42 protein-coding genes and 1 pseudogene are annotated in these 47,124 nt (G+C 59.0%); 3 read left to right on the plus strand and 40 right to left on the minus strand.

Annotation, left to right across the window (positions count from 1 at the left end):
- Window positions 1–194 precede the first annotated feature (194 nt).
- The 9 genes from ACI7MX_RS21880 to ACI7MX_RS21920 all read right to left on the minus strand — a co-directional run bounded on the left by ACI7MX_RS21880 (window position 195) and on the right by ACI7MX_RS21920 (window position 8,547).
- Complete coding sequence (locus ACI7MX_RS21880) at window positions 195–344, minus strand: hypothetical protein (protein WP_405591697.1); 150 nt, start codon at window positions 342–344, stop codon at window positions 195–197.
- A 355-nt stretch (window positions 345–699) separates the two neighbouring features.
- Entirely contained in the window at window positions 700–1,623 is a 924-nt protein-coding gene (gene catA, locus ACI7MX_RS21885) for a catechol 1,2-dioxygenase (RefSeq protein ID WP_405591700.1), read from the minus strand.
- Window positions 1,624–1,665: 42 nt separating this feature from the next.
- Window positions 1,666–1,956, minus strand: coding sequence for a muconolactone Delta-isomerase (catC, locus tag ACI7MX_RS21890; protein WP_314485858.1), 291 nt, complete (start codon window positions 1,954–1,956; stop codon window positions 1,666–1,668).
- 33 nt (window positions 1,957–1,989) lie between these two features.
- The gene (locus tag ACI7MX_RS21895) at window positions 1,990–3,111 is read right to left on the minus strand and encodes a muconate cycloisomerase family protein (protein ID WP_405591704.1); all 1,122 of its coding nucleotides are present in this window, start codon (window positions 3,109–3,111) and stop codon (window positions 1,990–1,992) included.
- 29 nt (window positions 3,112–3,140) lie between these two features.
- On the minus strand, window positions 3,141–3,899 hold the full coding sequence (locus tag ACI7MX_RS21900) for a 1,6-dihydroxycyclohexa-2,4-diene-1-carboxylate dehydrogenase (RefSeq protein WP_314485854.1): 759 nt from the start codon (window positions 3,897–3,899) through the stop codon (window positions 3,141–3,143).
- A 22-nt stretch (window positions 3,900–3,921) separates the two neighbouring features.
- A complete protein-coding gene (gene benC, locus ACI7MX_RS21905; RefSeq protein WP_314485852.1) occupies window positions 3,922–4,935 on the minus strand; it encodes a benzoate 1,2-dioxygenase electron transfer component BenC in 1,014 nt (337 codons plus the stop codon).
- 69 nt (window positions 4,936–5,004) lie between these two features.
- Complete coding sequence (gene benB, locus ACI7MX_RS21910; protein WP_405591709.1) at window positions 5,005–5,493, minus strand: benzoate 1,2-dioxygenase small subunit; 489 nt, start codon at window positions 5,491–5,493, stop codon at window positions 5,005–5,007.
- Window positions 5,493–6,842: a benzoate 1,2-dioxygenase large subunit gene (gene benA, locus ACI7MX_RS21915; RefSeq protein ID WP_405591712.1), complete on the minus strand. Its 1,350-nt coding sequence runs from the start codon at window positions 6,840–6,842 to the stop codon at window positions 5,493–5,495. The genes benB and benA overlap by 1 nt, the downstream gene beginning before the upstream one ends.
- Before the next feature lie 265 nt (window positions 6,843–7,107).
- Complete coding sequence (locus ACI7MX_RS21920) at window positions 7,108–8,547, minus strand: FAD/NAD(P)-binding protein (protein WP_405591715.1); 1,440 nt, start codon at window positions 8,545–8,547, stop codon at window positions 7,108–7,110.
- Window positions 8,548–8,758: 211 nt separating this feature from the next.
- On the opposite strand from ACI7MX_RS21920, the gene tauA reads away from it, so the two are divergent.
- Together tauA and ACI7MX_RS21930 are read left to right on the plus strand one after the other, a co-directional pair.
- Window positions 8,759–9,733, plus strand: a complete 975-nt coding sequence (tauA, locus tag ACI7MX_RS21925) for a taurine ABC transporter substrate-binding protein (RefSeq protein ID WP_405591718.1) — start codon at window positions 8,759–8,761, stop codon at window positions 9,731–9,733.
- Window positions 9,734–9,855: 122 nt separating this feature from the next.
- Window positions 9,856–10,851, plus strand: coding sequence for a GlxA family transcriptional regulator (locus ACI7MX_RS21930; protein WP_314485843.1), 996 nt, complete (start codon window positions 9,856–9,858; stop codon window positions 10,849–10,851).
- A 468-nt stretch (window positions 10,852–11,319) separates the two neighbouring features.
- Here ACI7MX_RS21930 and ACI7MX_RS21935 read toward each other — a convergent pair whose 3' ends face one another.
- From ACI7MX_RS21935 to flgB, 30 genes are all read right to left on the minus strand, one after another.
- Window positions 11,320–12,660 (minus strand): MFS transporter, encoded by a 1,341-nt coding sequence (locus ACI7MX_RS21935; protein ID WP_405591721.1) that lies wholly within the window; start codon window positions 12,658–12,660, stop codon window positions 11,320–11,322.
- 200 nt (window positions 12,661–12,860) lie between these two features.
- Entirely contained in the window at window positions 12,861–14,072 is a 1,212-nt protein-coding gene (locus ACI7MX_RS21940) for a M24 family metallopeptidase (RefSeq protein ID WP_314485837.1), read from the minus strand.
- A gap of 129 nt (window positions 14,073–14,201) precedes the next feature.
- On the minus strand, window positions 14,202–14,858 hold the full coding sequence (locus ACI7MX_RS21945; RefSeq protein ID WP_233609184.1) for an MgtC/SapB family protein: 657 nt from the start codon (window positions 14,856–14,858) through the stop codon (window positions 14,202–14,204).
- 141 nt (window positions 14,859–14,999) lie between these two features.
- The gene (locus tag ACI7MX_RS21950; protein ID WP_405591726.1) at window positions 15,000–17,966 is read right to left on the minus strand and encodes an RHS repeat-associated core domain-containing protein; all 2,967 of its coding nucleotides are present in this window, start codon (window positions 17,964–17,966) and stop codon (window positions 15,000–15,002) included.
- 121 nt (window positions 17,967–18,087) lie between these two features.
- On the minus strand, window positions 18,088–19,194 hold the full coding sequence (locus tag ACI7MX_RS21955; protein ID WP_314485832.1) for a nitronate monooxygenase: 1,107 nt from the start codon (window positions 19,192–19,194) through the stop codon (window positions 18,088–18,090).
- Window positions 19,191–20,096, minus strand: a complete 906-nt coding sequence (locus tag ACI7MX_RS21960; protein WP_405591729.1) for an enoyl-CoA hydratase — start codon at window positions 20,094–20,096, stop codon at window positions 19,191–19,193. Before ACI7MX_RS21960 ends, ACI7MX_RS21955 begins: the two co-directional genes overlap by 4 nt.
- 18 nt (window positions 20,097–20,114) lie before the next feature.
- Window positions 20,115–20,912, minus strand: a complete 798-nt coding sequence (locus ACI7MX_RS21965) for a ketoacid CoA transferase (RefSeq protein WP_314485828.1) — start codon at window positions 20,910–20,912, stop codon at window positions 20,115–20,117.
- 11 nt (window positions 20,913–20,923) lie between these two features.
- Window positions 20,924–21,799 carry a CoA-transferase gene (locus ACI7MX_RS21970; protein ID WP_314485826.1) on the minus strand — a complete coding sequence of 292 codons (876 nt, stop codon included), beginning with the start codon at window positions 21,797–21,799 and terminating at the stop codon, window positions 20,924–20,926.
- Window positions 21,800–21,808: 9 nt separating this feature from the next.
- Window positions 21,809–22,702 (minus strand): VOC family protein, encoded by an 894-nt coding sequence (locus ACI7MX_RS21975; RefSeq protein WP_405596061.1) that lies wholly within the window; start codon window positions 22,700–22,702, stop codon window positions 21,809–21,811.
- Window positions 22,703–23,752: 1,050 nt separating this feature from the next.
- Window positions 23,753–24,691, minus strand: coding sequence for an OB-fold domain-containing protein (locus ACI7MX_RS21980; protein WP_314485822.1), 939 nt, complete (start codon window positions 24,689–24,691; stop codon window positions 23,753–23,755).
- A gap of 5 nt (window positions 24,692–24,696) precedes the next feature.
- The gene (locus ACI7MX_RS21985) at window positions 24,697–25,908 is read right to left on the minus strand and encodes a thiolase family protein (RefSeq protein ID WP_314485821.1); all 1,212 of its coding nucleotides are present in this window, start codon (window positions 25,906–25,908) and stop codon (window positions 24,697–24,699) included.
- Between the two features lie 123 nt (window positions 25,909–26,031).
- Window positions 26,032–27,681 carry a DUF1302 family protein gene (locus ACI7MX_RS21990; protein ID WP_314485819.1) on the minus strand — a complete coding sequence of 550 codons (1,650 nt, stop codon included), beginning with the start codon at window positions 27,679–27,681 and terminating at the stop codon, window positions 26,032–26,034.
- Between the two features lie 80 nt (window positions 27,682–27,761).
- Complete coding sequence (locus ACI7MX_RS21995; RefSeq protein ID WP_314485817.1) at window positions 27,762–28,847, minus strand: MBL fold metallo-hydrolase; 1,086 nt, start codon at window positions 28,845–28,847, stop codon at window positions 27,762–27,764.
- Entirely contained in the window at window positions 28,840–30,702 is a 1,863-nt protein-coding gene (locus ACI7MX_RS22000) for a long-chain-acyl-CoA synthetase (protein WP_405591824.1), read from the minus strand. Before ACI7MX_RS22000 ends, ACI7MX_RS21995 begins: the two co-directional genes overlap by 8 nt.
- Window positions 30,699–31,772 (minus strand): alkene reductase, encoded by a 1,074-nt coding sequence (locus ACI7MX_RS22005; RefSeq protein WP_405591821.1) that lies wholly within the window; start codon window positions 31,770–31,772, stop codon window positions 30,699–30,701. Before ACI7MX_RS22005 ends, ACI7MX_RS22000 begins: the two co-directional genes overlap by 4 nt.
- 9 nt (window positions 31,773–31,781) lie before the next feature.
- Window positions 31,782–32,411 carry a nuclear transport factor 2 family protein gene (locus ACI7MX_RS22010; protein ID WP_146387216.1) on the minus strand — a complete coding sequence of 210 codons (630 nt, stop codon included), beginning with the start codon at window positions 32,409–32,411 and terminating at the stop codon, window positions 31,782–31,784.
- 40 nt (window positions 32,412–32,451) lie between these two features.
- A complete protein-coding gene (locus ACI7MX_RS22015; RefSeq protein ID WP_405591817.1) occupies window positions 32,452–33,225 on the minus strand; it encodes an SDR family NAD(P)-dependent oxidoreductase in 774 nt (257 codons plus the stop codon).
- 27 nt (window positions 33,226–33,252) lie between these two features.
- A complete protein-coding gene (locus ACI7MX_RS22020; RefSeq protein ID WP_314485807.1) occupies window positions 33,253–33,987 on the minus strand; it encodes a 3-oxoacyl-ACP reductase family protein in 735 nt (244 codons plus the stop codon).
- Between the two features lie 247 nt (window positions 33,988–34,234).
- On the minus strand, window positions 34,235–35,290 hold the full coding sequence (locus tag ACI7MX_RS22025; RefSeq protein ID WP_405591813.1) for a hypothetical protein: 1,056 nt from the start codon (window positions 35,288–35,290) through the stop codon (window positions 34,235–34,237).
- A 15-nt stretch (window positions 35,291–35,305) separates the two neighbouring features.
- A complete protein-coding gene (gene flgL, locus ACI7MX_RS22030; RefSeq protein ID WP_405591810.1) occupies window positions 35,306–36,211 on the minus strand; it encodes a flagellar hook-associated protein FlgL in 906 nt (301 codons plus the stop codon).
- Window positions 36,212–36,234: 23 nt separating this feature from the next.
- Window positions 36,235–37,599: a flagellar hook-associated protein FlgK gene (gene flgK, locus ACI7MX_RS22035; protein WP_405591807.1), complete on the minus strand. Its 1,365-nt coding sequence runs from the start codon at window positions 37,597–37,599 to the stop codon at window positions 36,235–36,237.
- A complete protein-coding gene (locus tag ACI7MX_RS22040; protein ID WP_405591804.1) occupies window positions 37,496–38,641 on the minus strand; it encodes a transglycosylase SLT domain-containing protein in 1,146 nt (381 codons plus the stop codon). Before ACI7MX_RS22040 ends, flgK begins: the two co-directional genes overlap by 104 nt.
- A 12-nt stretch (window positions 38,642–38,653) precedes the next feature.
- Window positions 38,654–39,730 (minus strand): flagellar basal body P-ring protein FlgI, encoded by a 1,077-nt coding sequence (locus ACI7MX_RS22045; RefSeq protein ID WP_405591829.1) that lies wholly within the window; start codon window positions 39,728–39,730, stop codon window positions 38,654–38,656.
- 42 nt (window positions 39,731–39,772) lie between these two features.
- On the minus strand, window positions 39,773–40,435 hold the full coding sequence (flgH, locus tag ACI7MX_RS22050; RefSeq protein ID WP_405591801.1) for a flagellar basal body L-ring protein FlgH: 663 nt from the start codon (window positions 40,433–40,435) through the stop codon (window positions 39,773–39,775).
- A gap of 8 nt (window positions 40,436–40,443) precedes the next feature.
- A complete protein-coding gene (gene flgG, locus ACI7MX_RS22055) occupies window positions 40,444–41,229 on the minus strand; it encodes a flagellar basal-body rod protein FlgG (RefSeq protein ID WP_314485793.1) in 786 nt (261 codons plus the stop codon).
- Window positions 41,230–41,248: 19 nt separating this feature from the next.
- Complete coding sequence (locus tag ACI7MX_RS22060; RefSeq protein ID WP_314485791.1) at window positions 41,249–41,974, minus strand: flagellar basal body rod protein FlgF; 726 nt, start codon at window positions 41,972–41,974, stop codon at window positions 41,249–41,251.
- Window positions 41,975–41,983: 9 nt separating this feature from the next.
- Window positions 41,984–43,171: a flagellar hook protein FlgE gene (gene flgE / locus ACI7MX_RS22065; protein ID WP_405591797.1), complete on the minus strand. Its 1,188-nt coding sequence runs from the start codon at window positions 43,169–43,171 to the stop codon at window positions 41,984–41,986.
- Complete coding sequence (locus ACI7MX_RS22070) at window positions 43,161–43,892, minus strand: flagellar hook capping FlgD N-terminal domain-containing protein (RefSeq protein WP_314485787.1); 732 nt, start codon at window positions 43,890–43,892, stop codon at window positions 43,161–43,163. Before ACI7MX_RS22070 ends, flgE begins: the two co-directional genes overlap by 11 nt.
- Complete coding sequence (flgC, locus tag ACI7MX_RS22075) at window positions 43,892–44,320, minus strand: flagellar basal body rod protein FlgC (RefSeq protein ID WP_405591792.1); 429 nt, start codon at window positions 44,318–44,320, stop codon at window positions 43,892–43,894. Before flgC ends, ACI7MX_RS22070 begins: the two co-directional genes overlap by 1 nt.
- Before the next feature lie 5 nt (window positions 44,321–44,325).
- Window positions 44,326–44,682, minus strand: a complete 357-nt coding sequence (gene flgB, locus ACI7MX_RS22080) for a flagellar basal body rod protein FlgB (protein ID WP_405591789.1) — start codon at window positions 44,680–44,682, stop codon at window positions 44,326–44,328.
- A 229-nt stretch (window positions 44,683–44,911) separates the two neighbouring features.
- Between flgB and flgA the strand changes: the two genes are divergently transcribed.
- On the plus strand, window positions 44,912–45,577 hold the full coding sequence (gene flgA / locus ACI7MX_RS22085; RefSeq protein ID WP_405591787.1) for a flagellar basal body P-ring formation chaperone FlgA: 666 nt from the start codon (window positions 44,912–44,914) through the stop codon (window positions 45,575–45,577).
- Between the two features lie 230 nt (window positions 45,578–45,807).
- Here the strand turns inward: flgA and ACI7MX_RS22090 are convergent.
- A pseudogene (locus ACI7MX_RS22090) lies at window positions 45,808–47,037 on the minus strand (hypothetical protein); the annotation flags it as partial.
- Between the last annotated feature and the right edge of the window lie 87 nt (window positions 47,038–47,124).

Consider the following 47,124-nt stretch of genomic DNA (forward strand, 5'->3'; position numbering starts at 1 on the left):
CCTATTTAATTTTCCTCCAGCGCAATTATAGGGCTCGAAAACGGCAGCGTCACTTGAATATCCCAAAGCCAGAAAACCAAAAAAAATAGAGGCGCTCTTGTTACTCAATAAACTCCCAAGCTAAAACTCACGCGTTCTTTAACAAAGAAGCTGTCAGCTGTTTCAGAAATAAATTTCTCATCTGAGCTACGCTTTCAGAAGATCTCCTGATCGGCATCACCCTGCCCGACGGCAGCGACGTCGCCTACCGCTACGACGCCTTCGGCCGACGCATCGCCAAAGACATCGACGGCAAAACCACCCAATTTCTCTGGCAAGGCGACAAGAAAACGACCCTCGTTCAAAGATCCACTCGTCGTAAGTTCAATAACTGCGATTCATATGGAGCTCAACCCCCCCGGCCATTGTGATCGGCCTGATGCACCGCCATGAATGGTTTTACGACGGCTGCGCCGCCGATCGCAGCCTCGCGGAGCTCGGCAGCGGCTACAGGGATTTTTGCCGCCCGTAGCAGTTGACGAGTGGCGCGAGGCTACGTTCGAGGATGCAATGAACGCTCAAGCACGATAATGAGGGAGTGCCTGGTGCATCGGGTTGACCGGTGTACGGCGGCTTTGCCGCCGATCGCAGCCTTCGTTCCTCGGCAGCGGCTACATGAGTTGTGTAATCGGCATGGTCGCGAATTTCAGTTTCTTGCGATTACACCTGCATCGCCCGCGGCCGGTCGCTTCTGTTCTCTGCCGTACTGTCCACCGCTTGTTGCAGTTGAAAGTCGAATTTCATTTCGGCATAGCGCCCTTCTATTCCTCGTGCACCGTCTACGCGGAAGATGACTTCGCCCACCAAGCCATCGCGGGTGGCGTAGGCGAAGTCGTCCCACAGGTATTTCTCGCCCGACAGGTTGATTTGGGTCGTGAGGTGACGCTGCCCCGGCGCGCTGATAAAGAAGTGTACGTGGGCCGGGCGCTGGCCGTGGCGGCCGAGTTGGTCCAGGCATTCCTGGGTCGGGCCTTGTGGGTCACAGCCATAGCCGGAGGGCACGATGCTGCGCGCACGGTATCGACCCTGCGCGTCAGTGATGATGCGGCGGCGCAGGTTGTATTCGCTCTGGCTTGGGTCAAAGAAGGAGTAAGTGCCTCGGGTGTTGGCTTGCCACAGGTCGACGGTGGCCCCTGGCAGGGGTTGGCCATGGCTGTCGAACACTTGCCCCTCTAGGAACATGACCGTTCCGACGCCGTCTTCGCTGCCGTCGTCCATGCGCGCTTCGCCTGCGCTCAGCGGTGCGCCAGCTACGTACAGCGGGCCTTCGATGGTGCGCGGGGTGCCGCCGGTCAAGCCGATCTGCTGGTCTTTGGCGTCCTGCAAGAGGTCGAGGAAGTGTTCGATGCCCAGTCCCGCCACCAGTAATCCCGCTTCTGATCTATTGCCCAGACGGTTGAGGTAGTCCACCGTTTTCCAGAACTCGTTTTCACTGATGTCGAGGTCTTCGATGATTTTAGCGGTGTCTTGCAGCACGCGCAGCACGATGGTTTTCAGGCGCGTACTGCCGCTGTCATTGGCAAAGCCGGCGGCTTCTTTGAAGAAGCTCTGGATGGCATCGGTGTGGGAAATTTTCACGGTCATGCTGTTCACCTCATCTTGTTTTTATGCAAGGAACTGTTCGTTTTACCGGTCGTCGCTGTGGACCGAGGATGGGTGACGGCACAGCCCGTTGATCTCGATGTCCATGTAGGGGAATAACGGCAGTTGCATCAGGGTGTCGTGCAGGGCTTCAACGCTGGCGACGTCGAACACGCTGTAGTTGGCGTAATGCCCGGCGATACGCCACAGGTGGCGCCAGATGCCTTCGCGTTGCAGGCGCTGGGCCAGTTCTTTTTCGTCGGCCTTGAGGGCCGCGGCTTTGGTCGGGTCCATGTCAATCGGCAGGTTGACGGTCATTTTTACGTGGAAGAGCATGCGGGTCTCCTTGAAGGTCAATGGCGAGTGGGATCAGTGGCGGCGATAGTGCGTCAGGCGTTCTTCGTCGATGCTCAGGCCAAGGCCCGGTGTGCGCGGGATGTGCAGTTCAAAATCACGGTACTGCGGCGCCTCAGTGATGATGTCGGCGGTCAACAGCAACGGGCCGAACAGCTCGGTGCCCCAGGTCAGTTGCTTAAGGGTCAGAAAGGCATGGGCCGACGCCAAAGTGCCGACCGAACCTTCAAGCATGGTGCCGCCGTACAGGGCGATGCCCGCTGCTTCGGCGATGTGTGCGGTGCGCAGTACGGCACGCGGGCCGCCGTTTTTGGCGATTTTGAGGGCAAATACACTGGCTGCGCCTTCGGTGGCCAAACTGAACGCGTCTTCAACGCTTTCGATGGATTCGTCGGCCATGATCGGCGCCGGGCTGCGTTGGTTCAGGCGCACTTGCCCCGAGCGGTTAACCCGTGAGATCGGTTGCTCAATGAGGTCGATGCCGTTGTCGCCCAAGACCTGACAGCCACGGATGGCCTGGGACTCGTCCCAATACTGGTTGACGTCAACGCGCACGCTGGCACGGTCACCCAGGGCCTTTTTGATCGCGATCACATGCTTGAGGTCTTGCTCCAGCGGGTTGGCACCAATTTTCAGTTTGAAGATACGGTGACGGCGAACGTCGAGCATCTGTTCGGCTTCGGCGATGTCGCGGGCGGTGTCACCGCTGGCCAGGGTCCAGGCCACCTCCAGGCTGTCACGCACGCGCCCGCCCAACAGTTCGCTGACCGGCAAGCCGAGACGTTTGCCTTGGGCGTCGAGCAGTGCGCTTTCTATGCCGGATTTGGCGAAGGTATTGCCCTTGGCGATTTTGTCGAGTGTCTGCATGGCCGCGTTGATGTTGTCCGCAGCCATGCCCATCAGCATCGGCGCCAGGTGCGCGTCGATGTTGGCCTTGATGCTTTCCGGGCTTTCATAGCCGTAGGCCAGCCCGCCAATGGTGGTGGCTTCACCGATGCCTTCGATGCCGTCGCTGCAGCGCAGGCGCAGAATGACCAAGGTCTGTTTTTGCATCGTGTGCATCGCCAGCTTGTGCGGGCGGATGGTGGGCAAGTCGACGATGATCGTGGTCAGGCTTTCAATCAGGGCGTGGGTCATGGCGTGTTCTCCAGTGATTTATGTACGGCTCAGCCGAGGTCGCCGCCGCCCACAGGCAGGGTCACGCCGGTGATATAGGAAGCGTCGTCGCTGGCCAGAAACAGGATCGCACCGACTTGTTCGTCCAGAGTGCCGTAGCGTTTCATCAGGCTGCTGTCCAAGGTCTGGTCGACGATTTGCTGATACCAGGTGGCTTCGTCCGTGCTTTGCTCGGCACCATTGCGCGGGATCCGTCGGGGCGGTGCTTGCGTGCCGCCCGGTGCGGTGGCGTTGACGCGAATCCCGCGCTCGGCGTTCTCGAACGCCAGGCACGCGGTCAGGGCATTCACGCCGCCCTTGGCCGCGCCGTACGGGACGCGGTTGACGCTGCGGGTAGCGATTGAAGAAACATTCACTATGGCGCCCTGGCCCTGATCGAGCATGTAGGGCAGCGCCGCGTGGCAGCACCACAGGGTCGGGAACAGCGAGCGACGCACTTCAGCTTCGATTTCTTCGACCTGATAATGCTCAAACGGTTTGGCCCAAATTGTGCCGCCGACGTTGTTGATCAGGATGTCGAGGCGGCCAAAGGTGGACACCGCCGAGGCCATGACGCGGGCGCAGTCAGCGTAAAGTTCCAGATCTGCCATCAAGGTCAGCACGCCCGGCCCTTTCAATTCATGCACCAGTGCGGAGCGGTCGACCGCGATCACTTGTGCGCCCTCGTCTAACAGGCGTTCGCAGACACGGCGGCCGATGCCTTGAGCGGCACCGGTGACCAGCGCGACTTTGTTGTCGAATCGGTTCATTACAACCTCGCTTAATCAGGGATCAGGCCGCGGCAGCCGCGAATTTCTCGTAGTAGAAGTTGGCCGGGGTGATGCCTTGCTCGCGGATGTACTGGCTGACGGCTTCAACCATCGGCGGCGGGCCGCACAGGTAGACGTCGACATCGCCCTCATTGAGGTGCTGAGGCTCGATATGCTGGGTCACATAGCCCTTGAGCGGGTGCTGGCTTTGCGGGTTGGCCACGCAGGCACTGAAGCTGAAGTTGGCGATACGTGCACTCAGGGCTTGAAGGCGGTCGAGCTCGACCAAATCAAAGTCGTTGGTCACGCCGTAGATCAGGTGCACCGGGTGTTCGCTGCCTTGCTCGGCGATTTTTTCGAGCATGGCGGTGAACGGAGCCAGGCCGGTGCCGCCCGCCAGCAGCAAGAGCGGGCGCTGTATCACACGCAAGTAGAAACTGCCCAGCGGCCCGGCGAGGGTCATGCTATCCCCTGTTTTGGCCAGCCCCGTCAGAAAGCTGCTCATCAATCCGCCCGGTACGTTGCGGATCAAGAAGCTGACTTCGCCCTCTTTTTGCAGGGTGCTGAAGGAGTAAGCGCGGGTCTGCTCGCTGCCCGGAACGTGCAGGTTGACGTACTGGCCCGGCAAGAACGCCAGGCGGCTCAGGGACTCGCCCTTGATCGACAGCGCAATGGTACTTTCAGAGAGTTGGCGCAGGTCGCTGATGGTCGCTTCGAAGCTGGCCTGCTGGGTTTTGCACAGCGCCGAGGAGGCTGGCACACGCAACACGCAATCGCTGGCCGCGCGCATCTGGCAGGTCAGGACGTAGCCCTGCTGCACTTCGTCATCGCTGAGGGCGTCTTCAATAAATTCATCGCCCAGGTCATATTGCCCGGCTTCAGCAAAGCATTTGCAGGTGCCGCAAGCGCCGTCACGGCAGTCCAGCGGGATATTGATGCCTTGGCGATAGGCCGCGTCGGCGACGGTTTCATGGCCGGTGGCTTCGATAAAACGGGTGACCCCGTCTTCAAAATTGAGTGCGATCTGAAAACTCATGATGTACCTCGCACGCACGGCCAAGCCCGCAGCGCCCGCAGGCGCCCAGCGTCACTCGCCGCGCGTTGGTCAGATGTGATAGATGTCGATGACTTGACGCACGTAGTCGTTTTTCAGCACCACTTTCTTGGCCTTGATCAGTGGCTGCGAGCCACGCATGTCGAGGGTGTAGAAGCTGGTGCCGAAGTAGCTGTCAGTGGTCTTGTAGCGAAAACTCAGGGTGTGCCAATTGAAACGCACGTGGCACAGCCCTTCGGTCTGCTCGACGATCTCGATGTTGCTTAAATTGTGCGAGGTGCGGGTGTCGGGCATGGTGGCACTGGACCGCTCGGTCTTGATGCGGAATACGCGGTCTTCAAGGCCGCCCCGGTTGCCGTACCAGATCAGCGAGATTTCGCTTTGCGGGTCTTCGGTCAGGGTGTCGTTGTCGTCCCAGGCCGGCATCCAGAAGCTGGCATCAGCGCTGTACAGTTCCAGCCATTGATCCCACTGCGCGTCATCCAGATGGCGCGCTTCGCGGTACAGAAAGTCCCGCACGATGCTGTAGGTGTCGGTCATCACACAGCCTCCACAGGGATCAAGGCAGGCTCGGCGGCAACGGCTTTGAGCATGGTCTCCTGCCAATACTTGTGTTGCAGCACAAACAGCCCTTCGTCTTCGGTGCGCACACCGGACAGCAGCGGTTTCAGGTCGATTTCTTCGGCGGCCGCATCGGCGCCGTCGATCCAGTGTTCTGCGCCGCGTGACATGTCGTTCCAGCCACGGCCAGCGCCATAACCGGTTTGGCACGAGCGGAACTCTTCAAGATCGTCCGGGGTGGCCATGCCGCTGACGTTGAAGAAGTCTTCGTATTGGCGAATACGCTGGGTCCGGGCTTCACTGCTCTCGCCTTTGGGGGCTATGCAGTAAATGGTGATTTCGGTTTTGTTCACCGAGATTGGCCGGGCGATGCGAATCTGCGAGCTGAACTGGTCCATCAGGTAAACGTTGGGGTACAGGCACAGGTTGCGCGAGTTCTCGATCATCCAGTCGGCGCGGGCCTTGCCGAAGTCACGTGCCAGTTCGTCACGGCGCTCGTAGGCCGGGCGGTCTTGCGGGTTGGCCCAGCGCGTCCAGAGCAGCAGGTGGCCATTGTCAAACGAGTAGAAGCCACCGCCACTTTTTGCCCAGCTGCCAGCGCTCATGGTTTTGATTTCTTCGCCGGCTTCGCGCAGGGTGCGCTGGTTTTGCGTGGCGGCGTAATTCCAGTGCACGGAACTGACGTGGTACCCATCGGCACCGTTTTCAGCGCTGAGTTTCCAGTTGCCTTCGTAGATGTACGAGCTGGAACCACGCAGCACTTCCAGCCCATCAGGGGATTGGTCAACGATCATGTCGATGATCTTGGCCGACTCGCCCAGGTGTTCAGCCAGCGAGCTGACGTCGGGGTTGAGGCTGGCGAACAAAAAGCCGCGATAAGACTCGAAACGCGCCACTTTGGTTAAGTCGTGGGAGCCTTCGCAGTTGAAACCTTCGGGGTAGCCGGCTTCGCTCGGGTCTTTGACCTTGAGCAGTTTGCCGCTGTTGTTAAAGGTCCAGCCGTGGAACGGGCAGGTATAGCTTGCGCGGTTGCCGGTCTTGTGGCGGCAGATCATGGCACCGCGGTGGCTACAGGCGTTGAGAAACGCGTTGAGTTCACCGGCCTTGTTGCGCGCTATAAAGATGGGCTGACGGCCCATGGTGGTGGTCAAAAAGTCATTGACGTTGGGAATTTGGCTCTCGTGTGCGAGATAGATCCAGTTACCCTCGAAAATATGGGTCATTTCGAGTTCAAAAAGACGCGGATCGGTAAACATCTCCCGCTTGCAGCGGTGGACGCCCTTCTCTTCCTCAAGCATGGCATTCAAGTAGTCGATTCCCAGGGACATGGCCAGGGCCTCCGTTGTTATTATTCAGGCAACGTCAGCGTAAGGAATGAACAGGGAAGCAACTATCCGTTTACTGCGGATCGCTATCCGATTACTGCGGGGGCTAATCAACTGCGCGAATCTCGTAGCAGCTGACGAGTAATGCGAGGCTGCGATCGGCGGCGTAGCCGTCGTATTTTGGGGCTCTCGGTGTTTCAGTTAAAACTAACCTCCCCGGTTTACGACGGCTGCGCCGCCGATCGCAGCCTTCGTTCCTCGTCAGCGGCTACGAGGATGGGGGGTTCAGCGTTAACCGCTGTGCCAGCGCTTTGGCCTGTGACGCCACATCGGTCACGGCGGTGCTTTCCCACCACTGGCCGCGTAACGGCGGGCCCATTGCAAACAATCGTTGGGCTGGCACGCCTTCGGCGTTGAGTATGGCGCCATCGTGATTCGCAGCAATCCCCAATCCCAGATTTCCGGGTTGGATCAGCCCGCGTTGTAACAAATGCTGGGGCAGCGCTTTGTCCACCCGACGCCAGTCGTACTCGATGCCGGTGGAGTTGATCAGCCCGTCGCCTTGCACCCACAGGGTTTGCGCCTGGCCGCGGGGACGCAGACGAATACGCGGCTGTGGGCCGCTGCTGTCGACGGCTTGCAAGGACGCCGCACGAATGGTCAGCCGCCCTTCCTTGAGCAGTCCCTGCAGTAGGGCATCCCCTTGAGGCGGTGAGCGGTGATGATGGCTTTCCCACCAGGGCCGCACATGGCGCACGAACTGGCGGCGCTGTGTGTCACTGGCCTGGCTCCAGAGCCTGGCGATATGCACGCGCACGGTGTCCAGCGGTGCTTGCCAATCAACGCCCTGCGCTTGCGCCAAACCACATTGGCGGCGCAATTCGCGTAGCAAGTGCAAGGGGCTGCGTAGCTGCGGGGCCAAGATCAGAAAGTCTTCCCATGCCGGAGGCTGACGGCGTACGTGAGGCAACAGACCGTGGCGCGAATACACATCGATCGGGCCGCGATGACCTGCCTGATTCAGCGATTCCAGTGCATCGACCATGGTCAGCCCGGAACCGATGATCAGCACCCTCGCATCGACCGGCAGTGCGCGCAGCGCCTCGACATTCCACGGGTCAAGGGCCGCCGCATTCAGCCCGCTGGACTGGCGCTGCGCGGTACGCGCTGCTGCAAACATGCCCGTGGCCAACACCACTGATGCCGCTCGCCATTCGCTGCCCGCCTTGAGCGTCACATTCACGCCCTGCTCATGGGTGTGCAGGTCAATCACTTCATCGCGCACATGGGTCAACGTTGACCCTGCGCTTTCACCGATAACCAGCGCCTCGCCCAGTCGTTGCTGGGCATACAGCCCAAATAAACCGCGCGGCGGAAAAAGTTCGGCCACCGGCACCGACTGTTTAGCTGACTCGGGCCAACCGCCGCCAGCAATATGCGCCTGCAGCCAGCGGGTCAGATCGTCCGCGTCATCCGGTTCGATGCTCATACGTGCGGCATTGCCGTTCAAGGTATGCCCCAGCTCAGTGGCACTGTAGGCCTCGCCGCGTCCCAACTCGGCTCTTGGCTCAACCAGAACGATGCGCCGCGCACCCGGCAGGCGCAGCAGTTGCATGGCCAACAGGGTGCCGCTCAGCCCCCCGCCAATGATCAAAATATCGGCCTCGCGGGCTACCGCTGGGGACTGTCCGGTGTGTGGCTCGCTCATGGTTGCTCACTCATTTTTGAAATTATGTCGCGCACGGCGCAGTTTCTGCGACGGAGCCTGCGATGATTTCGTCCGTGCTGTCCAGTGTCGGGCACGCTGCAGATTGCTTAAGCTAGTTCCAAAACAGTATTTCCCCTTTTATTTAAAGCACTTACATTCGTCTGCACCGGATCACCGGACTGCCTTCCTCTCTTTTAACAAGGTCCAGCCCATGTCCGTTCGCTCGTTGTTTATTGCCCTTTCAATCACCGGTTTCAGTCTCGCCGCTCAGGCGTCTGATTTGACCATCGGCTATATCACGGGCATCGACCCGACCAAACTGGCTCAAGCTGAAGGTCGATACGAAAAAGCGATAGGCGAGAAGATTGACTGGCGTCGCTTTGATTCTGGCCCTGCCGTTGTTGCAGCGCTGGCCTCAGGCGATCTGCAAATCGGTAATCTGGGCTCCAGCCCTCTCGCTGCCGCCACGTCGCGCAACGTGCCCTTGGTCACCTTTATCGTCACAGCGCAAATCAAGGGTTCGGAAGCACTGGTGGTGCGCAACGGCAGCGGCATCGACACACCTGAAGACCTGATTGGCAAAACCATTGCCACGCCATTTGTGTCGACCTCGCACTACAGTTTGCTGGGTGCCTTGAAGCATTGGAACCTCACCCCGCAACAGGTCAAGGTGGTTAACCTCAGCCCCGCGCAAATCACTGCGGCCTGGAAGCGTGGCGATATTGACGGGGCGTTTACCTGGTCTCCGGCGTTGGGCGAAATCCGCAAAACCGGCACAGTCCTCACTAACGCAGGCCAGGTCAGTGAATGGGGCGCGCCAACCTTTGAAGTCTGGGTCGCGCGCAAGGACTTTGCCGAGCAACACCCGGAGGCTCTCAAGGCCTTCACCCGGGTCAGTCTTGAGGCCATCGCCGATTACAACGCCCATCAGGCCGATTGGACCGCCGACTCGGAGCAGGTGAAAAAGATCGCCGCTCTCACGGGCGCCAATGCCGCCGACATTCCTGAGTTGCTGCAAGGGGCGCACTTTCCTTCTGCCGCCGAGCAAAAAACACCGGCACTGTTAGGCGGTGGCACCGCGAAAGATCTCGCTCAAACGGCTTTGTTTTTAAAAGAGCAAGGCAAAATAGAAAGCGTTTTGCCCGATTACTCAGGCTATGTCAGCGACCGTTATTTACCTGAATAAGCCGCCCTGGACCGGTGGCACAACAAATGCTTCTTTACGGCCCATAGCGCGGGCGCTGGCCACTCCAATCCTGCGCGAACCCGACGCTAGAGGCGTCCAGGACCGTAAAGAGGACTGTAAGGATGGCTACACCGGTTACAGCGTCAACGTACAAAGAACCCATCGTTAAAACGGTGGGCTTTCTGGTGATACCAAACTTCACCACCATCGGCTTTGCCTCGGCCATCGAAACCCTGCGTATGGCCAATATGGCGGCGCGCCGGGAGATGTTTCGTACCGTTATCATCGGCCCGGACCTCAATCCGGTCACCGCCAGTAATGGCATGCGCATCCTGCCCGATTACGCGGTGGGTGATGCACCAAAACTGGACATTTTATTGATCGTGGGTTCAAACCCGATCGTTTCACACCTCAGCAGCCGCCCTACCCTTAACTGGTTACGCAAACTCGCCCACGAACAGGTCGCACTGGGCGGTATTTGCACCGGCAGTTATTGGCTGGCCCGCGCCGGGTTGCTCAAGGGCTATCGCTGCACCATTCACTGGGAAGATATTGAAACCCTCAAAGATCACTTCCCCGGGATCATTATTTCCAACCAGTTGTTTGAACTGGACCGCGACCGTTACACCTGTTCAGGCGGGGTCGCGTCGATGGACATGACCTTGCAATTGATCGCCCGTGAACCCGGCGGCCGGGAGATTGCCGCGCATGCTGCCGAGCTGTTGCTGTGTGATCGCCCGCGCAGTGCTCAAGAGCAACAGCGCGTGCCCTTGCGCCAGAAACTGGGCACATCACAACCCAAGCTCAGTCAGGTGGTGGCCATTATGGAGGCCAACCTTGAAGAGCCGGTCAGTCTGGAAGATCTGGCGCGTTTGAACGAGGTGTCAGTGCGCCAGCTTGAGCGTCTGTTTCACAAGCACTTGCAGCGTACGCCGAGCCAGTATTACCTGGAGCTGCGTCTGGCCCGTGCCCGCAGTCTGTTGCTGCGCAGCGAGTCTCAGGTGCGGGACATCGCCCTCGCCTGCGGTTTTGTGTCGGCGGCGCATTTTTCCAAATGCTACAGCCGGTTGTTCGGGGTTTCGCCGATTGGCGAGCGTAAACAGGTGGCGTTGCACTGAGTAAGGCAGCCTGGGTATATCACTGCAATGGTTGTAGCCGCTGACGAGGAACGAAGGCTGCGAGCTTTTGATTTTGCTTTGGCGTTTGATCTTGCTTTGGCTTTTGATCTTAAGGCGCCCCATTAAGCCACGCTGGCCGAACACAGGTAGTGCGCAGTAGGTAACCCGGCAGGACGCCGGGTTAGCCGCGACACGGCCATGGATGGCCGATCGCGGCGGCCTACGGAGCAATGCCTGTGTGAGGGCATGCCGAGCCAAAGCGAGGCACCGAGTGGCAGGGGCAAGAGCGTTTGGTTACTTTGCGCTTCTCAAAGTAACGCGGCGTAAGGCCGCAACCTTGAGTGGCCGTTACCGCAGCAATGGATATACACCCAAACACCGAGTCGGATGGTTTTACGAAGGCTTCGCCGTCGATCGCAGCCTTCGTTCCTCGTCAGCGGCTACAAGAGCTACGCCCCCGGGTGAGTGTCAATCCTGTAAGGCTTTATGCGCGGTCTCGCGACTGGCCAGCATGGCGACCAATGCGACCGCTGCGGCGGCCAGTAAATACCAGGCCGGGGCCATTTTGTTGCCGGTCATATGGATCAACCAAGTGGCAATAAACGGCGCGGTGCCGCCAAAAACAGCATTGGCAACGTTAAAGCTGAAGGCAAAGCCGCTGAAACGCACGCGCGTGGGGAATATCTCGGCCAGAAAACACGGCAAGGTGCCATCGTTCATCGCCAGAATCGCGCCAAAGGCTATCTGGATCATCAAGATGACAACCAGCGACGGGTTGCCGAGCATGCCGAACAGCGGGAAGGTCAGCAGCAAAAACAGCACAGAAGCCATCACCAGCATGGTCTTGCGGCCAAAGCGGTCGGACAGTTTACCCATCAGGAAGATCAGGCCGATGTAAGTCGCCAGAGACACGGTTGAGGCGATAAACGAATCACCCTCACTCATGCCCATTTCGGTCGACAGGTAGGTGGGCATGTAGCTGAGCAACAGGTAAAAGGCCACCGCATTCAAACAGGTCACGCCAATGCCGATGGTGACAGCCCGCCGATGCACGGTGAGCAGTTCACGAACCGGGGCATGGGTGGCGCACTCCTTGGCTTCCAGACGTTTTTCCATCTCCAGGAATTTAGGGGAGTCCTGCAAGCTCATGCGAATGTATCGCCCCACCAGGCCGAAGGGCGCAGCCAGCAGAAACGGCAGGCGCCAGCCCCAGTCGTGAAGGTTTTCGCTGGTCATCACGGCGTGCATGCAGGCCACAAACAGCGCGCCAAACAGCAACCCGGCCGCCGTGCTCGCGGGCACGATACTGGTGTAAAAACCGCGTTTACCATCAGGCGCGTATTCGGCCAGAAACGCCGAAGCACCGGCGTACTCACCCGAGGCCGAAAAGCCTTGCACCATTCGGATCAACAGCAAAAGGGCCGGGGCCCATAGGCCGATCAGGTTGTAACCCGGCAGGATACCGATGCAAAAGGTCGAGACGGTCATGATCAGGATCGACCAGGACAAGGCGCTGCGTCGCCCATATTTGTCGCCAAAATGGCCCCAGATCAATCCACCCATCGGGCGCACGATAAATGACAGGGCAAACACTGCAAAGGTGGCCATCAAGCCGGTGGCGGCGTCAGTCTGCGGGAAGAAGGTCAGTGCAATCACGGTGGCCAGATAACCGTAAGCCGCGTAATCGAACCACTCGACAAAGTTACCCATAAAGCTGGCGGTGGCTGCGCGGCGCAGGGCTTTGCGTTCACTCAGGCGTTCGGTCTGCTGTTCTATCGTCAGGGGCAAGGCCAGGCTGGGAATACTCATTGAGCACCTCCACAGGGCCGAGTGGAGTATGGAGAAAAGCCAAGCAACGTCAGGACATGGGACATGACAAATACCCTCATTGTGTTCTTTTTGGCAGGGGTAAAGGGTCAAAAACGCTGCGCTGTCTGGGGGCGCATGCGTGGGTCTTGGACGGCAGAAGGCGGCAGGCGCGATCAACGCGCCTGCACCTTGAGCTGATGTTACTGCTTGATGATGTTGTGCTGCGGACCATACGGGAAGTGAGTGATGTTTTCACTCCCCTGTTCATTGACGATCAGGATGTCGTGCTCGCGATACCCGCCCGCCCCTGGCCGTCCTTCGGGGATCATGATCATCGGCTCGATGGACACCACCATCCCCGGCTCCAGCACGGTGTCGATGTCTTCACGCAGCTCCAGCCCGGCTTCGCGGCCGTAGTAATGGCTCAAGGTGCCAAATGAATGGCCGTAGCCAAAGGTGCGGTATTGCAGCAGATCGTGTTCAAGGAAGATTTCGTTGAGTTGCAAGGCAATGTCTGAACAACGCATGCCGGGTTTGATCAGTTTGAGCCCGGCCTCATGCACCTTGACGTTGACTTCCCAAAGGCGCAGGTGCTCGTCGCTGCAGTGATCCAGAAACAGGGTGCGTTCCAGTGCTGTGTAGTACCCGGCAATCATCGGGAAACAGTTGAGGCTCAGGATGTCGCCCTTGTTGACCTTGCGGGTGGTCACCGGGTTGTGGGCACCGTCAGTATTGATGCCCGACTGGAACCAGGTCCAGGTGTCCATCAGTTCCGAGTCCGGGAAGGTGCGGGCAATCTCGCGCACCATGGCTTGTGTGGCATGCAGTGCCACTTCGTACTCAGGCACCTGATCGCGCAGGGCTTCGACGATGGCTGCGCCGCCGATGTCGGCAATGCGTGCACCATGGCGAATAATCGCGTGCTCTTCGGCGGATTTGATCATGCGCATGCGCATGCACGGCGCGCCGATGTCCACCAACTCTGCCTGCGGGTAGCGGCTGGCGAGCTTGTCGCGGTTGAGCAGGTTGATGTGGTCGTATTCGATCCCGATGCGCCCGGCCTTGGGCAACGCTTGCTGGATGGCAACAAAGAAGTTGTCGCGCTGCCAGTCGGTGTAAACGATGTTATCGGTGCCCATGGTGCGACGCCAAGGTTGGCCACCGTCAATATTGGCGGTGATGGTGACGGCGCTGTCCTGAGTGACCACCAGCGCGTAATTGCGACCAAATGAGCAGTACAGGAAATCGCTGTAATAGTTGAGGTTGTGGTACGAGGTGAACACGGCGGCATCAATATCGTTCTGCGCCATGTACGCACGCAGTTTGGCCTGGCGGTTGGCGTATTCCTGGGCCGAGAACGTCGGAGTGACTTTTTCGCCGTTCTTGATCTGTATGGTTTTCGGCATCTGCATGTCATTTACCCTGGTCGATGATCGAACTTCAAAAGCCGCTGTGTGGGCGGGCCGTTGAGGATCATTCGACCAGATGCAAGGATGCCGTTTTTGTGTAAATCCGACCTGTAGTTGATCAGAACCGCTGCATCAATGCGGCGCTTGTTCCTCTCTGACGTCCGGGATGGTCAATATGCGTTTCAACAGTTCTACCGTTTCAAGGCGGCTGGTCTTTTTGAATTCAACCGTCACGGTTTCGGTACCCATGTCAGGGCCTTGCTCGACAATCACCTGCTTGAGCCGGTTTGCTTCTTCACCGAGTAAATCCGTGAGGCTCTGACGGTTCAACACGCCAATCGGCGCAACCAGTTTGATGACATGCACTTTGATCCAGTCGCGGTAGCGATGCTCAATCGGCGCGATAGCAATCAATATGATCAGTATCAACACCGTCGCCGATACCCCCAGCCCGTACAAACCGCCCCCGATGGTCATGCCGATGGCGGCCACGGCCCACAGACTTGCCGCCGTAGTCAGGCCCTTGATCACCTCACCGCGCATCATGATCGAACCCGCGCCGAGAAAACCAATACCGGTGACAATCTGCGCAGCAATCCGTGACGGGTCAAGCCGTGTACCCGCCTGGGTCAATGCCTGTTCAAATCCAAAGGCCGAAACAATCATGAACAGGCACGCACCGGTCGCGACCAGCATGTGCGTACGCAAGCCAGCGGTCCAAAACAAGTGCTCACGTTGCAGACCAATCATGCTGCCCAGTACGGCCGCCAGCAGTAGACGCGCCAACATTTCCCACTCTGAAATCATTTTTATCCCTCGACGTAGACGGCCTGCACATGCAGGCGGTGCCGATAGCATAGTCAAGGTTGCGCAGAATGAAGCGCAGGCGCAGCAAGCTTGACTCACTGACTGCGCACTGCAGGTGGCGGGTCAGCTGTTCACTGTCCGCCAGCGCTTGAACAAGCTACCAAACCCGCTTCTGGCGGTTTGTAACAGCGCCCCGCGGATTTCTGTGAAAGCGGACACCACGCCTTTGGCGGCACCGACCCACGCCCTTGCCCTGCCACTTTGCGTTTCAACAGGCTGACCCGTTACCCACTGGGCAACCGCCTCGATGCCGACCCCTGCCCAATAGGTCCAGGTCTGATTAAACATCCGGCTCAGCCCCCCGTGAACCGTATCCATTGCCCCTGGCACCTGCAATGTACTGACGTGGCGGTCAAAACGCGCCGTCGCATGCCCCGCACGAATGGCGGTCCCTGCCGCCGCATCATAGGCCTCGATCAACGGCCCTACATTAGGGACAAGTGGCCCCGGCACATAGTGCCCAAACACCGCATTAGGCACAGTGGCCAAGCTATAGGCGCCTGCAGCCGCCAAGGTTCGCGGGATTCTGGCGGACACTGGGGTCTGCCCCCATGACACACTCTCGCCGAGCCCCCTCACAAGCTGCTGCACGACTTCCCGGGTAAAGGCCCGTACGTGCCCGGCCAGTCTGATTCGAGCCACCGGATCCCACACGTCTTCAGTGCCGGCACCTTCACTGGCACCGCGTACTTCAAAACCCCGGTTCGCCGCTGTGGCAGCAAAAAAGCCAATAAAAGGACTCCAACGCGTGACGTGGCCAAACAGACCGGTGCCCATGTGCATCACAGCCAGTGCATCCAAAGCCGCCACAGTACTGCGCAAAGCGGTGTTCAAGCCCGCGGAGGGTTGACGGCCTTCAAACAGGGCGATGTCTACACCTGCCCCTACGGCATTGCTGATAAAGGTAGCAAGGGCATCACGAATTGCAGCCGCACTCGACGCCTGCACCCTCGGCGTGACCCGATTGGAAACGTCTGTGACCACGCTGTGCAAAATCCCCAGCCGACCCGACCGAGTCACGCTGTCAGTGCTCTGCAATCCTTGGCCCTCAACCCTGCTGATCGGGTTTGCCCGAGTCATGGCATACAGGTTGAGACCGTCTATATCATCTGCCGGGTCAGCGCTGATCCAGCGGGCCAGCCAGGGTGCGTAATAACGGTAGCCAAAATAGTAAAGGCCGCTGGCATCGCGCTCTTTGCCCGAATAACGGACGAATTTGTAGCTGGCTTCGAGCGCGTTTTTGGCCGCCCACCAAGCCGTCCCCCCATAGGGGTAGTAGCTTTCTTGACTCAGTAACCGGGCTTTTTGATCCAGCTCCAGTGTGCTGCTGCCCAAATGGTCCGAGAGACTGAAGCGCACCTGCTCGTTGTCGAGGCCCTCTGGCCGACCTTGTTCCCATTGCAAAAGAGTCGCGCTGTTGAGATCACCCTCTACCTTAAGCAGGTTCAACGCTTCACCCGTCGCACTGTTGCGCCGAATTTCCAGACCCGGCAAGTAATACACCTCGCGAAGACGGGGCTTGCGTAGACCCTGGACACTCGTGATTTTCAGCGCGCGAGCCCCACTGCTGTCATACACATAGATTTCGTTGTCATCCGCGCCGTTTTCGCGCGTCACCTGAGTGACGCGTTGCAACTGGTTGCGCAGGTTCCAGGTCAGCGACTGACCGGGTTCCAGCATTTGCAGATTACCGTTTGGGTCGAACCCGCTGCCTAACCCGGGATGGGCGATCTGGCCCGCATTGCGCTCAAGACTGTGATTGCTCTGAGCTGATACGTTGATGTGTCGCGTATAGCCTGAGCCACGGCTCGGCATATGTTGCAAACGGATCAAGTTACCGCCTGCATCGTAGGCATAGGACTGGCGATATTGACGGGGGCGCTGGTCGTTAACCGCACCGAAGCTGACAAGGCCGGTCGGGCGCGCACCGCTGCCATTGGTGGCGTTTTCTCGCCCGCTGGCTTCAATCAACTGATACAGGGTGTCGTAGGTAAAGGTGCTCAGCGCTTGCACGCGTGTGTTATCTGACCACTGCACCGGTTGCGCCACATCATCAATGCTCAGCACATTACCGGCGTGGTCATAGCCATAAGAAAGGTCTTGCAAGGCCTCATCGGGTTTACCGCTACGATAGCTCTTGAGTCGCAGCAGGCGCTCATCCTTGGGGTCATAGGTCAGTGCAGTGAGCACCCCATTGCCAGCCCGCTCCGTTTTAATGTTGCCGCTTGCGTTGTAGGTTCGGTGCTGCAACACCGTGTGCTGCGTGCCGTTATTGAGCAACACCCTCCGTGATGTCAGCAAACCGTCCACGGCATAGCGCGAACGTTGCCGGTTGTGTTTGGCGTCTGTCTGTTCCAGCAACTGGCCCAACGCATCGTAGCGCCATTGACTGCGCCACACCGCGGGTTCAAGGGCCAGGTCACATTGATCAGGCGGCAAAGGCCAGTCAGGAGAGGCGGAGACTTCATGGACAAATCGACGCGATTCACTCGTCACACGCCCCTGCAAGTCAAAGTCCTCTGACCACAGAGTGCCTGCTGGATCATCGTGACGCAGCAATCGGGCGCAACGGTTGTGCCTTGCATGTTCGGGGCTGTTGTCGGCATAGCTCAGACGCTCGACGCACCGAGCCGTGTCGTCACCGGCGGCCTGTTCAAACAGCGCACTTACACGCAGGAGCGAATCGTACTGGTAAGTGTGCCGGGTACCGCGGGCATCCCAGCTGTGGCGCAACTCGGCACCTGCGCCGGAGAAGACGATGCGCACGCCCCTGTCCACACTGTCGGTATGCAGCAATCGGCCCGACAACGAGTAGCGGTTACGTTGATTGGCGGCGCTGGCCCGCAGAGCCGTGAGACGAGGGTCCCACTGCTCACTTAGCAAACCCGTGGCAGTGTAAACCTGACGGTGGATGCGGGCCTGTGGCTCATCGACAGCTGTGCGGCGGTGATAGGCCACCGCGCGAATGGTTAATCCGCGCGGGTCGTAAGCCGTGAGAGACGGGGTGTGGCGATGCAAGGATTGAGGCATAAGTCAGCTTTCCTGAGCTGCACAATGATTAAAAAGTGTAGTGATCAGGAAACCGACTTTTGACGCTTGTCGGGACACGTTTTGTATCCAGATAAGTTCAGTTACACCCTTTGAAGACGTTTCACAAGCCTGCAGATACTGCGGCCTGACAGCGCGTGGCCGGGTAACGTGCATTGATCGCCATCAGGCAACGTTCCGCCTCACGAACTATTTCTTCGATCAGTTGCTGGCAGCTTTTCAACTCTCCGATCGCCGACGCCACTTGACCACACGGCAAAATGCCCTCGTCGGGGACGCCGTCCACCATCGAGCGTTGCAGCAATACCGGCTGATTAGCCGCCATCACCGTTTGCGACAAGGCACCGGGGTCTTCTTTAACGGATTGGGCAAACACCCGGAGCATGTGCCCCAGACTCATGCCGGTTTGCTGCTTCCAGTGCCAGGCGCTGCCCAAGGCAATGCGCAGTCGGCCAAACGCCCCTGCTTTTTCGAGACGGTCAATAAAAGCGTTCTCAATCATGCGATGACGCATGCCATCGACCGCCAGGGTCACGCGGATTTTTTGCGGGTCCGCGACCTTCACATAACGCTCAAGCGTCGCCGCAGGCGTGGGCGATTCTTTCGTCATCAAAAACCGCGTGCCCATCGCCACACCCGCTGCGCCGGTGGCCAGTGCACCGGCCAGGCCGCGCCCTGTGGAATAGCCGCCTGCCGCAATCACCGGCACTTGCACGGCATCCAGTACCTGGGGCAATAAAATCGTACTCGGCACTCCGCCTGTGTGCCCACCGCCCTCGCCGCCCTGCACGGTAATCATGTCGGCGCCCAATTCAACCGCCTTGATCGCATGCTTGACCGCGCCCACCGTGGGAATACACAGCACCCCTGCCTTTTTAAAGCGCTCAATGGTCTGACGATCCGGGCCGCGGCCATAGCTTACGGCGCGCAAACGGTATTCGATGGCAAGGTCCACACATTGCGCCGCATTCTCTTGGAACATATGAAAATTGAGGCCGAAATTGCTGTTCCCCAAAGCCTCGATCACCCGCTGGATTTCGGTTTCCAATTGATGGGCACTGATCGTCGCCCCGGCCAAAAAGCCAAAGGCACCCGCCTTGCTGCTGGCGATCACCAAATTGGCATCCGACACCCAGCCCATCGCGGTTTGTACGATGGGGTAGCGGCAGCCCAGTGCATCGGTTAACGCGGTGTGCAAATAATCGCTCATCGACGTTCTCCCGCAGCAGTCTTGTTCGCTTCAATCATCGCCTTGGCGTCGTAGCCGCCAAGCTTATCGCCGGAAAGCAATTCGTTATGGCTATGGGCAAAATGATGCCAGGCAAATACGGCATCCATCGCGGTGCGTTTGCCCTGTAAATCTTCAACGTGGTTGATCGCCTGCTTGGTCAGGGCCAGGCCCATGCGCGGCTGTTTGGCAATGGCCGCCGCCAGCGCATAAGTACCGGCTTGCAGTTCATCACGACTGAACAGACGGTTAACCATGCCCATTTGATAAGCACGCTCGGCGCTCATGCGGTCGCCGGTAAACAGGAACTCCTTGGCGATTCTGGGGTTCAGCTCATACGGGTGAGCAAAATACTCCACCCCCGGAATGCCCATGCGCACCACCGGGTCCTGAAAAAAAGCATCGTCACTGGCCACGATCAAATCGCAGACCCAGGCCAGCATCAGTCCGCCTGCAATACAAGCGCCCTGCACCATGGCGATGGTCGGCTTGGGTATTTCGCGCCAGCGTCGGCACATCCCCAAGTACACTTCCTGCTCACGGGCATAGAGGTATTCACCCCCGGGTTTGTTGGTGTGATCCCACCACAAACTGGCCCGGTCAAACGGTTTATTGATGTCGCGCCCCGGTGTACCGATGTCATGCCCGGCCGAAAAATGTTTGCCATTGCCGCGTAACACTATGACTTTGACCTCGTCGTCATTGACAGCGCGGCGAAAGGCATCGTCCAGCGCATAGGTCATCTGCGAGTTCTGAGCGTTATTGACCGTGGGCCGATTCAGGGTCAGCGTGGCAATGCCGTCTGCCACTGCGTACAGCACCGGCTCTTCGGTTTCATACACAGCGCCGTCAACGCGCTGCACAAATTCGCTGTCGCTACTCATAAGAGGAGTTCCTTGGCTTCAGGCCTGACGAATGCCGGGCGGATTGCCCTTAAGCGCGGCGGCGCGGTAATCATGGGGATCGAGCCGACGGATCAGCGCCAACTGCTCTGGGGTCGGTGCCACGGTTTGCTTGAGGTCTGGCGCTTTGAGCAAGGGGAAGCCGGTTTTCTCTTGCACTTCTTCAAAGCTCACACCGGGGTGCAGCGAACGGACTTGCACCGCCCGATCCGGGCCACCGAAGTCCATCACACACAGGTCGGTGACGATCAGGCGAATGTCCATCAAGTCGCTGCGCATGCCGTCACCCCAGCGTTCTGCCTTGAAGCCCACGCCTGAAACCATGTCCACTTCACCGGCAACAAACGCCCGGGTGTTGTGGCTGGGTATAAAGAACGAGTTAATGTGGTTGATGCTGTTGCCCGGCAAGCCGCGCACCCCGAGCATCGCGACTTTGGGCTTTTGATAATCGCCGATGCATGACAGGTTGGTCTGCCCCCAGCGGTCAACCTGAGTCGGGCCGATCATCGCGTGGCGTCGTCCACCCCATACGCATTCAAACACCCGCTCGAATGACAGGTAACCCGAATAGCGTGGCTGATAATCCCCACGCGGCCCCAACGGAATGGGTTCTTCAACCAAAAAGGCTTCGCTGTCCGTCATCAACAGTTCAGGGCTATGGCTCAATTTGGCCAGACTCGCACCCAGACGCGGGATCACACCCAGCCCCGAGGCAATCACTTCACCGTTATCGCGCCAGGCTTCACAGGCGGCCACGATCAGCAGTTCGGCCAAGGTAAATTCACAGGTTGCAGTCATCGTCATACTCCTCAAAACACCGGTAGCGGCAGCGCGCTCAGCCGGTCGGCACCGCCATTGCTGGCCTGATAGGCACTTTCGCCCGGCGTAACAAACTCGGCGACATACCCTTCCCAACCGCCCTCTTCAGCGGCACTGGCGCTGTAGCGCTTGAGGTGGCTCATGTCCCAGCCGTAATCAGACGGGCATGAGGTCGGATGGGCGCCAAACGGTGCATGCACCACCCCGCTGACCAGATAACGCTCGAAGGTATTGAAACGGGCCTGGGTGGCGTCAAGACTCAAGCGTTCTTCAATACGCTCGCACGACACGAAACACTGTTTGGCGGCACGCGCGTACAGATGATCGAAGTACGGGTCGGGGCCGGTCACCAAGGTGTTGCCCAGCCGGTCGGCGACGTTGACGTGCAAGAAGGCGATGTCCAGGTTTAATGCCGGCATGGCCAACAGCACCTCGCCGTCCTCATAGGGCGATTGCACCTGCTTGATGTCAGGATTGAGTCGCTCCACATCCGTGGCCAAACCACAGCGTGTGGGTAAAAACGGCAAGCGCATACCCGCCGCGCGCAGGCCCCATTGCAGCATGCCTTCGTCCAGTTCCATCAGCTCCAGCTCACCCGCCTCGCGGGCCTTGCGAAAATACGCTTCCAGCGGAATGGCATCGAGCGTGGCAAAACCAAACACCAGTTTCTTGACCTTGCCGGCGGCGCAGAGCATGCCGACTTCGGGGCCGCCATAGGCCACCACGGTGAGGTCCTTGACGTCCGAACGCAGGATTTCGCGGACGATCGCCATCGGCTTGCGCCGTGGCCCCCAGCCGCCAAAACCGATGGTCATGCCGTCACGCAATTGGCCGACCGCATCGGCCGCTGTCATTTGCTTGTTCATGGGTATTCCTTACTTTTGCTGGCCGACGGAGAAATCGTGGCCCCACAGGCTGACGCGGGTGAACTCAAAGGCGCTGTGCTCTTGCCAATCGACCAACAGACCGCCATAGCCATATTCCAGATCAAAGCCCGAAGGGGTTTTCATATAGAACGAGGTCATGCGGTCGTTTAGGTGCTGGCCCAGCGTGGCCGACTGCGGCACGTTGTGCGCAATGCTGCGGTCATAAGCGCGACCGACTTCGGTCATCGACTCGACCTCGACCATCACATGCACGCAACCGGACGGCACGGGGTATTCGGCCAACGCCAGGCTGTGGTGACGGCTGTTTTTGCAATGCAGAAAATGGATGCGGATCGGCGGGGCTGAGGGGTCGGGGCGGAAATTGAAAATGTCCGACAACTCAAAGCCGAGCACCTCCTTGGCAAAGGCCAGGGTGGCATCGAAGTTGGGGGCTGGTAACACGGTATGGCCCAGGCCCATGTCGCCGGTGATAAAGCCCGGCACGCCTTGCGGCGAGACAAAGGGCTGGCAATCGGAGCGATGGCCCCAGCTCAATTCATGGTGGTTGCCCGACGGATCGGTGACGTGCAACAAGGCCTGAACGCCGCGCTGATCGCACTGTTCGGCAGAGCCGAGACGCCAGGTGACATCGGCCTGGTCGAGGGTTTCTATCGCCGCATTGAAGGCCCGCTCGCTGGCCAGCTCCCAGCCGGAAGCGAGGTAGCGGGACTCACCGCCGGGCACTACCAGCATGCGAAAGGGGCGCTCGTCCATTTTGACGTACATGCCGCCTGCGGGGGCTTCGCTGACCATCATCCCGAGTACGTCTTGGGCATAGCGCTGCCACTGCACCGGGTCGGTGGATTCTGCAACGAAGTAGCTCAAACCACGAATGTCGATCATGCGCCTGCTCCTCAATGCCTGTATTTATTGGCTTGGAGCAGTATGGGAAGGTATCGGGAAGGGCTCATCGTCCGTTGAGACTAACGCACGTGAGCAGCGTGCGGGTCATGCAGAAAGCAGTAGTTCCACCGTGATTGGTCTGCACCCCAGTCAAGGAACGTAAGACTGGCTGGCTTGTAGCTTGTAGCTTGTAGCTTGTAGCTTGTAGCTTGTAGCTTCTAAAACAATGCCCCTGCCGCCACCGAAACAGTGGGAACGACGCTGGGGCCCATCACAGGAGGCTGAACGCAGGTGCTGTTATGGGGGTGGCGAGGCAGGACGCCGAGCCAGCCGCGATCGGGCCAAGGATGGCCCGTCGCGGCGTGCCCCCATAACAGTGCCTTCGTTCTGGCACCGGGCGAGCCTAGGCGAGCTCGGCCGTATGGTAGGGCAAGGACTTTTTGCTTACTTTTGTGGTGGTCCGACACTCGGCTGTTTGACAAAAGTGAGCCGCCGTAAGGGCGGAACCTATACTTAATCTAGACGCGAATATGGATATGTACTCGTAGCTTTTAATTGGCCAGCGTACATATCCATTAGGTGTATTAAGACGTTCTACGGGTTTCGCCCTTACGGCGAGGTACTTTTGTCAAACAGCCACAAAAGTACCCAAAAAGGCCTTGCCCCCGCGTACGGCCCTCGCTTCGCTCAGGTGTCCCTCTCTCCGGTCCCGCTCCGTGGGCACGCTGCGACGGGCCATCCATGGCCCGATCGCAGCTCTCCCGGCATCCATGCCGGTCGACCCACTCCGCGAAACCTCCACTCGGCCTCCCGAAGGGGCGGCAGATCAAAAGCCAAATCAAAAGCCAGATCAAAAGCTCACTTACGCTCTTGTAGCCGCTGTCGAGGAACGAAGGCTGCGATCGGTGGCGCTGACCTCATAAATCCATCGCCATTCACTCATTAATCCAACCTTCGATGGATTGAAGGGTTCAGGACGGCAACGCCGTCGATCGCAATTTACGTACCTTGTCAGCCACTGCGAGTGTTGGCATTGCCGGTGCCCCGGTATTACATATACAAAATCACCAGTTCGTTGATGACTGACGGACGCTCGCTGCCCAACACATGGGTGTTGAGTTCAAGGGTCAATTGCGTTCCGCTTTTAACCTGCTCGACACGCTTGACCCGCGCTCGTGAGTGGATGGTCGCACCCGCTGGCACCGGCGACGGAAAGCGCAAACGGTCAGAACCGTAGTTGACCATGTTGCTGAACCCAGTAATTTCATAGCCCAGATTCAACTGCATGCGCGATTGCAGAATCTGCACCAGCGCACCGTGGGCGATGGTGCCGCCAAACGGGCTTTGCTTGCGTGCCCGTTCAGGGTCGGTGTGTATCCAGTAATCATCCCCTGACAACTGCGCAAACGCATCGATCAACGCCTGATCGACCACCACTTGATTGCTCCACCCGCTGAATGTGTCGCTGACCAACGCCTGCAAAGCCGCGGTGTCACTGAGGGCGATCTGGCGTACGGCACTCTTTTCACTCACAACAGGCTCAGGCTCACTGCGCATGCCCTGCAAGGCAATCGGGTCTTTGTCCAGCCCGGTAAAACGCAACAGGCGTGTGCCTTTGGCATCCACCTCGGCAAATACCGGCTGCAAGGGCATGCCGATCTTGACTTCGCTCTCGTCCAGTCCCACCAGGTTGCTGTTGATCCGTACACCTTGCTCCAGCTCAATCACCGCCAGTATTTGCGGCATTTCGTCGGCAAAGTCTGGCAGTGTCGCAATGCGCGTCACGGTGTAGCTGTACAGCGTGGCAGCGCCGTTCACTTCACGCCAGGTCAGTGCATGGGCCAGACAAGACGGGCAATGCCGACGTGGGTAGAACACCCAGTGGTTGCAGTGATCGCATTGTTGAATCAGTAAGCGCTCGGCCTTCAAGCCTTCCCAGAACGGTGCTGAAATCTCGGTCGGGATTGGCATAGGTTTGTTGTTTGACATTGAATTTATGCTCCCTGAAGGATCAAAGCGCCCTGCTCACTCATCACCCCACCGGTGCCTGAGACGTATACCGTGTCGCAACGCGAAAGCTGACGCTCACCCGCCTCACCGGCAATCTGCGTAACAGCCTCGATGACTTGTGACATGCCCCCCGCCGAACCCGCCTGGCCGAAGCTGAGCTGGCCACCGTGGGTGTTCATGGGAAAATCACCGCGCCAGGTCAGGTCGTGCTCGCGGACAAAACTCATGCCTTCGCCTTTGGCACAGAAACCCGCGTCTTCCAGCGTCAGCAAAGCCGTAATGGTGTAGCAATCGTAGATTTGCGCGGCATCGACGTCTTTAGGCTTGAGCCCGGCCATGTCAAACGCCCGACGCGAAGCCGGCCCTATCGGGGTTTGCACCATGTCTTCGGCGTAAGACGGTGACTTAAACGCCAGATGCTCGCCAAAGCCAGTGATATACGTAGGACGTTTACGCGCCCGCGCCGCCACTTCTTTGGAAGCGATGATCAACGCCGCGCCTCCGGCCACCGGCATGACGATTTCGAGCACATGCAGCGGATCGGCCACTTTTTTACTGGCCAGTACCTGTTCGATGGTCAACGGCTGACCGTAAAACATGGCTTGCGGGTTGTATTGCGCGTTGGTGCGTTGATCGACGGCAATTTTGGCCAGTGCACGCGGGTCGTAGCCATATTGAGCGGCATAACGCTGGGCAATCATGGCGTAACCCGTGTTCTGGCCCATGTGGCCGTATGGCAAGTCGAACTCGGCTTCAGGGGCACCGAAGGCTGTGCTGTGCCCACCAAACCGCATGGCGCGGGCCATCCAGCTCGGGTCTTCATCTGGCCCCATCGGCGCCATACGCGCGGGCAATACACAGAGAACGGCCTGACACAGACCCAGTTCGATGGCTGCAGCAGCACGCCAGACCATCCCCACCGAAGTGCAGCCACCAAGGTCGACGACTTCGGCAAAGTTAAGGCGCAAGCCCAGGTACTCAGCGGCCATGGCGGGCACGAATACCGAGGCCTCATGAAAATGCGGGCCGTTGATGACCAGACCGTCAAGGTCCGAGGCGTTCAACCCGGCATCGCGCAAGGCCTGTGCAGCCAGGTCGGCGACTTGTTCGAGATGGAACATGCGCGGGGCCGTGGCGTATTTTTCCGGTTTGTATTGAGCGCTGCCCACAATGGCCGCGTGACCTTTAAGACCCATAGGTTTCTCTCTCTTCTTGTCTATTCATAACGCCGTAGCCGCTGCCGTAGGCTGCGAATTGGGTCAAAGCGGGTCGCTTCGCAACCCATCGCAGCCTTCGGCAGCGGCTACAAGCGTTAGTTGTCAGAACGTGTATTTCATCGAGAACGTGGCGTAGTCACGGTCTGCCAGAGGGCGGTTAATCGGATCAGGCGAACCCAAATAGGCGATGTACTTGAGCGACATTTCCAGGTTGCTCAGGTATTTGAACGTGGTGCCTGCACTGAGTCGCCGATCACCGGCCACCCCGGCAATCGTGCCGGACATCGGTGCCGCGCCGCTGAAGACGTTGGAGAAGGTGAACGGCACTTCAAGGTCCCAGCCCTGGAAGACCCCCGGATAACTAAAGGAGGCACCCACGGTGTAGGCACTGGAAGATCGGGATTTCCACGCCGACGAGGTTTTGTAGGTGTAGTCATTGGACGGCTGGATCGCGCCAGCATACGGCGCAGCAATAGGCAGTCCCTGAAGGTTTGGGGCGCCCGATACGTCATCCACATCGTCTACGCGCACGGTGACGATTTCGCCGGTCAAGGTGGTCTGGCTGGCCCATGGCCGGTCACCCAGAATGCGCATACCCGAGATTTGGAACTGCTGGCCCTTGCCGCGGGTAGGCACCGGCCCCAGGCCGGTATTGACCATCACCGGTGCGCCATCACGGTATGACCATTCCGCACCCAACTGGTATTCGCCAATCTTGGTGGTGGCGCTGATCCCGGTCAGCTTGATGTCTTCGAAGTACTTCACCTTGTAGCCGTTGGTGGTGTACGCGTACTGGCCATTGCCCAAGGCCAGCGGCTGATAACCGACCAGCGCGGTGGCCGGGTTTTTGTCGTGGTAGACCACATGGAACAGCGACAGCTCAATGTCGGTGATCGGACGGAAGCGGATTTGTGCGCCCCACTGGCCGCTGTCTCGAGGTTCGTCGGTGCCGGCGTAGTTGATGCGTGAACCATTGGCCCCGAGGATAAACTCGCGGCCCGGGCCAATCACATCAGAGGTCGACAGGTAGCTGCCCACTGGCGGCAGTTCAGTGCCCTTCCACTCATACTGCACATAACCGCCCAACGTGAACTGCGGGTTGATGCGGTAAGACGCCGAGACCTGGCCCACCGGAAGCAACACTTCCTTGACCTCAACCCCCGGCTGCGCCGCTTTCACCGCATCGGACGGGTTCTGTACGCCGTTTACGCCCGGGTAATACAGGCTCTCGCCCCATGATTCGATGTGTCGACCGGCCTTGACGTCGAGCATCGTGTCGTTGTCAAAGCGCCAGCCGCCAAACACATAGGCATCGAGCAAGCGTGTGCGCCCGCCACTGTAGTAGCGGGTTTGGCTGGTAAATTCGTCGTTATCGCCGGTTTTGTTGACCGTGCTGGGCGAATCGTTGTCGTTTTTGCGGTGGTAGACATCGTCGTAGAAGGTACTGGCGCGCACCACGGCGCCGTAGTTGTCTTTACGCAAAATCATCTCGCCCAGTGCGCCCACCCGGTTGGTGGTCAGGCTGTGCTGATCGAAGTTGCGGTTCGGGTCATCGGCGTTAATGCCCATCAGGCGATTGCTCGGATCACCCAGGCGCATGCCGATGCCATAGCTGGTGGTGACAGACCAATCGATGGTTGCCCCGTTGTCGAATTCAATCGTCTCTCCCGCCCACGTCGGACTGGATACCAGCGCCACGGCGACTGCCAGGCCGGTGAACTGGAAGCTTTTATTGTTGTTTTTATAGATCACACTGGCTCTCCTGATTAGCGACCCGGTGGCCGCCTCGATGGGTTCAAGCGTCATTGCATTGCACGGCGCATAGCCCCGGCTCAAAACAACTGAAGCGGGTCGAACTTCACGACTCCTGTCGTGCACCGTCGATAACGGTGCAACCCTCCTTGTTCCTCACGGACGAGCGCCCCCTCGGCCATCAGGTAATTGGCGTGGGCCAGGGTTTCGCCCACGGCCATCAACTCGTCGAAACGACCTGACAGCTTTTTAAACAGCACCGTCATCATCTCCAGCCCCGTCAATGGCTGCTCACAGGCGTCCAGTAACTGCTGCAAGTGATTGAGATGGTGGTCGCGCAGTTGATCCAGACGCAGGTGCAGGTTGAAAAAAGGCCGCTCGTGCGCAGGCAGCACCAGCACGCTGTCGGGGATTACCCGCAGCCGTTCGATAGAGTCCAGCCAGTCACGCAGCGGATTGGCTTCTGGCTCCGGCACATACACAGAAATGGTTGAAGTGATACGCGGCAACACCTGATCGCCCGAGATCAGCAAGCCGTCATCGGCGGCATACAGGCAGGCGTGTTCGGGTGAATGACCGTTGCCCATCACCACCTGCCAGCGTCGACCGCCAATGGTGAACTCACTGCCATGGCTGATGCGGGTAAAACTGGCGGTCAATTGCGGCCTGAAGTGCTCGCCCTGAATCAGCGGCAGCAATGAGGCGGCGCGCTCAGCGGTGAAACCGGCCTTTTGGTAGAAGTCGAGAAACGCCCACTCTGGCTCGGCAGCTTTAGGCGGGCCGTGGTGCAAGGCATCGAATTCGCCTAGAGTCATCAGCACCGGGCACCGGAAGCGCTCGGCCAGCCAGCCGACCACACCGGTGTGGTCACTGTGAAAGTGTGTGCAAATGACGGCCTTGAGTGGCAGACCCCCCAGCACGTCGACAAATACCTGCTCCCAGACAGCGCGGCACTGATCGCTGTTGAGTCCGGTATCGACCGCGACCCAACCGTCTCCGTGGCGCAGTAAATACAGATTGATATGGTCAAGGCCAAACGGCAACGGCATGCGCAGCCACAGCACGCCCTCTGCTACGGTCTGCACCTGGCCATTGGCAGGCGGTTGTGGCCACGGATAGCGCAGACCGTCCCGCCATTCATGGCCGTGCTCGTCGAGGTTACTCATGGCCACTGCCTGCGAAGGGCGCCAAACCGGCGCGCGCCAACACGTGCAGCGAGTACGGCTGATAAGTGCGCGTACTTTCATCGCGCACGAACAAAGGGTCGGCAAACAAGTCAGGCGCGTAGCCCTGACGCTGCAAATCGACCTTGCGCAGTTTGAAGGTGCTGGTCAGGTCTGCCGCCGCTGAAACCCGCACAAACATCGGCGCGGCGTAGCGCGGCAAGCGGGCTTCGGTCAGCTCATAAAACGCCTGCGGGTCAAACACCTGTCCGGGCTGCATGAGGATCGCGGCCATGCCCGCCCGGCCTTCGTGATCCGGGACTTGCACACCATACACGTTGATCAGTTCAAGGCCCGGCAAATCACTCAGCGTGTCTGCTACTTCAAGGGTCGAAACGTTTTCGCTTTTCCAGCGATAGGTGTCACCGATACGGTCGACAAAGTAGAAATAGCCGTCATCGTCGTAACGCAGCAGATCGCCCGAACTCCAGTACGCATCGCCCTCTTGGAACACGTTGCGGCGGATCTTGCTTTCGCTGGCGGCCTCGCTGGTATACCCCTCGAAGCGCCCGCCACCCATGAGCGGATGATTGACGATAAAACCCATCGCCTCACCCACTTCGCCCGGTTTGCAGAGCTGGTAAAAGCCCTGTTCATCCCGTGGGTGGCTGTCGCTTTCAACGTCATAGCGCACCAGGCGCAGGTTGGTACGGTTCCAGTCCGGCACACGGCCACACGAACCGACGTAGTTGTCGACATTGATCAAGTTAGCGTTGGCCTCGGTCGCCCCCCAGCCTTCAAACACCTGAATCGGGCCGAAGCGCTCAAGCCAGCGTTGCCAGGAATCCGGGGTAAGTCCGGCGCCGAGCATCACGCGCAAGCTGTGCTCGTGCTCACCGTCCTGAGCGGGCTGGTTCAGCAGGTAACGGCAAATTTCGCCAATGTACTGAAACACCGTGATCTGATGGCGGCGCACGTCCTGCCAGAATTCACGCACGCTGAATTTGCGCCGTACCACGATGCTTGCGCCACAACGCAAAGCCGTGGACGTGACCGATGTCGCCGCCGCGCCGTGGTAAAGCGGCAAGCAGCAATAAAACACGTCATCAGGGGTGACGCCCATGGTGACTTCCATCACGTCGCCTGACGATAACCAGCGCATATGACTGTAGCGCGCCGCTTTGGGCAGGCCGGTGGTGCCGGACGTGAAGATCAGCAAGGTGGTGCTTTCAGCCGTAATGCCGGCACGTACAGTTTTGGGGAATGGGGTCGCAGGCGCACTGGCCATCTGCGCAGCCAGACCGACGTCTACCCGGGACGGCATCAGGCTTTCATAGGGGTTTTGGGCATCTTCAATCAGCCACAGCGGCACGTCCGGCAAGCCTTCGCTGCCCAGTACATTGCTCAGGCACTCCTCGCCCACCAGCAATGCCTTGGCCGCCGTGGTGAGCAAGGCATGGGCCAACGGTTTTCCGCTGACTTGGGTATTGATGAATGCCACTACCGCGCCCAGTTTGACCAGCCCAAACCAGCTGAAGAAAAACTGCGGGCGGTTTTCCATGGCAATCGCGCACACATCACCGGGGCGCAAGCCTCTGGCATAAAACACATGCGCCATGCGATGGGCTTGTGCATCGACCTGGGCGTAGGTGTACGCCTGATCGCCGTAAATCAGGAAGGTGCGTTCAGCAAACTGCTGCGCCTGATCTTCCAGACGATCCGCCAGGGTGTAGAGGTCAGCCGGTTTAATCTGGGCGCTGGCGGCCGAGCGCAGATCGAGCAACGCTTGCGTCTGTTCGCGCGGCACGGGTTGTTGTTTGAACTGGGTCAATGAGGCGATACGGGACATGTCATTCATGACGCCACCGCTTCGGCCAGTGGGTAATCGCTGTAGCCTTCGGGGCCCGGCGAGTACAGGGTCTTGCGATCAAATCGTGCCAGCGGCAAGCCGTGACGCAAGCGTTCGACCAGATCCGGGTTGGCAATAAAGTGCCGGGCAAAGGACACCGCCTCGCCCTGCCCGGCCTGCAGAGCCGCTTGTGCAGTAGCACCGTCAAAACCATCATTTAAAATCAACCCGGCGCTGCAATGGCGCTGGGCTAACGCGAAGGCATCCAGTTCGCTCAACGGCGAGCGCATGATATGCACGTACGCCAGATTCAGCGGTTCGGCCGCCCTGCACAGGGCCTCGGCCGTGGCCAGCGGGTCGCTGTCTTCGATGTCATTGAAAGGGTTACCCGGACACAGGCGCAGGCCCACGCGGCCTGAACCAATGGCCGAGGCCATAGCCGTCAACACCTCAGCCGGGAAGCGCACGCGGTTGTCTACGCTGCCACCGTAGCGGTCGTTGCGCAGGTTGCTGCCAGAGGCCATGAATTGCATCGGCAAATAACCGCTGGTGCAGTGCAGCTCAACCCCGTCAAAACCTGCCGCGCGGGCGTTCAAAGCAGCCTGACGATATTCGCCGATCACCGCTTCAATATCCTCAATCGACAACGCTTGTGGCTCGTCGGTGTCGACCATCCCGGCGCGGTCGGTAAACAGCTGCGTGCGTGCCCGTATGGCCGAAGGGGCCACCGTGGCCGCGCCAGCGGGCTTGTTCAGAGCGCTCGCGGCCCGGCCCACGTGCATCAATTGCAACACGATCAACCCGCCTTCGGCGTGTACGGCATCGGTTACGGCCTTCCAGGCAGCGATCTGTTCGGCGCTGTAAATGGCCGGTGTGCGGCAATAGCCCAGACCGCTGGCCGACGGCGCAGTGCCCTCGGCCACGATCAGCCCGGCCGAGGCCCGCTGGCGGTAGTACTCGATCATTTCAGCCGTCGGTACACCCCGATTGTCGGCGCGGCTACGGGTCATGGGCGCCATGACAATCCGGTTGGCCAGTTCAAGTTCACCCAACCGCACAGGTTCAAACAAAATGCTCATAGTGGCTCCTTAGCGCACGCGGATCTTCGGCGCGCCAGCCCCACGGCGCAGGGTGGCAAGAAAGTGTTCGACCGGTGCTGCCGTCGCCACCTGTGGCAACTGATCCTTGTCCGGGCGGTTGGCCCAGAACTCGTGCCAGGACGGGAACAGATCGTGGAAGGTGCCTGCGTAGGGTTCGCGCCCCGGCCAGCGCATTTTCTGTGTACCAATCGGCGGTTTGTTGAGATCGCTGGCGTACCAGTAGCACGGCAGGCGACGACGGAAATACCAGCGCCCCTGCATGCGCTCATAGTCATCCCAATAGAGCATTTGCATGGTTACCCACTCGGGCCCGGTCTCGTGCTCGTTCTTGGAATACACCACGCCCACGGCATGATCCGGGTCGGTGAACTCGATGAGGTGCTGGCCCAAGTGATGGGAGGTGCCGTGAAACTGGTCACGCAACGTGCTGTCGACCCAGGCTTTAAGGTGCGCCCGCCCGGTTTTTTCACGCCCGACCCGAATGTCTTCGGCAAACAGATTGACGTGGGCATCGAGGTCACGCATGTCCAGCGACAATGAATATTTGCCGGCCAGCTGGCGAATTTCTTCAATCGACTCCAGCCGGTCAAGACGGGCGAGCAAGGCGTTCTGTTCCATGTGCGGTGTCCTTAAAGCGGTCTTTAAATGCCCGAACTGATTACTCAAGTACGGTGTACAACTCGCTGCTGCGCCCGCCGTCGACCGGCAGACTGGCCCCGGTGATGTACGAGGCTTCATCGCTGGCCAAAAACAGAATGGCGTTAGCCACTTCCACCGGTTGGCCGACACGTTTGAGCGGGATCAGTTTTTCGGTATTCAGACGGGTTTTGTCATCGGTCAACATGCCCGCGGTGGCCGGGGTCTCGACCACGCCGGGAATCACCACATTGCAGCGAATGTTGTGGCTCGCGCCTTCACTGGCGGCAGCGCGACTGAAGTTAATGACGGCCGCCTTGGCGGCTGAGTAACCGGCCATCCACGGCGTGCCAAACAGGCCGCAGATCGACGCGATATTGATGATCGAGCCACTGCCCTGCGCGCGCATCAGCGTCATGGCCGTGCGTGTGCCCCAGAACGTGCCATCCACGGTGGTGGCGAAGTTGGAATGCCAGTCAGCGGTTGAGGTGCTGTCAATGGCGCCCCAGCTGTAGGCCATGGCGTTATTGACCAAGATATCCAGACGACCATTGCGCTCTGCCGCTGCCGTGATGGCCGCGACATAGGCGGCTTCATGACTGACATCGGCCACGGCGCATTCAGCGCGGCCACCGGCATCACGAATCTGTGCCGCCACGGCCTCAAGAGGCTCAATGCGCCGACCGCAGAGCACGACCAGCGCGCCCTCCTCGGCAAAGCGCAAGGCTGTGGCCGCGCCGATGCCTGAGCCGGCTCCGGTGATAAATGCTACTTTGCTGTTTAAACGAGTTCCCATGACGCTCTCCCCACCCATCTGCTGCGCTTAGATAAAGGCCATGCCGCCGTTGACCGCGAGGTTTTGCCCGGTGATAAAACTGGCGTCTTCACTGGCCAAAAAGGCCGCAACGCGAGCGATTTCATCGGTTTCACCCATGCGGCCCAGGGGAATGGCCTTGAGCATGCTTTGCATCCAGTCTTCGGGGATGTCGGCCATCATTGGCGTGTTGGTCGGGCCAGGAACAATGGTGTTCACGCGAATGCCATTGCTGGCCAGTTCACGGGCCATGCTGCGGGTAAGCCCCATGACCCCGGCCTTGGCGGCGCAGTAATGGCTTGGGCCTTCGCCGGTGACGGCGGCAGTGCTGGAGATATTGATAATGACGCCGGGTGTGGCGGCCTTGAGCATCAGCTTGACCGCTTCGCGGCTGCAGAAAAAAGTGCCGGTGAGGTTGACGCCAATGACGCGTTGCCAGTGTTCGTCGGGGGTCTCGGCGAAGGCATCGATGGAGCCGATACCGGCATTGTTGACGACCACATCAAGGCGACCGAAGCGCTCATGTGTGGCGGCCATCGCGGTTGCGACCGAGTCGCTGTCGGCCACGTTGCAGCTTACGGCCAGCGCCTTGTCGCCCAGCCCTTCGATAGTTTGGCGAGCCGCTTCAAGATTGATATCTGCCGCCACCACCCGTGCGCCCTGCTCGGCAAAATGCCGCACAATCGCCCGACCCATGCCTTGACCTGCCCCTGTCACGAACGCCACTTTATTCAGCAATTTCATAGAAATCTCCCGCCAGCCAGAGTGCGCCCCGCTCTTAAAATGAGCGGTGTATGGGAGCAATCATTGACTGGGGGGAAAAGCTGAACATCGTCCGATAAGACTAAGCACAGGATTGCCAGGGCATCAGCGAGCGGTTGCTGTTGAAAAGTCAGACTAAAATTCGCTGACGCTCGTGTTCGCGCAGAGACTGAAGAAGAACGAAGGCTGTGAGGGTCAGCAGCGCCGTCGCAAAACCCTTCATTTCGGTTTAAACCCCGGTCATCAATCCGTGCACAGCAGGCCGTGAAATATTAGCCTGACAGCGAACCACCTGCGCCACGCGGGAATACTCATTGGCCTGCTCGCCCTTGAGGCTGAACACACGCCCGGTAAAGTCATGGGCCCAGCGCTTTTCTTCCTGACTGTCGTGGCGCCCAAGCTGGCCCATCACCTGCGATTGACGCGCGTCAAGCTGCTCCAGCACGTCCTTGATTTTTGACAACCCCTTGTCAAGGGTTTCAAGCAGCTCGCGCATGGGCCGACGCTCAGCGGTGACAGGCACCACCAAAGGCGTGCCCAGAAGGTTGTCCTCCTGGGTTTCAACCCGGGTAAATCCGGACTTGGCGAAGAGTTTGTCTTCGCCCTGGATGGACAGCTGGCCTTTGAGTCGCTGCCACTGACTGTCCGCCGCCGAAAACCGCAGGGCCTGCTGATCATTGACTTCAACATGCAAACCCGCCTGAGCCAGGCTGGCGTTGAAACGTTGCAGCAACTGGCGCTCACTCATGCCGTCATCCAGTACCACGGCAATCGGCCCGGGTAAGTGCCTGCCTGCATTGAACAACAACGCCTCACTGCCAGAGGCCAGTACGCTGTGCAGTGATTCAAGCCCCTTGATGCTGAAACGGCTGCGCAACGGCGCTTGCAGGCTGAGGTTCAGCTCGGCATCCAGACTGGCCGACGATAAGCGGCTGCGCTGATCGAGCAAGTCATTGAGGCGAGCGACGGAACGGCCAATCACCTCAATATCAGGGGCCACCTGTTTAGACGAGGTGGCCAAACTGCGCCCCACGTCGCGCTTCAACCCGGTCATGTGTTCGGCCACTTCGCTCAGGTAAAGCTGAGCGGATTGCAGGGCCGAGGACTGGCGGTTCAATTGCAGGCTCAGATCAGCCAGTTTGCCCGGCTGACGGGGCGCAGCGACTTGAGCGATCGCCTGCGTAGTACGCTCGCGTCGTGGCGCTGCGGTGTCCCGCAATTGGGCCTGCGCTCGCATGCCCAGGTCATACGCCGCAAGGGTCGAACGCTCGTTGACAACTTTCATGACTGACCTTCCCGCTTACATCAGGTCAAACAAAGAAATGGTTGCCATGCGGCTATACACTTTCTGGCTGGCCTGCATTGACAGCTCATACGCCTGCACCGCCAGGAAGGCGCCGCCCATGTCGAGCTGGGACAGGTCGCCCTGCACTTTCTGATTGGCCAGGGACACGTCGGCATTGCTTTCGGCAAGCAGGGTCAGTGTGTTTTGGCGACCGCCCATGTCGGTTATCGCACCCATCATGTGGCCGTGGGTCACATCGAGTTGCTCGAGGGTGTCCTTGAGTTGCTGGCGAGTGGCCGGGTCGTTGGGGGCGTTTTTCAGGCTTTCGACCAGGCTATGCAAGTCATTGAGGAAGTCCGCATCAGGCCCGAGCATCTGCTGGGCGGTGACGTTATCACCAATCAGCACGCCATTGCCGACCACTGCTTCACGTTCTTGATCATTGCCCGTCATGCTGTAGGTGCCTGTGGCCGGGTCAAAGGTGACAGCGGGCACATCATTGCGCGTGCCAGAAAACACATAGTTTCCGGCTTCGTCCTTGGCGTTGAAGTAACTGACCAGACTGTCTTCAAGACTGGACAGCTGGGTGGCGATGGCAGACAGATCCTCAGGGCTATTGGTGTCGTTACCCGCCCACAGCAGCAGGTCGCGAATGCTGCCCATAGCATCCGACCCTGACTGCACATAGGTCTCTTGCAATTTAAGGTTGTCCGACACTTTGCCGATGTTTTCGTTGTACTGGCCCAGGCTCGATTGCTCACGTTGGATGCGCAGCAGACGGGCACTGGCAATCGGATCGTCAGAGGGCTTCTGAATGCGCAAGCCACTGCCGATCTGGGCTTGCAACTGGGCAATGGCCTGGCTGTTGCGGTTCATGTTGTTGTGCATCATCGCACTGGTTTGCGCGTTGCTGATTCGCATTGGGGTACGCCTTGTGGCCGGGTTTAAACGGAAGCCAGAATGGTGTCAAACAACTCATTAGCCGTTTGCACGACTTTCATGTTGGCCTGCAACGCTTTGTTGTATTCCATGATCATTTGCGCTTCTTCGGTGTCGCTGACGGCACTCACCGCATCGCGCTGACTCTGGGCTTCTACCGCAACAGCCGTGGCGGAAGTGAGGTCAGCCTGATTTTGTCGGCTGGCACTGGCCACGTCCCCCAGCATCCCGCTGTAGGCTTCGCTGAGGGTGACTTCGCTGCCGCCGATGGTGACCTTCTTGTTTTTCAACTCGATCAGGTCCAGCAGCACCTGGTTGTTGCCGTTGTCACTGGGCACACCGGAAAACGCCAATTCTTCGGGCGTCACATCATTCATTTGCAGCAGGTTGCTGCTGCCCGCGTTGAACGTCAGCAACGGTCTACCAGGATTGCCGTTTAGGTCGTAGCCGGTGGCCAGCGTGTCATTGACCATACGGGTCAACTCTTCGGCCATTTGCACAAGGCTTTCGCGGGCTGGCAGCAAGTTGTTGTGTTCAACGTCATACAGCCCGCCAAATGAACCGCCCAGACTGTCCTGCCTGAGCGGGAACGTGTTGCCGGCAAAACTCAACGCGACTTCCTGTTCGCCCGCCGCATTGGTGGTGACGGACAACTGGCCAGCCGTGCTGCCCGATACCAGCGGCTGACCATTATTGAGGGAAATGGTCAGAGAACCATCACGGGCTTCATTGACGCGCACATCGGTAAATTTGCTCAGTTCGCCTACCAGCAACTCGCGGTGATCGCGCAAGGCCGAACTGTCACCGCCGGTGGACTCGGCTTCGACGATTTTTTTGTTGAGCAACGCCAGGTTATTGGCCAGGCCATTGATCTCGGTGCCCATGGCCGTGCGCTGTGCATGCAGGGCATCGAGCTGGCTGTTGATGCTGCTGTTGAGGCCATTGAAACGCTGGCTCAGGTTGCGCATTTCATTCAGTACCTGCTGACGCTGCGGTATGTCGCCGGGGCTGTCGCTGGCGGCGCTCAGGGCGGCGTAAAAGTTATCCAGACCTGTACTGATGTTCGACCCCTCGCCCCCCATGACACCTTCCAGAGAGCTGAGATAGTCTTGCCCGGCCTGGTAATACTGCATGTCAGTGGTCGCCCGCCACAGTTGCTGGGTTTTGAAGTCGTCGCTCATGCGCCGCACGTTGGTGACGGCCACCCCGCCGCCGACCTGCTGATTGCTGGTGCCGGCCAGCGAGCCCATCTGCGCGGTCAAACGGCTATAGCCGGGGGTGAACATGTTGGCAACGTTCTGCGCCGAGGTGTTGAGCGCAATTTGCGCGGCATTCATCCCGGAGTAACCAATCTGACTCATCAAACTCACGATTCAATCTCCTTGCGCACCAGACGCATGTTCGGGGCAAACGCCGCAGAACTGAATGCACCCGCAGTGCTGATAATGGAAGTAGCGACTGATCTTCTAAAGCGACTGAATCGGGCAAGCGCTTAAGGACAATTGCGCTCAGGGTTGAATCAGCGGGGGTTGGCGGCGAAACAGCAGCCGCCAGAGGGACTGCTGGTGGCTCAAGATCGGCGAGAATCGAACGGGTGTAGTTACGCGTCTCTGCGAACGGAATCCGCTCCACCCATTGGCTGACGCTGATTTGACCCTGTCGCGGGTCGCCGTTGACCTTCAGCCAGTCATCCACGCGCCCCGGCCCGGCGTTATAGGCGGCTACGGCCAGCACGGTAGCGCCCTCGTAGCGTTTGAGCAGCTTGTCCAGATAGGCGACGCCCAAGCGCTTGTTGTAGGCGCCATCGGTGATCAGGCGCTGTTCGTTGAAATCCACCTTCAGTTCCTGCGCCATTTCCCGGGCGGTGTCCGGCATCAACTGCATCAACCCGCGCGCACCCTTGGACGATATCGCAGACACCTGCCCGGAGGATTCATGCGCGATCACCCGCTCAACCAGCGCCATGATTTGGGCTGCACCCCGGGTCACGGTGTCTACGCCACGTTGCCAGGTGTTCACAATCGGGGTAAACAGGCTGTCGGCCATCTGTGGCGCGGCTGGGGCTGGCGGCAAGTCCCTGTGCCCGACGTGTACAGGGTCTGTAGGGGCAGCTTCGCCCCGAGACAATTGCTTGACCAGCAGGTCGGCAATGCCTGTTTGCCGATGGGTGGCCAGGGTTTGGGCCAACGCTTCATCATGCATCTCGCGCAGGGTATCGCCTTGGCGGCTTCGCATTGAGCTGCCTTCTGACAACACGTCGCCAGCCTTACGCATTTGCTTGAGGATTTGCTGCAAAAACATCGCTTCAAACTGCTCGGCGGCGTCTTCGAGACGGGCCTGACGCGCAATGGCAATGTCCTGAGGCGGCTTTGGCTCTGCGTGATGCTGCGGTGAGACGGGGGGAATGCTCATGGTGAATCGGCCTTAAATCACGATCAGTTCGGCGTTCAGGGCACCGGCGGTTTCCAGCGCCTGAAGTATGCTCATCACATCATCCGGGGTGGCACCCAAGCTGTTGACGGTCTTGATGATGCTTTGTAAGTCGGCACCGTCAGGCCAGGCAAACATCGGGTTGCGCTGTTGATTGACTGAGACATCCGAGCGCGGCACCACCGCCGTTTGACCGCCCGACAATGCGCCGGGCTGACTGACTTGCGGGGTTTCGCTGATCGTCACGGCCAGGTTGCCGTGGCTCACGGCGGCCGCTTTGACGCGCACGCCCTGGCCGACCACCACGGTGCCGGTGCGGCTGTTGAACACCACCTTGGGCCGCGTCCGGCCTTCTTGCACCTCAATGGATTCAAGCAGGGCCATGTAGCTGATGCGCTGGTTGCTCGGCAGCGGCGCACGCACCGACACTTGCGTCCCGCTCAAGGCGGTAGCGGTGCCTGAGCCGAACTGCTGGTTGACCGCTTGAGCCACATGGCTGGCCGTCTGAAAACTCGGTTGGCGCAGGTTGAGCATGACCTCACTGCGCTCACTGAAATCACTGGCAATCATCCGTTCGATGGTGGCGCCGTTGGCGATCAAACCGCTGTTGGCACTATTGATCGCAACGCTGGAGCCACTGCGGCCTTCTGCCTTGACACCGCCCACGACCAGCGCGCCTTGAGCCAGTGCATAGACTTCACCGTCCACGCCCAGCAGCGGCGTCATGAGCAACTGCCCCCCGCGCAGGCTTTTCGCGTCGCCCAGCGAAGATACGGTGACATCAACTGTTTGGCCGGGGCTGTAAGACGGCGGGATCGACGCCGTCACGGTGACCGCCGCGACGTTTTTGAGTTTGGGGTCAACGTTAGGCGGCAAGTTAATGCCGAACTGTTTGATCAAGTTGGCCACTGACTGATTGGTGAACTTGACCTGGCTTTTATCACCACTGCCATCCAGACCCACGACCAGGCCATAACCGATCACCTGATTGGTGCGAACCCCTTCAACGTCAACCAGGTCCATCAAGGGTGTGGCCAGCGCCGGCATGTCCGACAAGAGGCTATAGAGCATCAACAGGGTTAGCAGCGCGCATCGCATAAATAAGCATTCCACTCACAGGGGGAAAATGGGGTGGGTGAAAAAACGGGTTAACCAACCCGCCGAATTACTGTCATTGAGTACGCCCCGCCCTGCATAGGAAATCCGCGCATTGGCCACGCTTTGCGACGACACCTGGTTGTAACGGTTGATGTCATCTAGACGCACCAGCCCGGCCAGCCGAATGAACTCGTCGCCCTGATTCAAGCGTAATGATTTCTCACCTTTGACCAGCAACGTGCCGTTAGGCAGCACCTTGTGTACCGTCACGGCAATCGAGCCGCGCAGGGTGTTTTGCTGAGAACTTTTGGCCGAACCCTTGAAATCGCGCTCGGCATTCACTTGAGTTTCCAGACCGGAATAGGCTTTACCCAGCACGGTGGGCGTATCAATGCCGATGCTTGAGGATTTGCCAAAGCTGGTACCCGCGCTTTTGCTCGACTGAGTCGACTCATCCAGGACGATGGTCAGAATGTCGCCGACCCTCAACGCGCGTTTGTCCTGATACAACGAGCCTACGTAACCGGGGCGATAAAGCCCGCCACCTTTGGCGGGCGGTACGCTGTAATCCAGTGGTAAAGGCTCGTAGGCGCTGGAGTCTTCGTCGGGTAACAACTCCGACAAGCTTTGGCAACCAGCAAGGGCCACCCCCAGCGCACACAGGATAAAATTACGCATTGAACTGCTCAGACCGTCTGGTTAAGGAACTGCAACATGCCGGATGAAGCATCCAGCACCTTGGCATTGGCTTCATAAGCACGCTGAATGGCCATCATCGAGACCATCGCCTCTACCACTTCAACGTTTGACCCTTCCAGCTGACCCTGCTTGATGACGCCCAAGCCATCCTCGCCAGCAATACCCTCGACCGGCTCACCGCTGGCAACCGTTTCCTGATACAGGTTGCCACCCAATGCCAGCAACCCCGACGGATTGGCAAAGTTGGCCAGCATGATCTGACCAATTTCGACCGGGCCTGCACCGCCCGGCAGTTCGGCGGTAACAATGCCGTCGGTGCCCACCTTGAAGTTTTTATGGCCGACCGGCAGCTCGATGGCCGGAGACAAAGGCAAGCCCTGGGTGTTCACCAGCATGCCTTCGGCATTGAGCTGTAACTGACCGCTTTCGGTGTAGTAAATATCGCCATTGGCGGACTCGACCTGAAAGAACCCAGGCCCGCTGATGGCCAGATCCATCGGTTGCCCGGTGGTTTGCGCGCTGCCTTCGGTGAAGACTTTTTGCGTGCCCACCACCCGCACCCCGCTGCCCAGTTGTATACCCGAGGGCACCGTGTTGACCGCATCGGCCTGGGCGCCGGGCGGCACTTCAATGGTGTAGAACAAATCCTCAAACACCACCCGATCGCTTTTGAAACCGGTGGTGTTAACGTTCGCCAGGTTATTGGCGACGGTGGACATGGCCTTGTCTTGGGCGGCAAGCCCGGTTTTGCTGATCCAGAGTGCAGAACTCATGTGGTATGTCCTGTAAGTATCAAGCGCGAATCATGCTGTTACCCGCCGACGACAAGTCTTCGGCGGCTTTCATCATCTTGACCTGGGTTTCGAACAGCCGGCTCAGGCTCATGGTGCCCACCAACTGATCAATCGCCGAGACGTTGCTGGCCTCCAGAAAGCCTGCGGCCAGCACGACGTTGTCATCGGCCGCAGCGGGAGCACCGTCGCGAGTCACCAACAACCCGGCACTGTTTTTTTGCAATTGCCCAGCCGTGAGGTCGACACGTTTGATCTGGTCCACTTCAACCATCAGTGGCTCGCCGCGAGGCAATACCGAAATCCGGCCATCGGCAGCAATGTGCACCGTGTCGAACTCCGGCAACTGAATCGGGCCACCCTCGCCCAGCACTGCCCGACCGTTGATGGTCAATTGCATGTCGGCATCAACCTGCAAACTGCCATGGCGGGTATAGGCTTCGCCTTCATCGCCCTGAACGGCGATCAAACCTGCGCCCTTGATGGCGAAATCCAGATCACGGCCGGTGGCCATCAGCGCACCCGCCGCCATGTTCACGCCGTTGCCTTGAACCCGGGTCAGATGCCGGCTTTCATAGCCATAGCCTTGAACCGGCTCACTGACGGCCTGTTCAAGATCGGCACGAAAACCCGGCGTGTTGACGTTGGCCAGATTGTTGGAACGCACACTCAGCGCCGTCATCGTTCGACTGGCGGCGGTCATTGCCGTATAGCCCAAGCGGTCCATGGGTCAGCCTCAGATAGCGTTGAACAGCACTTGGGTCAGTTCCTTGTCAGTGGACAGCACTTTGCTGTTCGCCTGATAGTTGCGCTGACCTTCCATAAGCCCGACCAATTGCTGGGTCATGTCGACGTTGGAGCTTTCCAGCGCCCCGGCCGTCAACTCGCCAAACAATCCGGTGCCCGGCGGACCGATCAGCGGGTTGCCCGACTCGCCTGTGGCACTCCAGCGAGTCGCGTCTTCGTTTTTCAGGCCATTGGGATTGGCGAAGTTGGCCAATACCACTTGCCCTTGCAGCAGTCGCTCGCCGTTGCTGTAGGTGGCGTAGACCATGCCGTCTTTCTCAACGGTCACACCGGTGTTTTCACCCGCGGCATACCCACTCGGGTCATTGGTCGTCACCACAAAGTCCGACGCGCTCTGGGTGCTGCGGGTGTAATTGATGTCAATGCTCATGGCCTCGACACCGGGCAGGGGAAACGAAATATTCACCGGGCCCAACGGGGTCACTAAACCGCCGCGTTCATCGAAGACCATCGGTTCAGGGCCCCCCACGACGGTTTTGTCCACGGCGTAATGGACTTCCCAGGTGTTGTCCCCGGTTTTGACGAAGTACTGGGTCAATGAGTGCTGTTTGCCTTGAGAGTCATACACCGCCGTGGTCTGGCTGTCGGTATACGACTCAAGGTTGTCCGGATCGAACGGCGTGACCGTGACCGGGTCTTTGCCTGCATCCAGGTTGGCGACAAATTCAATGCCGTCGGTGGCTTTGGCGGGCAAGTTACCGGTCTGCAAACGCAGATCGCCCACCGTGCCGACTTGCAAGTTGCCCGCCGCATCCACCGTGTAACCTTGCAAATACTGACCGCTGGCATCCACCAGATAGTTATCACTGTCTTTACCGAATGCACCGGCACGGGTGTAACTGATATCGCCGCTGGCACTGCGAGTCACAAACAGTCCGCCGCCCGATATGGCCAGGTTGAGGCTGTCACCCGTGCCGACGTGCGCGCCGCCCAGGCTCATGCTTTGGGTATGGCCCAAGACACTGACCCCCATGGCCTGAGTGCCCGAGTACAAACTGCCGAATTCGGTACGCGACGATTTGAAACCGGTGGTGCCCACGTTGGCGATATTGTGGCTGATGGTATTGAGCTGTTCGGTCACAGCATTCAAGCCGGTAAGTGCAATGTTAAAACTCATGGCGCGGGCCTTGTATCGATTGGCTGAGGGAGCGCTGCGCCGGGTTTTGCCCGGGCAACATCAGGTTGCTGAACATCGAAGCGTCACTGAATTCAGTAATTTCATAGAACGGCACATCGCCCACACCGGCGATGTTCAACACCGGCCCGTCACTGCTCAGGCGCACACTGTTGACCTTGCCCTTGGCTTCCACGACAAAGCTTTCGTCCGTGTTGGATTTGACTTCGATCTCATACTTGCCGGGCTTGAGCCCCAGCGCTACGGGGTCGATTTCGAACTCCACCCGACCCGGCCCACTGGCAGGTAATGCAATTTCAGTCTCGACACCATTTTCATCGGTGAGGGTCACCACCAACTCGTTGGCGCTGTGTTCCAGTTCAATCTGGGCCTCAACTTTCTGGTCGGTGAGATCCAGTTCTTCAACCCGCACCTTGACCATCTGCCCCACCAGGCTGGCAGCGCTCAGGTATTGCAGGTTCTCCAGCAACACCATGTTGTTTTGCGTCAGTGCCGACATTTTCTCCAGGCTCTGAACCTGCGACATGGCCGCGAACTGGCTAAGAAACTCGCTGCTGTCCACCGGCTTGGTCGGGTCCTGATTGCGGATCTGCGCCACCATCAACTGAATGAAAGTGTTCTGTATTTCGTCGGCATCAGAATTGCCGTTGACCTGGTCACCGGGTGGCGGCGTATTGCGCGTGTCGTTCTGAATCTGGCTCATTACGCTTCTCCCAGCTTGAGCAGCCCTTGCTGCATGCTCTTGATCCGGTTGAGGACTTCGACCCACGTTTCAAAACTGCGGGTGGCCGACATCATGTCGGTCATTTCTTCGATCTCGTTGACGTCGGGATAGAACACATGGCCGCTACGGTCTGCCAGGGGATGGTCAGGTTCATAACGCTTCTGCGGCTCGCGGCCCGAGGCCACCACATCCAGTACCTGAACATGCGCCCCGCCCATGCCGACACCGCGCGTCAACTGGTCGTTGCCATACAGGGCGGCAAATACCGGCTTGCGCGACTGGGAAACATCCCGGGCATTGCCCGCCGCAGAGTCGGCATTGGCGAGGTTGCTGGCCACCGTATTCAGTCGCACGGTCTGAGCGTTCATCGCAGAACCGGCAATTTTGTAAATCGCGTCAAAAGCCATAATGATCAGCGTCCTTCGATGGCCTGTTTAAGGCCTCGAAATTTCATGGAAAGAAACGTCAGGCTGGTTTGGAAGTCCGCTGCACTTTTGGCAAAGGCGGCCTGCTCCACACTCAACTCCACCGTATTGCCGTCCTGAGAGGGCTGGGCGGGCACGCGGTACTTCAATTGAGCGCCGAGACCTTCAGCACCCGACGGTGACGATCCGCGTCGGCGCATTTCGGCGGCAAAGTCCAGATCCCGCGCCTGAAACCCGGGGGTGTCTTCATTGGCCAGGTTGGCTGCCAGAATCTCGCTGCGTTGCATATGCAAACCCAGTGCGCGCATGTGCACCCCCATCGCGTCTTCTATCCGTATACTCATTGCCCGACACCTTTCATCAATGTTCAGCTCGCAAGCCTGAATTGCAGGAACTGTGCCTAGTCGCTGCAACCATTCCAGACCATTGATTTAAAAGACTTTTATGAAATCGAGAGACCGAACTGACGCCGTATCACTTCCGCCTTTTCGACGGCGCACCCAAGGATGCGGAAAAGCTATTTCCGCTTTCACCGCCGCCTGTTTGATCGCTCTGTTGCAGGTGCCCGAAGCAGTGAGTGCGGATGACGCCTTCAGCGCTCAAATTGACGAGGGTGTGCATCGATATTTCACCCAGCGACTCAGCGAAAAGGCCTCTGCTCAAGGTTGGAATGGGCTTCGTTTCACGCAAAAAGTGTTTGCTCTGCCCAGCGACTTACCGAACCATCCGTGCCCGCACCCATTACAGGTTGAAGCCGAACAAAAGCCTTCATCGATACTGGGTCGCAAGCGCATACGACTGACGTGCGTCGGGCAACCCGACTCGTCCATCACCGTCACAGCCCAAGCCACTGTATGGATCAAGGCTGTGGTGGCGGATCAGGTGCTGGAGCGTGAAGAGCCGATTACGCGGCAGATGATTGCCCTGCGAGAAGTGCCGGTGGGCAAGCAGGATTCAGGGTTTTTCAACCGTATCGATCAGGTCGAGGGTTTGAGCGCCAAGCGTCGTATCCGCGCCCATCAGGCGCTGAGGCAGGAGATGTTGACCTCACCCTGGCTGGTGCGTCGTGGTGAGCAGGTGGCCATGCAAGCCCGTCATGGCGTCATACAGGCGAGCACTGAAGGCGAAGCACTGACTGATGGCCGCAAGGACGACGTTATTCGGGTAAAGAATGTGACCAGCGGCAAGGTCATTGATGCTCAAGTGACAGGAATCGGTGTGGTGAGCAGTACCTATTAATCCGCGCTGGTCGCAAGATGGGACGCCTCGGGGTGACAGATTTTTACGACGGCTACGCCGCCGATCGCAGCCTTCGTTCCTCGTCAGCGGCTACACCTTGACCTGTAGCCGCTGCCGAAGGCTGCGATCGAGCGCGAAGCGGTCGCAAAATGGGAAAACTCGGGGTGTCAGGTTTTACGACGGCTACACCGCCGAACGCATCCTTCATTCCTCGTCAGCGATTACAAACACTACACCCGCCACGCGCTGCGCCATTGCTCACGACCGATCTCATCTAGCATCCAGTCCTGGCGCACCCGGTCACGCAAGGCATCCCCCGCCCGCTCAGTCGCATCAAGGTCATTGATATGCATGCGAATGGCATCCACCCAGTCACGAAAGCGATTCCTGACCCGCGTAACCGGCAAATCCCCGCGATACGCAATACTGTCACTGCACACCACCGCATAGCCGCACATGCCGTACTCCAAAAGCCGCAAATTACTTTTGCAGCTGTTGAACAGGTTATCTTGCAGCGGCGCGACTGCCAGATCCAGATTAAGTCGTGCCAGCGCCGCCGGGTACAGATCAATCCTTACGCCGGGGTGAAACTCCCTCACATAAGGGCGCAGTCTGTCTGGACACATTCCCATAAACACCCAGTCCACCTCATCTGCCAGCGCCTTGATCACGTCCACGATCATTTCCAGGTCGCCGGTATGCCCCGCGCCGCCTGCCCAGCCAACCCTCGGCCTGACTGACGTTCTTCGCGCACTGACAGGCAGTTCACCCCACCAGCCCATGTCCAGGCGATTATTTACGATCCGAATGTCGTGATGAAAACCGCTCAACGCTTCAGCCAGCGCCTCAGTGGATACGACGAAACGATCCACATACGACAACCCGCGACGCAACGAACGCATCACATCCTTGGGCATGGAGGTTTTGTGCACACTTTTGACTGGCAGATTGGGGACATAGTCGTCCAGTTCATACACCTTAAAGGCCCGGCTGAATACACTGATCTGCCGCGCGGCTGCCAGATCGACCTCCCTGAGAGGACGCTGCATGACCAGCGTGTCTGGCTTATAACGCTCAAGGTGCAACACGCTCGGGACACCAAACGTCAAGGCGCCGTCAACCATCCCTTCACGCTTGAGGGCACTCAAGGGCTGTATGACCCGATAGTGACCGCAACCGTGCACATCACACGGCTGCGCGAGAATCACCGGCATAGGCCGCCAAGCTAAAGGCCGCCAAGACAACTGGGCATCGGCCAGCTTGAATCCGCCCGCATCGTTCAATGACAAATTCTGGTTATAGGCAGGATCGCTGGTCAACAGTCCGGCCCAGCGCTGTTGAAAGACTTCGCGCACAGATTCCGGGATCGCCGGCTGTGGAGAGTCGTTGATGACCGCCGCATGCGGTGTCCATACGGTCAAGTAACCCAACTGCCCCACCCGCAAACACAGATCCACGTCGGCGCCCCCCTGAGCAAACGCCAAATATCACCCCAACCCCAAGCGTACTAATTTGTACTCCCCCAAGCTTGGCCGCCTCTCTCACCC

Source organism: Pseudomonas sp. 2024-210, assembly GCF_045062345.1.
Taxonomy (GTDB): domain Bacteria; phylum Pseudomonadota; class Gammaproteobacteria; order Pseudomonadales; family Pseudomonadaceae; genus Aquipseudomonas.

What these genes read in the sequence shown, in the direction of transcription:
- ACI7MX_RS21955 (WP_314485832.1), bottom strand. Translation starts at nt 19,194, where the DNA reads ATGAGCGATTATTTGCACACCGCGTTAACCGATGCACTGGGCTGCCGC.
- benA (WP_405591712.1), bottom strand. Translation starts at nt 6,842, where the DNA reads ATGTCCCTGGGAATCGACTACTTGAATGCCATGCTTGAGGAAGAGAAG.
- ACI7MX_RS21945 (WP_233609184.1), bottom strand. Translation starts at nt 14,858, where the DNA reads ATGTTGGCGCGTCTACTGCTGGCGGCCGTACTGGGCAGCATGATTGGT.
- benB (WP_405591709.1), bottom strand. Translation starts at nt 5,493, where the DNA reads ATGACCGACACCTACAGCATCGTGCGGGACTTTCTGTACCGCGAAGCG.
- ACI7MX_RS22045 (WP_405591829.1), bottom strand. Translation starts at nt 39,730, where the DNA reads ATGCTCTATAGCCTCTTGTCGGACATGCCGGCGCTGGCCACACCCTTG.
- flgC (WP_405591792.1), bottom strand. Translation starts at nt 44,320, where the DNA reads ATGGCTTTTGACGCGATTTACAAAATTGCCGGTTCTGCGATGAACGCT.
- ACI7MX_RS21995 (WP_314485817.1), bottom strand. Translation starts at nt 28,847, where the DNA reads ATGAGTAACCTCGACGAGCACGGCCATGAATGGCGGGACGGTCTGCGC.
- ACI7MX_RS22020 (WP_314485807.1), bottom strand. Translation starts at nt 33,987, where the DNA reads ATGAAATTGCTGAATAAAGTGGCGTTCGTGACAGGGGCAGGTCAAGGC.
- ACI7MX_RS22005 (WP_405591821.1), bottom strand. Translation starts at nt 31,772, where the DNA reads ATGAGCATTTTGTTTGAACCTGTGCGGTTGGGTGAACTTGAACTGGCC.
- ACI7MX_RS22025 (WP_405591813.1), bottom strand. Translation starts at nt 35,290, where the DNA reads ATGAAAGTTGTCAACGAGCGTTCGACCCTTGCGGCGTATGACCTGGGC.
- flgH (WP_405591801.1), bottom strand. Translation starts at nt 40,435, where the DNA reads ATGCGTAATTTTATCCTGTGTGCGCTGGGGGTGGCCCTTGCTGGTTGC.
- flgG (WP_314485793.1), bottom strand. Translation starts at nt 41,229, where the DNA reads ATGAGTTCTGCACTCTGGATCAGCAAAACCGGGCTTGCCGCCCAAGAC.
- ACI7MX_RS21935 (WP_405591721.1), bottom strand. Translation starts at nt 12,660, where the DNA reads ATGAGTATTCCCAGCCTGGCCTTGCCCCTGACGATAGAACAGCAGACC.
- ACI7MX_RS21970 (WP_314485826.1), bottom strand. Translation starts at nt 21,799, where the DNA reads ATGAACAAGCAAATGACAGCGGCCGATGCGGTCGGCCAATTGCGTGAC.
- ACI7MX_RS21895 (WP_405591704.1), bottom strand. Translation starts at nt 3,111, where the DNA reads ATGACCCACGCCCTGATTGAAAGCCTGACCACGATCATCGTCGACTTG.
- tauA (WP_405591718.1), top strand. Translation starts at nt 8,759, where the DNA reads ATGTCCGTTCGCTCGTTGTTTATTGCCCTTTCAATCACCGGTTTCAGT.
- ACI7MX_RS22060 (WP_314485791.1), bottom strand. Translation starts at nt 41,974, where the DNA reads ATGGACCGCTTGGGCTATACGGCAATGACCGCCGCCAGTCGAACGATG.
- ACI7MX_RS21950 (WP_405591726.1), bottom strand. Translation starts at nt 17,966, where the DNA reads ATGCCTCAATCCTTGCATCGCCACACCCCGTCTCTCACGGCTTACGAC.
- ACI7MX_RS21960 (WP_405591729.1), bottom strand. Translation starts at nt 20,096, where the DNA reads ATGAGTAGCGACAGCGAATTTGTGCAGCGCGTTGACGGCGCTGTGTAT.
- flgE (WP_405591797.1), bottom strand. Translation starts at nt 43,171, where the DNA reads ATGAGTTTTAACATTGCACTTACCGGCTTGAATGCTGTGACCGAACAG.
- ACI7MX_RS22000 (WP_405591824.1), bottom strand. Translation starts at nt 30,702, where the DNA reads ATGAATGACATGTCCCGTATCGCCTCATTGACCCAGTTCAAACAACAA.
- flgB (WP_405591789.1), bottom strand. Translation starts at nt 44,682, where the DNA reads ATGAGTATACGGATAGAAGACGCGATGGGGGTGCACATGCGCGCACTG.
- catC (WP_314485858.1), bottom strand. Translation starts at nt 1,956, where the DNA reads ATGCTCTTCCACGTAAAAATGACCGTCAACCTGCCGATTGACATGGAC.
- flgL (WP_405591810.1), bottom strand. Translation starts at nt 36,211, where the DNA reads ATGCGAATCAGCAACGCGCAAACCAGTGCGATGATGCACAACAACATG.
- ACI7MX_RS22070 (WP_314485787.1), bottom strand. Translation starts at nt 43,892, where the DNA reads ATGAGCCAGATTCAGAACGACACGCGCAATACGCCGCCACCCGGTGAC.
- ACI7MX_RS21980 (WP_314485822.1), bottom strand. Translation starts at nt 24,691, where the DNA reads ATGTCAAACAACAAACCTATGCCAATCCCGACCGAGATTTCAGCACCG.
- ACI7MX_RS21965 (WP_314485828.1), bottom strand. Translation starts at nt 20,912, where the DNA reads ATGACTGCAACCTGTGAATTTACCTTGGCCGAACTGCTGATCGTGGCC.
- ACI7MX_RS21940 (WP_314485837.1), bottom strand. Translation starts at nt 14,072, where the DNA reads ATGCAGATGCCGAAAACCATACAGATCAAGAACGGCGAAAAAGTCACT.
- ACI7MX_RS22040 (WP_405591804.1), bottom strand. Translation starts at nt 38,641, where the DNA reads ATGAGCATTCCCCCCGTCTCACCGCAGCATCACGCAGAGCCAAAGCCG.
- ACI7MX_RS21985 (WP_314485821.1), bottom strand. Translation starts at nt 25,908, where the DNA reads ATGGGTCTTAAAGGTCACGCGGCCATTGTGGGCAGCGCTCAATACAAA.
- ACI7MX_RS22015 (WP_405591817.1), bottom strand. Translation starts at nt 33,225, where the DNA reads ATGGGAACTCGTTTAAACAGCAAAGTAGCATTTATCACCGGAGCCGGC.
- ACI7MX_RS21930 (WP_314485843.1), top strand. Translation starts at nt 9,856, where the DNA reads ATGGCTACACCGGTTACAGCGTCAACGTACAAAGAACCCATCGTTAAA.
- catA (WP_405591700.1), bottom strand. Translation starts at nt 1,623, where the DNA reads ATGACCGTGAAAATTTCCCACACCGATGCCATCCAGAGCTTCTTCAAA.
- ACI7MX_RS22010 (WP_146387216.1), bottom strand. Translation starts at nt 32,411, where the DNA reads ATGGAACAGAACGCCTTGCTCGCCCGTCTTGACCGGCTGGAGTCGATT.
- benC (WP_314485852.1), bottom strand. Translation starts at nt 4,935, where the DNA reads ATGAGTTTTCAGATCGCACTCAATTTTGAAGACGGGGTCACCCGTTTT.
- ACI7MX_RS21975 (WP_405596061.1), bottom strand. Translation starts at nt 22,702, where the DNA reads ATGATCGACATTCGTGGTTTGAGCTACTTCGTTGCAGAATCCACCGAC.
- ACI7MX_RS21920 (WP_405591715.1), bottom strand. Translation starts at nt 8,547, where the DNA reads ATGAGCGAGCCACACACCGGACAGTCCCCAGCGGTAGCCCGCGAGGCC.
- ACI7MX_RS21900 (WP_314485854.1), bottom strand. Translation starts at nt 3,899, where the DNA reads ATGAACCGATTCGACAACAAAGTCGCGCTGGTCACCGGTGCCGCTCAA.